This window comes from Flagellimonas allohymeniacidonis, assembly GCF_004296335.1.
GTDB classification, from domain to species: Bacteria; Bacteroidota; Bacteroidia; order Flavobacteriales; family Flavobacteriaceae; genus Flagellimonas; species Flagellimonas allohymeniacidonis.
Genome location: NZ_SGIU01000002.1, coordinates 1050832 through 1108502 on the forward strand (window position 1 = coordinate 1050832; position 57671 = coordinate 1108502).

Consider the following 57671-nt stretch of genomic DNA (forward strand, 5'->3'; position numbering starts at 1 on the left):
TTTGCTTCAAGCTATCTATGAAAGGTCTTATATTCCCTTCTTCTATCGATTTGGAAGGTATTATGCTATTTTCAAGTTGCGTGAATCCTAGATTGCTATTTAGAAGTATAGTAAAGAATACTAGCACAGTATTTTTCATTCTCTTTGGCTTTGTTTTTAAAGCTACTTGATACTCTAAATTTAAAAAACCACAAATGAGTGAACTTGCACCTCTAGTTAGTCAAAGGGGCTCTTAAGTGCCCCCAATCTCCCCAATCCTCTCCCTACAAATCCTCTCCGTCAGCTCTTTGAGTTCGTTCACCTTCTCCGCCAGATATGCTAACTCACCTTTGGTGATTTGGTACTCATCCATATTATAGCGGGCATCGATATAGGCGCGTTTGAGGAGCTCAAACCGGTGCTTTTCGGTGTCGGTGGTTTTGGGGAAAACGGCAAAGCGCGTATCGCACATCTCCACTTTTAGGCCCAGAGTCTCTAAATTATGGTCTTTGGGGCGGTAATCGGTAAATACCAGCAAAATGGTGGTGTAGTAGCGCTCCGTGGCTTGGTGGAGCATGAAAGCAGCATTATTCAAACTGTTTCTGCCCAAGGCATTTTGAAAATCGATGAGAAATTCGTTCGCACTTTCAAACCACTGGTCAAAATGGCCTTGTGCTTTATGTTGGTACTGCTCTGGGGTTAATTTTTTGGGTTGGGCCAGCTTAAATTTTTGGGAATCGTAGAGCACATGTCCCTCTTCCTTAATGTCCTTAAAAAAGTAGTTGCCCATGGTCAAGGAGGCGTTCAGCTGTTTTATACCATGAAAAATAAGGCTCACGGGAGTGGTGACTATCCTCGGGGCAATGAGCTCGGCCTTGATCTTGTCCTCAATACGGAATTTTTGCTTAAGGTCCTCATGGGTGAGCACGACGAGGATGTCGAAATCGCTACGGTATTCGTAGGTGATGCCCTTGTGCACATACTGGTCCTCTACCCAGTTGCCGCGGGCGTAGCTACCAAAGAGGATGACCATTTCCACCTCTTTAAAGGCGGAAAGCTGCTCGGTGAGCCGCGTAAGTTCTTCTTGTTTGGATTTGGGTAGATGGTTCACACCCACAAAGTAAGGAATTATTTGGGTTGGGGGTTGGTGGGGTCATTCGATTTCATCACCCAATGAAAAAAGTTGGGTGTGGAGATTTTTGAAAAACTTGACCATATCGGAATCTACGGATCTGAATGTATCACTTACCACTTCTCCATCAGAAGACATTACCCATCCAAACCAAACTTCGTCTTCGCCCTGTTCAAATTCAATGACAATAAAGTTGATATATGGGCTGGCTTTCCCAGTAATATCACGGGCTCTATATCTCGTTGGGTCTATTGATTTGTTTTCTTTCAGTTTTTTCACCAGATCCTCCGCAAAAAATCTTCCTGCGTTTAGGACTACATCTCTGAAACGCACTCCTTTGTTTAGTGCTTCAATTCCTTTTTTTTCCCATATCCTGGCATCCTCGGCGTAGATTTTATTTTTATCGAGGGTTTCCGGATGGATTATCCTTGTGTTTAGAACAAGTTTGGCATTTTGAATTCTATGAGAAATAGTTTGCATACCTCTTAACCCGTCAAATCGTTCAACATTGAAGCCATTTACTAATTTCTTTTTTAAAGAACCAATTTGGTCCTCAACGGAGTCGGTATGGATTTTTAAAAAGCTTAATATCGAAACAAAAAAACTGGTAAGGGTAAAAAATATTGCCGAAAAGATTGAAAACATAGTTCTGTTAGATTCATCTGAAACTCCTAGCAGACTAAAAAGATTATTGCCAAATGCTAAGCTTAAAATTCCTAGCCCAACGCCAAGAACTAAAAGAAATATTGATGTTTTTTTACTTGTCATACTCTGTTAGAAAAGAAGCCGCCAACGGTCTTGGCAATGGTTTTTATGTTTTGTTCTATAATTTTTTAGTTAGGTCTATGCCGATAAATTTGGTCGAATTCAATTCCTTTATCTCTATTCTCAATTAATTTCCAATTCCATTTCAAATTGGTCAATGGTATTTTCCAATCCAAATAGAACTAGGGCATCCAATTTTTCTTTTAATCTGACATCTACATTATTCACCTTAATGGTTTCCGAAATGTTTCTTATCGCCGAAAAAAGCCTCTTCCAAGCACCTTTTTCTTCTGTTAGTACATCAAATTGTGCCAAATAGTTGAGGTCGGGGTCAATTACGAAAAAGGATTCTGGTTTTTGGTCATGCCATACCTGAAAGAACTTGCAGTTTCCCTCTAGCAATGATTCGTGCTGGTTCTCCCAAGAGTATAATTGTTGATTGGGCAGGCTGTCCCAATCAACATCTTTTAAATCCATTTCTCTTAGTTCAGATTGCAAAGAGGAACCCAGATCAAGCTTCCCGTTAAAACATTTATACTCCTTGCACCTGTTGAAACCAATACCGGTATACAAAAAAATTGCAATCTTGTTTTTTGTGATGACTTCCAGCTTGCTTTTTTCAACCCCCTTTTCGGCTAGGTCTGTGAGCGCATATTCATATATGGACTTGACGATTCTTTTGCCCCGATATTCGGGAATAACCCCTGTCCCCGTATTGAAGGCAATTAATTTTCCACCTCTTGTGTCAACCGCGTGTAGTATGAACCCGACCAATTTTTCTTTGTCGAACATCCCATAGGAGGAACTAAAATCTACTTTGGCAGCTTTCCATCTTTGTTGGTAATAGTCTTTATCGGTTGGCATTTTGACAAAATAGTCGTCAAATGCCTTTAGGAAGCAGTCTAAAATTGTTTCGAAGGGAGTGTCTGATAAATGCTTTACGAACATTTTTTTATGGTAAAGAAAGGGTTCGCCGGCTCCCCGCCCGTGGCGGGGCCGGATTGGCACCCATTGGCGTGGTTATGCGTGGTCTTATTGTTTATTATCACTTCTATACTTCTCCAGAACGGCCCTTAAATAAATTCCGGCTTCTTGGTTTAAGGCCTGATGATTATAGGTGTAACCGTGTTTTTCACAGTATTCCACAAATTTCCAATACTTTTCCGTGTTGAAGCCTAGAAGTTGATTGTAGCCGGGCAAGGTGTCAATTTTTTGGTTCTGTATTCTGTTATTTTTAACGGTGTACACAATCTTGAATTTTCGGTTTTTCCTTTTCAATGCAACATCAAGATAATTGGTGTTTTCCTCTAGGGTCGTAACCGTGTTGCTGTCAGACTTTATTTCCAGCAATTTAATTTGGGAGGCCATCTCCTTTCCCCATAGAATTCTATCTAACAATTGCGCTTGGTCTGCTATTTCTTTTGTGCCGTCGACAAAGGTTTCATGATAGGTTTCGGTTGTCAGGGCTTTCACTTGAGCAACATCGTAGTTGTTTCTAGCGGTGATAAACGATTTGACCAGCTCCTCATTTTTCGAAATGCCATTTGGGGCCAAAGCGCTTGTGCCGAGTATTAAAAAAACGAAAAGGGAAAATAACTTTAGGGCTTTGGTTTTCATGTTTGGTCAAATAACGTTTAAAAGCTTCAGCCGTGCTTTCTCTAAACTAGGGTTAGGGATAATGGCCGTTTATGAGCGGCACTCTATTTTATGATTACCAAGAACCTGGGTTAGAAGTTTTTTTGTTTCGTACTCAAGGCTCCAGCCAATTCTTTTGATGTACTATTGGTTGCTTCCCAACTCAATGCCGTGTTCAATAGTTCCAATTCCTCTGTTGTTTTCAGCTCTTACGGTTATAAGCCCGCCTCCTGAATAATCAGAATTGAATTGAATTGTGGCAACTGATTTGGCAACTGTACCATCGAACGTGTTTTCCACTGTCAAAATTTGCATGCTGCCGGATTCTATAGCCCATAAAAATTGAGAATTGGATACAACATCACCCTTGGAGAAAAATTTGGATGCAAATGTTATGACTTCATTGGGCGAAGCCAAATCAGTTCCATCCACACATATCGAGATTAACGTATTAGCCTCAATGGTTAGGTCACAGTCGGTAACACTTTTAGGGTTGATAGTTTGATTTTCACTATTATCTTCGTCGCTGGTGCAGGATGATAAGATTAATGCAAGGATTAAAATCCATGTAAATGGGGCTTTCATAGCTTTTTTGTTTTACCAATCTATACTTATAGGTATTAAAAGGGTTGCTTTAACATAAAGATATCCTTTTTTCGTGAATATGACTTAAGCTCTAGCGCTCCATATGCGAACTATACTTGTAGACCGATGGAGGGATTATCTACAAATGAATATCTGCTTTTCGGAATCATCTTGAAACGGCTCTTCTTTAAAACTGCCAAATTTGTGTACAATCGCAAAGCCGTTCACTTTGAGATAGGCATCGAGTTCGTGGGGAAAAAATAGCCGCATATCCAAATTTTGGGTGGAATCGAACGTGCCATTGATAAAATAATGCCATTCGATGCGATTAATCTGCGTTTTATTTTCATAGCGCATGTTCTGTTTGATCACGACCTCCCTGCCATCCTCGGTGGTGTACTCGGCAATTTGCATTTGTTCTTTCTCAGCTTCAACAACATATCGAATATCCGGATTAAAACAATCCAACAGAAACTGACCCCCTTCCTTAAGGTGTTTTTTTACCCCCCTCAACGCCTGAAATAAATCTTCATTTTTATACAAATGGTGGATGGAATTAAAGGGAATAAAAATGAGGTCGTATTTCTCGGGCAAATCCAAAGTTCTGATATCGGCTTCGATAAACTCGATGTCCAGTTCAGCTTTGGAAGCCTTTGCTCTGGCCTGTTTGAGCATGGAAGGGGTGAAATCCACCCCGCAAATGTCATATCCTTCCTTTGCGATGGGAATGGTAAGTCGACCGGTGCCACAACATAGCTCAAGTATACGGGCGCCCTTATTTTTGGGCAGCCACCGCTTGTAAAATTGCAAATCATTAAGATGGCCGTTCATGCCGTCATAAATGTTCGCGTCATAAATTAAATCGCCAACGGTGTACTTATCTTCCATGTTATCTTTCAAAATCTATTGATAGCTTAACCCATATTTTGTTGTCGTCCCAGGTAGTGAATCTCCGAGATAAAAAAGCTTATCTACATTTCGATTTTAACCCTGGTTTGGCATAGGTGGATAAGAGGCCATTGATAAGAGCAAAACCAACAAGAAGAATTCCAAAAAAGTAAGGGTAATTGGGGTCATTTTTAAAAAAATACGAAGCAACCAAAATCAGTACGGCCCAGATGATGGCGTTTATAAGGATTATTTTTTTCATATCTATGGGTAGCTGAATAAGAGAATAAGTTACAAAATAACGGTCTTATACAATCAATTGGTTTTCGCCCCGTGCGTTAGATGAATTTGGTCAGATAGCGTCAACTGCCGGATTTTTTCAATCGAATACATGGTCTTCATAATCTTTCCACCATTGCTCGATGTCAATTTTTGGCTTTCTACAAACGTAAAGTGGAATTCCGTTTTCTTCCCCAATGGCATATTTGTGCTCAATGATTTTCACCAGTTGAATATCTTCAAAAACATATTCCACAGATGGGGCTTCATTGCCCAAACTTATCCAAACATCGGCATCTTTATTATCATATCCCCAGCTCCAAAAACTTCCATGTCTGCTTATTGGATTGGGCAGGTTGTATTTCTTGCCCAAAATTTTAAGCGCTCCGGCCTCACCATAATTCTCTGCCCATAAAACACAATTATCTCTTTCTTTTGGGCTTAAAGATTGATAAACACTATCCACCAATTTCACCTGTTCTTCCCAACCAAACATGTCTGCGTAATCCCCTGTCAGTTCTATTCGCCCATTCTTCTCTTGGAGACCCTTGTATTCAACATATTTTTCAATGGGCAATAGGGGCGTAGCTTCCGGAACAAAATAGAGCATGGGCAACAATACCGTTGCGGCAGTTAGGTAGGTAAAAACGGGTCTTTTTCTGAAGAGATTGTCGATGGCAACGGCGCCTGCGGCAAATACCACCGGATATAACGCAAACACATAATAGGTTTTTGCTTTCAATAGCCACAGGGTCATAAATATGACCAACGAAGCTATGCCTATGCTCCTGTACTTCTTTAAGGCGTTACTGAACAGCAGTCCAATTATGCCACAAGCGAACATGATGAATGGCGGCGTGACTTCTAATTGTTCCCATAGGAATGCCAAAGTGCTTATTTCCTCTAGTTGGCTTTCGTTCAAGCGTTGCAAATGCCTTAAAAGCGGGAAATCATGTTGGATTTGCCAGATAATATTGGGCAAGAAAATCAACAGTGAAATGAATCCGGAAATGTAAAGCCATTTGTTTTTAAACAGATTTCCCTTTTTATAAAAGAACAGACCTACGAACAGACCGAACGCCCAAACTAGCATGGTGTACTTGTTCATTAAGCCCAACCCCAAGGTTATTCCCAACAAAATCAGAAATTTTTTGTGCTCGGTGTTTATGAATTTGATGCCAAAATAAAAGCCGAGCGTCCAAAATAATTGGTCGAACGCCACAGGCTGAAACAAGGTGTGGTTTCTGTAAAATGGGATGAATGCCAGGATACAAATACCGGCAAGCAAAATGGCTTTTGACTTTCCACCGAACTCCTTGGCCATTAAACAACACAATATCAGAATGGCAATACCGGCAAGGGTCGGGAAAAGCCTCATACCCAGAAGAGAATAACCGAAAAGTTCATAAGCTATTTTTCCAATCACACCTATAAGTGGAGGAAATTCCATGAAGCCCCAATCCAAATGCTCACTAACCGATAGATGAAGCAACTCGTCACGATGGAATCCATAATTCCGATTTCCAAACCATTGAACCAATAGTTTGAAAAGGGATAGAACCAGGATTAGCGGCAAATATTTTCTCATTCGGTTTTCAATTGGTTAGCAAAGGTTTTGGCACTCATTCCCGTCCGAGACGAATTGGCATTGGCAACCCGTTTTTATTGCATTGCTTTCACAGGCCTCTTTTTATACAATTCGATGGCTTTTAAGTAATTTAAGGCACCTTTCATACTTAAATCATTGATAAACCCATCCAGTTCAGGATGGTTGCTTTTTGTCCATTCAACTAGGGAGTCCCTTTCCTTTTGCCATATTTCCCAATTGGCATCACCGCAATCCAGGTTTTCAATTTTGTGTATTCTCCCAGATTTAAAATGAAACCTATGTTTGCAGGTCAGGGGATTGTTTTTCAAAAATTCAAAACGTGATGAACTCACGGATACTGTGGCAACAACTTCTTCATCCTGGTTTTCCAACAAGAGCACTTTGTATACTGGCTTAAAGACCGAATCCCATTTGAAATGTCCATAATAACTCTCTGGCGTGAAGGGCATTGTATAGTACCCCTCTTTAATGGTGAGACTATCCGAGATGGTACTTTTTATCTGACCGTAATTAGAGTTTTTAAAGCCTTCATAGTATTTGGATACCTGATTGTAATTCGCACTTTTTTTATCAGCACAACCGGCCATTACAATCAAGATGAAAATGAAAATAATTTTCCTCATTACTTTATTAGCTTGTAGGTGACGGTCTAGTGGATTAGCAGTAGCGTATTTTCTACGAATACTTTGAAGATTGCAATGTACTTTTTTTAAACGAAAAACGATTTGAGTGCCAACTCGAACCGCTATTGCTTTACACATTGTTGTAATGTGTTTTGAGTATTTCATCGATAGCCTTTACTACAGTCTCAGCATTTTCCTTGCTAAAGCACAAGGCTGGCTTTGTCTTAATGACATTGTCAAAAGGACCGTCCGTACTAACTAATATGTGCCTTCTTCTCAATTCATTCTTTATGTGGTTTGCTAAGGCTGTATCAGGGATTTTAGAGTCATCCTTGACTATTTCACATCCAATAAATAATCCTGAGCCTCTAACATCTCCAATGCAAGGATATTTTGGCATTAGATTTTTTAGCAATGCCATATAATGATTGCCCACTTTTTTTGCGTTCTCTTGCAGTTTCTCTTCTTCAATCACATCCAATACTGCCGACGCAATAGAACAAGACACAGGATTTCCGCCAAATGAGCTAAAAAACTCCACCCCTCTTTCAAAAGAAGAAGCAATCTGGTCTGTACAAACTACGGCACCCATTGGATGACCATTTGCTATTGGTTTACCAAGAATAACCATATCGGGCACTACACCGTGTGCTTCAAACCCCCAAAAGTACTCGCCAAGCCGTCCAAAACCTGTCTGTACCTCATCACTTATACAAACACCTCCTTGAGCCTTGATTGCTGGATATACTTCTCTTAAATATCCCTTAGCTAGAGGAATTTGACCGGCACAGCCAACAACAGGCTCACTTATAAATGCCGAAATGGGAACACCACAATTCTTGATTTGGGTCACGGCGTCGGTCCCATACAGCTTTCCTGCATTTGGATTATTTTTTTCATACTTCCCTCTATAGGTGTCGGGCAAAGGGGTCTTTATAATGTGTTGTTTTTGGCCCTGCCCTTTCGGATTGCTGAATTTGTAATCACTGATATCAATGGATGTTTGTGTATTCCCGTGATACCCCAGTTCCATTACCATTATGTGGGTTGATTCTGTATGGTTATTGGCCATTCTTATCGCTAGGTCACTCGCGGCACTTCCAGAATTCACAAAAAGCACTTTGTTCAATGGAGGGGGGAAATAACCTAATAACTTTTCGGCATACGCGGCTAATTCTTCATATAGATATCTTGTATTGGTATTCAGTTTCGCCATTTGCTTTTTGCCCGCATTAACAACTTTCGGGTGGGAATGACCTACGTGCGGAATGTTGTTATAAGCATCCAAAAAAGTGTTCCCTGAGGCATCATACATATATTGAAAAGCAGACCGAACCATATGAATAGGTTCCTTATAACTCAATGATAAGATAGGACTGATATGTTTGAGCCTTTTCTTTATAACTTGGTCAAATGAGGTTGGTTCCAACGGTGGAAAGTTTGCTGCTTTTCTAAACTCATTTTCCGCTTTGAGTGGGTTAATGGCAAGCCAGCGGTGTATCATTTTCCAGGCTGACTTCTCACTTACCGATGCATAAGCATTGTTTGGGTCTGCCTTACGCGCATAAGCGGAATTACAGACACTCGTGCAAAGTCTTGCAGCTATCAAGTAGTAAAGAATTCGTAATTCTTTTTCTTCCAAAGGAAGAATTTTGTGGTATGCTTTCACAATAACGGGAGCCCAATCCAGCGGATTCTCCTTATCATAACATGCGTAAGTTATGGCAATGGCAAGCTCATTGATAAGAAATGTATGTGCTAAATCTCCAAAATCAATAATTCCTGAAATTTCTTCATCCTTAACAAGAACATTCCACTCATTGGCATCATTATGAATGATTTGCTTTCTCAACACTGGAATGACAGGCCTGACAATTTCTTCAAACTGACCAAAAAAATAATGAACTACCTTTCTGTCTTTTGGATTTGGAATATCATTGATATATTTTTTATTTAAATCTAGGTATTGAATATCCCACTCCCATTCCCTAGCTTGGATGGCGTAGTTGTTGAGATTTTTTAATTTCAAATCTAATTTCGCCAGAAATGTACCCAAGGACTCAAATAATGCATTGGTGTGTTCAACGTCTCCTAAAAACCTCCCATCTAAAAAAGAGAGCATTCGACAGAGTGCTTTCTGGTTATCAGTCACCACCGTTTTTACGTGCGACTGGTCTTTGAATGGTATTGGCTTGGGAATTTGTGAATCAAATTCATCTTGCAAGTACAAAAGAACTTCGTTTTCAGCGAGAACGATATCTCTCAACGATTCTGAATAGTTGTAGGTCTTGTAGATGAAGTTACTTTCGGCTGTAGAAATACGATAGTTACTATTATCATAGCCATCGAGTCTCTTTTCGTCGAGGATTTTGATCCCAAATTCTTTTTCTATAAAAGCACAGCTAAATGACGCCATGTTATATTTGGTTTATTTTCAAAAGCACCACAACGGTCTCGACCATGATTTGAGGCGGTGTTCGAAAGCGTTAGATTTCCAGCCAAGGCAAATCTAGCCGTTGATGGTTTCCAAATTTCAAGTTAACGAAAAGCAGCTATAAATTATAGCAATTGTTATGAGCAGTTTTTTATCAATGGTTTGCGGAGTCATTAAATTGCCACAGCACATTGACCAGTTGCCATTTTCCGTTCAGTTTTACAATGTGCATGTAGTCTATCCAGTCGTCTGCAATAAGTTTTACAGAAGCGGTCCTATCAAAAATATCCAATATGACCACTTCTTTTTTTGGATTCTCTGGAAATCTGTCCCCAGCTACATTATAGGTTTCCGCAAGTAACACCATGGCATCGGTAAAGGTTTCTCTCAAATATTCCTTTCCCGTTTTTTTATTCGTCCAAAACGTTCTTTTGACCATTCTTGGATGGGCAGCACGTTCAAATTGTTCTGGTTTCGCATTATGTTGTGATTCAATATAATCCAATGCGACTTGTTTGATGGCAAGTGAGTCCTCTTGGGTTTGCCCTTGAACGGAACAAGTAAAAAACACCAAGGAAATAAGCGAAATTGGAAGAATAATGGATAGTTTCATTGTCGTGCAGAAGCTTTAGATGATGTTCAAATTTGACAAAAAAGGTAAGTATATCAACCACAAAATCACGGACAATTGTGAAGGATTTAAGACGGGAGCCTACTCAAATAGGTGAGGGTTTAGCACAATAGGTGGAATTCCGAGCAATTATTTCGATTTGGGATAAAAAAGGGTAATAAAATGGTCCACCAAGGCCGCTTGTTCTTGGTTGGTTTGATGCAGAAAGGCATTTTTTCGGGAGTAGGCCCGAACAAAAAGGTCAAACTTTACACGAAATACCATCTTTTGGGTTTCTTCATCCCCATCTTTAGCAATACGGGTCAGTTTTGCCACCTCCTTTTCCCACCAGCCAAAGTTCACCTTGTTGGGATTTTCCAAGTCGGTCTGCAGTTGTTTTACCAATTTGCCTATCAGCTTTCGTTCTGTTTGGAGGGCGCCCTCAAGAGAAGCCAGCTGTTTTTTATGGACAGGGGAGCTTAAGAGTTCTTTTTGGACCGTCTCAAGACTATCCAAGGGTAACAAGCCTGCGTAATCTTCCAACATTCGTTCGTACTGCTCTGCAAGGAGTAATTTGTTTTCTCCCTGCGACAATGCTTCAAGGATTTTTACATCTGCTTGATAGTAGGGACGAACAGCCACTTTGGTTAAGGGCCGGGTTGTTATTACTTTTTGCAGATACAGCCAATCAAAGGCCCTTTCAATCTGTTCGGATGGTGGCCATTGGTGTTCCCCATCATAGGTGATAAGCGTGCTTTTCAACTCCATCAAACTCAGGAATTCTTTGTTTTTCACCATTTCCTTGTAGTTCATGTCCCGGTCACCGCAAAGACCTACATAAGCATATTTTTGAATGGAGGGTGTATGCCCTGGCACTCCCGAGAAACCCGCACCACAACCAATAACTCCTGCAAATTGGTCGGTAAGCGTGGCTATGGCAGCCGCCAATCGTGCTCCTCCGGAAAACCCCGAAACGTACATCTCATCTTCCTTTATGGAAAAATGGGTGAAAATATGGTTGAAGAGTGCATTGGCTATTTTAAAATTACGTTCATAAGGTGCATTTCTTGAATTATTCGAACACACCAAAATATGGCCTCGTTTTTCGGAAGTGGCAATAAAGGGCTGAATACCAATAGCACCTCGTGCCGCAGGCTCAAAAATAAAAACTATCGGGCTTAGACCTTGTGGGTCATAAGAGCTGGGCAGATAAAGAGCAAAGGTCTCATCGGTAGTGCCAGAGACCCTAATAGAATCTAGTACGACCCCCTTTTTTAAATCAGTTTGGGCTTTTGTACTAGTAAAACCTCCAAAGCTGATACATAGGAGAAGGAGGAAAATCCGCATGGAGCTTATTGCAGCAATTGATTGTACCTACCGCTATCTTTTAAAAGGCCTTGGGCGACTAAAATGGCCCCATCGTTTTTCAGATAGTAATCATAAAGTCCTTCACGGTAGAAAAAACGCTTTACGATTTCATCCTCCAAGCTCTTTTGTATTTCTTTTTGAAAGGTATCCAAAGCCGAGAACTTGCCTCGATTGAGCGCCAACAATAGGTCCTTGTACTTATCCTGTACCTCCTGGCCCAACAAGTGCTCTTCCCTGTTGATGGATTCCTCCAGCAGCTCTTCCGTTTTGGTCCGGAAGGTAAAACCCTCTTGTTGCGCAAAGTTTTTAAAGGCAACGTAGTCGGTTTGGGTAAATTGGAAATCCTCCACGGAACCAAACGTATGATCATAATAATAATCCGTCGCAAAATCGAACACCATATAATTGCTCTCCAAGGCATCGAGCAGGGTATTGGACTTAAGGGTTTCAATCTCAATATCGGGCATTACACCGCCACCATCTTGTACTTTTCTACCATTTCGCGTGGTAAACTCACTAAATTTTGTGTTTCGAACTGCATTGCCCTCCTGGTCACGATTCCAATAGTCCAAAGATTGGATACAACGACCCGATGGGGTATAATATCTCGAAATGGTGACCTTAAGTTGGGTGCCATACGTAAGCTTTAGCGGTCTCTGCACCAATCCTTTTCCAAAACTACGGGCTCCGACAATAACAGCCCTGTCCAAATCTTGGAGTCCTCCAGAAACAATTTCACTGGCAGAAGCACTGCTCCCATCTATCAGAACGACCAACGGAATATTTAAATCCTCAGGTTGGTTTTTGGTACGATAGGATTGATTGAATTTTTTCACTTTTGACTTTGTAGTCACGATGAGCTCGCCTTTGGGCACAAACAAATTGGTGACATTGATGGCTTCTGAAAGAAGTCCACCAGGATTGCCCCTTAAATCGAGAACCATGCGCTTCATTCCCTTCCCCTTGAGGTCTTGCATGGCCAGTTTTGTTTGGCTCGATGCTTTTCGATTGAAGCGGGCCAATACAACATACCCTGTTTGGTCATCGATCATTTCATAATAGGGAACAGCATCCACTTCAACACCTTCTCTTTCCAGCGTGGCCGTTTTGGTCTCTCCTTGACGAACAAAGGTGACATTAACGCTAGTGCCGTTGGCGCCTTTTAAAAGCTCACTGGCATTATCATCAAAATCGGCGACCAAGGTCTCCCCAATTTTAATGATTTCGTCCCCCGCTTTGAGCCCAGCCTTATCTGCTGGATATCCTTTGTAAGGCTCTACAATCAGCAATTTGCTTTCGTAGGAGCGAACCAAGGCCCCAATGCCCGAATATTCCCCTGCATTATTGATTCTGTATGATTCAACGTCTTGCTCATTCATAAACCGGGTATAAGGATCAAGTTCATCCAACATGTTTTTAATGGCGGAATCCATAAGTTCTGCTGGGTTGGTCTCATCCACGTAATTCATGTTGAGTTCCTTAAAGAGGGTCGTGAAGATTTCAATCTGCTTGGCAATTTCGAAGAAATCATTTTTAAAACCACTTCCTATCACCAAAAAAAGGACAGCGATTACAGGAATAACGATTTGTTTTTTAAACATTTTTTTCATGGGACTCTTTTTTAAGGAAGTCTTGCAAAAGCTGCTTCATGGCTTGTTCAACCTCCAAATAAACCGGCACCTTGTTACCAAGATATAAAAATAGGAACGCAAAGTTTCCCTCTATGTTGTTAAAAACCATGGGTTTGTTGCGGCGATAGGCCTCGCGTACCATGCGTTTGATACGGTTTCGTTGCACGGCTTGCTTAAACTTTCGTTTTGGGGCGGTAACGGCCACTTTAATGGGTGCTTTATCTATGGAATTGAGCCGAACATACCTCAGCTGTAAAGGGAATGCCCGAATTTGGGCACCTTCATTAAAAAGCTGTTCAAATACCCTTTTATGGGTGAGCTTTTCCCCTTTGGGAAAGGAGTGGCTCTGAGGTGATTCGCTCATATTCTTTGAAACTTGTCCCCTCAAGGGGAACAATCGACGGTAAAAACCAAATCTACTTAAGGTTTGGCCTGGTACACATTGTTTTCACCATTTACATCAGCCATTAGCTGTGAAGGGTCCAAAACCAAGGCTTGAATATTATCAAACGACTGATCTATAACGAATTCATAAGTGGAGTACGCCCAAGCCCAATCATCTAAAACGGTTCTTTGAAGCTGTGCATACGGATTTTCTTTTTCTCCTCGCATCATTTGCAAGGGAACATAAAAAGTTTCTTGCGTACCGTCGGCTTTGACCAGTAAAATATCCAAAGGCATCGGCATAAGGCCAATGCGCTCCAACACGACTTTGGTTTTGTCTCCTTCGGAAGCCACACTCTTTATGCCATAATCAATAGTATTTGTGGTGGCGGTCCAGTCGGTCAAATACCAATCCAACTGCATGCCCGAAACCTTTTCGGCGGTTCGTTTGATGTCGTTTGGTACAGGATGCTTAAACTTGAAGTCGTCATAATATTTTCTGATGGTTTCCATCAGTTTATCTTGTCCGATCACATACCCCAATTGAGACAAAAAGATGGCACCTTTGCTATAGGCCGCAACACCATAGGCGAAGTTCGTTGCATAACGATCAGCATGGGTAGTCTGGGGCAACTCTAGACCAGAATTGACCAAGGCATAATAGCCCTTGTAGGAACCCTCAAAAGGGTTTTCCTTGTTTTGCTCCATAATTTGGTTCATGCATAGGCTGCTAATGAAAGAGGTGAACCCTTCATCCATCCACTCGTATTTGGCCTCATCGGTAGCCAAAACATGCTGAAACCAAGAGTGTGCCATCTCATGAACCATAACCCCGACCAGACTTGAAAACTGACGTCGGCCTGTGATCAAGGTGCTCATGGCATATTCCATTCCACCATCACCACCCTGCACTACGGAATACTGCTCGTAGGGGTACTTTCCTATATTGGTATTGAAAAAGCGCATGGCTGCTTCTGTTTTGGGCTGAAGATTTTTCCAATTTTCCAGAAGTTCCTCCTCGTTCTTGTAAAAGAAATGCAGGGTAGGGCCATCTTCCATTTCCACCATGTCGTGGATATAATCAGGATCTGCGGCCCACATGAAATCGTGTACATTGGGGGCGACAAAATGCCAGGTCAAGGCTTTGCCCTTGGTTTTTACTTTGGTTCCTGAGGTTTCATACCCATGACCAATTTCTTGCGGATTCTGTAGATATCCAGACCCTCCTACCACATAGTCTTTGTCCAAGGTTAACTTCACATCGAAATTTCCCCAAACGCCATGGAATTCACGTGCGATATAAGGATTGGGGTGCCAACCTTCAAAGTCATATTCCGAAAGTTTTGGATACCACTGGCTCATGGAAAGGGCAACACCCTCACTACTGTTACGACCTGATCTTCGAACCTGAAGAGGCACCTGACCCTCAAAGGTCATGTCCAAGGTTGTTTTTGCGCCTGGTGCAATTGGATTTGGCAAATCCACCACTAAAATAGTACCCTCTTCTTGGAATTCCACGGGCACGCCATCTTGTGTAAGGGAAGTGGCGTGCAGATAACCCATCTCACTTTCAGAAAGTTTGGAAATTCTGCTTTCCCCATTTTCCATCATTCGTTTATCAGGATCCTTAATAGTCTGAAGACGAATATCCATTTCACTGCCGGGCTGAAAGGCATTGTAATATAAATGATAAAAAACACGATTTAAGGTGTCAGGTGAATTGTTGGTATAGACCAATTTTTGGGTTCCACCATATTTATAGGTCTCCACATCCATGTTCACATTCATGGTGTAGTCAACATGCTGTTGCCAATACCCTTCACCTGTTTGGGCATTTGCACATAAGGTGCCCGCAATGATCCAGGCAAAATAAAATAGTACTCTCTTCATCTTATTTTGTATTTGAAGCTAATGTTTTCTTCCCTTTGGAAATATTATCGGCCAGTAAAAGAGCATTGAACGCATTGGCCATTTTGCCCGATTTGGAGATTTGATCAAAAGTGGTGCCCTTTTCTGCATCTCCAGAAACAATAACGGACGCCTTGGTCTTTAACCCAGATTCAATTAAGATTTGCTTTACCTGAGGAGCCGATAGTTCTGGGTAAAATGAACGAATCAAGGCTGCTATTCCCGCAACAGCAGGTGCGGCCATGGATGTTCCTCCTTGAAAATCATAAGTGTTGTTGGGGAGGGTGGAATAAATACCTGCACCGGGAGCGAAAATATCCACATTTTGCTTTCCGTAGTTGGAGAAATTGGCTACCATTTGGGATCCATAGTTTTCAGTAAGGGCACCTACCGTGATAACATTATTGGAAAACTCAGCCCCAGAATATTTGTGATCATTGGGATAATTGGGATTTTCAACCTTGTCCAGGTCATCTCCATCATTACCCGCAGCATGGACGATCAAAACGTCCTTTGAAGCAGCATACTTGATAGCATCGTATACCCATTCTGCATTGGGTGAAAACGATTTTCCAAAGCTGCAGTTGATAATTTTGGCCCCGTTGTCCGTAGCATAGCGAATGGCGAGTGCAATGTCTTTGTCGTATTCATCCCCATTCGGAACTGCCCTAAGGCTCATGATTTCCACATTGGTGGCAACCCCGTTGACTCCCTTTCCATTATTACGTTCGGCGGCTATGATTCCTGCGACGTGGGTGCCATGGCTTTCACTATCCACCCGATTTTTAGGATTCCCATTACCGTAGGACCGATCATTGAAATTATAAGGATCATCGCCAACAACTGTTCTCCCGTTGAAATCCTTGTTCAGGTTGTAATTAACTTGTTCGGAGAAGTACTCAATACCTTCGTTAAGCTCATCAATAACCGATGGAATATCGTCGCCATAGGCAAACATTTGGTTCAATATGGCAATGCTCTGCTCCATTTTTTCGGTCTTGGCCTCAATGCCCATTAATTCCTTTTTGGTATAGATGTTTTTGCCCAATTCTTTTTGAACGGCTTCATCCGCTCCTTTGACCACTTGCAATATTTGCTCGTATTGTTGTTTGTTCTGAAGTGCTTTTGGATATTCTTCATCCAACTTTAATCGCGCCTTGGCGCGGGCAGAGGCATCACCAACGTTCAAGCGAAGCATTCTCACGTATTCCAACTGCTCGTTGTAGGCTTCACCTAAAAAGTTATACCCATGGATGTCGTCCACATAACCATTGCCATCGTCATCTTTGCCATTGTTTGGACGTTCTCCTTTGTTGGTCCACAAAACATCATCCAGATCTTCATGCTCTAAATCAATGCCTGAATCCACCACGGCTACAATCACCTTTTTACCCCTTCTATTTTTAATAATCTGGGCGTAGGCTTTGTCAACACTCATGCCAGGAATGGTATCTGAGATGAGGTCGGCATGCCCCCAGGTTTTTTTCTGGGCTTCAGTCAACTCTGAAACCTTTAATGGAACCTTATCGATGTTCGCGACAGGGGTTGAGACGAGAGTGGTTGCCCCGCAGCCCATTAGTAGAAAGGATAGCGATAGTAAGCCGAAGTGTAATTTAGTATATGATTTCATCATGAATATGAATTTATAATTCTATAAAACTACGTTAACTGTTGAATATTTCGTTGAAGGTGAACACTTCGTCCAAGCGAACACCCTTTTCGGTTTGTCTTAAGGTGCAAAGTTGATTGTGGGCATCGTGCTCGAAGAAAAGAATTATCTCCTTTTCAACAACATTCTCCAAAAAAAGTTTTTTCTCTTTTAAGGTAAGTAGGGGGCGGGTATCATAACCCATTACGTAAGGTAAGGGAATATGGCCAACCGTCGGTACTAAGTCTGCCACAAAAACCAAAGTTTTTCCTTTATGGTTGATAAAAGGGAGCATTTGTTTCTCAGTATGGCCGTCCACAAAGAGGATATCGAACCCCAATTCGGAGTTTTGAAGGAACTGCGAATCCTTTTTTTGAACGAAGTGGAGCTGGCCACTTTCTTGCATAGGTAGAAGATTCTCTTTCAGAAAAGAGGCTTTCTCCCTTGCGTTAGGACTTATGGCCCAATCCCAATGCGCTTGGTTTGTCCAAAAACGGGCATTTTTAAAGGCAGGCTCGTATCCGGTTCTATCTGAATTCCACTGAACACTACCACCGCAATGGTCAAAGTGTAAATGGGTCATGAACACATCCGTAATATCATCCCTATGGAAACCCAACTGATTCAGGGAAGCATCCAAAGAATGGTCACCCCACTGGTAATAGTAACTGAAAAATTTCTCAGATTGCTTGTTTCCCATGCCCGAATCAATCAAAATGAGGCGTTGTCCATCTTCTATCAAGAGACAACGTGCGGCCAAATCAATCATGTTATTGGCATCGGCAGGATTTGTTCTATTCCAAATAGATTTAGGGACTACACCAAACATCGCCCCTCCATCCAACTTAAAATTTCCTGTCTCAACGGGATAAATCGTCATTAAAAAAGTAAAATGACACGCAAAATAAGAAAAGCGCAACGTATTGACCCTAAAATGAGCGGATTATTGAGCCTTTTTTAACAAAACACAAATTGCGATGCACTGAAGTACCGCTTAAGGGAGGATTGGCCCCAATGGGCGAAAACTTTGGAAGAAAAGTCCTATTTTAACCAAAAATTGATGCATGCTCGAACTTGCGGGAATCATTATTCTGGGGATTATTGCCCAATGGATGGCTTGGAGATTAAAATTGCCTGCCATTTTACCACTTATTTTAATTGGACTTCTTGTAGGACCCATAGCTACATTGTACACGGAAGATGGGTCAAAATTGATAGAGCCTATTTGGAATGGCGAAAAGGGTCTTTTTCCAGGAGATGGACTTTACTACTTTGTTTCCCTAGCCATTAGTATCATCCTTTTCGAGGGGGGCTTGACCTTGAAGCGCGCAGAAATAGCCAACGTGGGCCCCGTGATTACAAAATTGATTACTGTTGGTACGGTGGTCACCTTTTTTGGAGCTGGGGTTTCAGCGCATTATATCTTTGGACTTTCATGGAAAATCTCTTTTCTTTTTTCCGCTTTGATCATTGTAACAGGGCCTACCGTAATTACGCCGATTCTTAGAAACATTCCTCTTAAAAAAGACCTTTCCACAGTTTTAAAATGGGAAGGAATATTGATAGACCCCATTGGAGCCTTGGTTGCTGTATTGGTGTTTGAGTTCATCAGTGTTGGGGAGGGACAGGCATTTACCAAAACAGCGTTGATCGAGTTTGGGAAAATCTTGTTGTTCGGCACCACCTTCGGATTCACCTTTGCACATGCACTGGCATTTGCCATAAAAAGAAATTTTATTCCCCATTATTTATTGAATGTAGTGTCACTTTCCGTGGTACTACTGGTTTTTGTGGAATCTGATGTATTCGCCCATGAGTCCGGCCTGCTCGCTGTTGTGGTAATGGGTATGGTTATGGGCAATATGAATCTACCCAACTTAAAAGAACTTCTTTATTTTAAAGAATCTTTGAGTGTTCTCTTGATTTCCATTCTTTTTATTCTTCTCGCTGCCAATATCAATATCAGCGATATGATTTTAATCTACAAGTGGGATACAGTGGCACTTTTTGCAGTAATTGTTTTTGTGATTCGCCCCATTGGCGTTTTTCTTAGTGCGCAAGGATCAGACTTGAAATTCAACGAAAAACTGTTTATTGGCTGGGTCGGTCCGAGAGGTATTGTTGCGGCCGGTATTGCGTCGCTCTTTGGCTCCAAACTTTTGGCCAAGGAAGAGCCCGGTGCAGAATATATAACCCCTTTGGTATTCATGATTGTGCTGGGCACGGTATTGCTCAATGCGACAACCGCTCGATTTTTTGCGAAGATTATAGGTGTCTTCCTAACAAAGTCCGAGGGAATCTTGATTATTGGCGCCTCCAAAGCATCGCGATTGATTGGAAACTACCTTAAAAAGAACAACCGGCATGTTGTCCTTATCGATAACAATCAAAACAATGTGGAAAAGGCAAAAAAATTGGGCCTTGAAGCCATTACGGCCAATATTTATGCGGATACCCTGACCGATAATATCGAATTGAATGATGTGGGCTATTTGATCGCGATGACGGGCAACACGGAAATCAATCAGTTTGCGATTGATAAATTGCAAAAACAGTTTGGAGAGAATGGGGCATTTCGATTGCCAAGTACTGAAGAGATAAATCATCCTGAAAACCTTCCCGAGAATGGGCTTTTTTCAGCATCATATGACTTTATTAGACTAACCGAAATTTCGGAAAAACACCCAAGTATCCACGAAGTGGAAATTGAGGATAAGGAACACTACGAAGCTCTTATTGAAATCAGTAGAACCGATCATGAGGTTATGCCGATCTTTCTTAAAGATTTGAGTGGTGATCTAAAGATCATCCCGGAAATGAGCAAGGAAATTGGAGACATCAAGAAAGGCTACAAATTGGCGTATTTGGGCAAATCCCTTGAAGTCGAAAAGCAAACTTCTTAAAAAAAAGCACGATTCGCTTTCCACCCTGAGCGCTCAGAAAGCTGCCCCTACAACATATTCTGCGCATTACACAACAAGATTTGGTTCGAGAACAATTTGAGGCGCTCTTTTGTAGTTGAATAAACCTCAACTTAAACTACTTTAGAAATTATGAGAAAAATAATTTTCAGCCTTGCCCTAATAGCCTCGGTTTCCTTCGTCGGATGTTCAAGTGATGATGGAGAAGAACTTGACACAAGAAGCTGTGACCTTTTAGGTCTTGTGCCTGCTACTTTTGTAGATAATGGTGACGGAACAGCGACGGTAACGATTGATGGAGAATCGGAAAACTTCGACTTGGAAGGTACCGACTTCAATACCTTTGCCGACCAAATATGTAGCGGTGACCTCGAATTGGATTTTGGACTTTAAACCAAACTAACCAACAACAAAAGGGGCTTTCTTACAGGTTAAGGGAGCCCCTTAATCATTTAGCTTAAGAACAGCCATAAATGCTTGCTGGGGAATCTCAACATTACCCACCTGTCGCATACGTTTTTTTCCTTTCTTCTGTTTTTCGAGCAGTTTCCGTTTTCTAGAAATATCTCCACCGTAACATTTGGCGGTAACATCTTTACGTAGGGCTTTGATAGTTTCCCTTGAAATAATTTTTGAACCAATTGCCGCTTGAATTGGAATATCGAACTGCTGCCTTGGAATGAGCTCCTTCAATTTTTCACACATTTTTTTGCCAATGGTGTGTGCATTATCAAAATGAACCAGTGCAGATAGGGCATCAACAGGTTGTGAATTCAGCAGGATATCGACACGAACCAATTTTGAGGTCCGCATGCCTATTGGCGAATAATCAAATGAAGCGTACCCCTTGGACACGGTTTTCAAACGGTCGTAAAAGTCAAACACAATTTCGGCCAACGGCATGTCGAAAATAAGTTCTACCCGCTCAGTGGTCAAATAGGTCTGGTTGATAATCTGTCCCCTTTTTTCAATACAAAGGGACATCACGTTACCCACGAAATCCGATTTTGTGATGATAGTGGCCTTGATATAAGGTTCCTCAACCCGCTCAAGAGTAGAAGGGTCAGGCAAATCGGAAGGATTGTTCACAATAACGACATCCTCTGGATTTTTTGTGGTGAAAGCGTGGTAACTAACATTGGGAACTGTAGTGATTACCGTCATGTTGAACTCTCGCTCCAGCCGTTCTTGGATAATTTCCATGTGAAGCATGCCCAAAAATCCACAGCGAAACCCAAAACCAAGGGCTGCACTGCTTTCTGGAGTAAAAACAAGGGAAGCATCATTCAATTGAAGCTTTTCCATTGAAGAACGAAGTTCTTCAAAATCTTCGGTGTCCACAGGATAAATTCCCGCAAAAACCATAGGTTTTACATCTTCAAAACCTTCAATGGCATTTTGGGTCGGTTTATGGGCGTCCGTAATGGTGTCACCCACTTTTACTTCTCGCGCATCTTTTATACCTGTGATGAGGTAACCCACATCTCCTGCGGAAATTTTGTTCTTTGGGATTTGATTGAGCTTTAACGTCCCTATTTCATCCGCAAAATAGTCCTTGCCCGTGGCTACGAACTTTATCTTTTGTCCCTTTTTAATTTCTCCATTGACCACCCTAAAATAGGTTTCAACGCCTCTGAAGGGATTATATACCGAATCAAAAACCAAGGCCTGCAAAGGTTCCTCTGGATTTCCTTTCGGAGCAGGTACGCGCTCGATTATGGCTTCAAGAATTTCCTCGATTCCAATTCCGGTTTTGGCACTGGCAGGAATGACCTCCTCGGGATCGCATCCCAAAAGATCAACAATATCGTCGGTCACCTCTTCGGGACTTGCACTGGGAAGGTCAACTTTATTGAGTATCGGAATAATCTCCAAATCATTTTCCAAGGCCAGATAGAGGTTTGAAATTGTCTGTGCCTGAATGCTTTGTGCAGCATCTACAACCAATAAGGCGCCCTCGCAAGCAGCAATGGAACGGGAAACTTCGTATGAAAAGTCCACATGACCGGGTGTATCGATAAGGTTTAGAATGTAGGTCTCACCTTTGTAGGTATACTCCATTTGAATCGCATGGCTTTTGATAGTGATGCCTCTTTCACGCTCCAAATCCATATTATCCAAAAGCTGATCTTGCTTCTCACGGTCGGTAACGGATCCGGTAAAATCCAGTAAACGATCGGCCAAGGTACTTTTCCCATGATCTATATGGGCGATTATGCAAAAATTCCGAATCTTTTTCATATCAACTAACGCACTTCAAATGCCTTTCAACACAGTGCAAATATAGGTGTTTTAAATACCTGTATCGGTCTTTTTTGTGATTAAGGGGAAACGTGCAAATCATCGGCTCTAAAATATTTTCTTAGATTTGAATTTCAACCCCAATTGAAAAAATGACGCGTTCTACCTCATCAATACTGCTCTTTTTATTGATTTCGATGAGTTCCGTAGGACAGACGTTTCAAATTAAGGGTAAGGTGGTCGACAGTGACAATAAACCCATACCCTTCGCGAATGTCCTACTTCTACAAGCAAGGGATTCCACCTTTGTTCAAGGCACTTCTGCAGATGATGACGGAAAGTTCGTTTTATCGGATGTGGCGGCCAGTCTCTATTTGCTTCAAGCCAGCTATGTTGGAAAAGGATCAATGCCTTTGGCCCTTGATATTGCGACCGATGTTTCACTCGGCGCTTTGGTGATTCCATCAACACCCACCACCTTGGAGGAAGTTGTGGTGACTTCAAAGCGACCTACGGTTCAAAGATTAACAGACAGACTGGTCTTTACAGTAGAGAACACCGTTGTTTCGCAGGGGAGCTCTTGGGATATTTTAAAAAGCACACCGGGCGTGATTGTCAATCAGGAGGAGCTGCTTATTCGTGGCCAAACAGCAACGGTATATCTCAATGATCGAAAAGTGCAGCTGTCCGGCCAGGAGGTTCGAGATTTATTGGAGGGATTTTCAGGGGTTAACATAAAATCCGTTGAGGTGATAACGAATCCTTCGGCACGATATGAAGCAACAGATGGTCCTATTCTGAATATAGTAACCAACAAAAATATAGTTCCCGGCTATAAGGGCAGTATCAATGGCGGCTATACCCAAGCCGTATTTCCCAAATATAATTTCGGAACCAGCCATTACTACAAAACGGACAAGCTGAACCTTTTTGCCAACTACGCCATCAACGTAAGGAAAGAGCTTCGCAAAACAGACAAGGGCATCAACTTCTTGGATAACAACAACCAACCTTTTTCAATTTGGGATACGGAATATATACAGGTGAATGATTCAAAACCCCAAAATGCAAGCGTGATTCTGGATTACACATTTGATGAGAGAAACAGCATTAACCTGACCTCAAATTTGGCCTTTAATCTGAACCAAGAACAAGATACGCAACTGAGCAATAGCATTAGAAATGCACAAGGGCAAATAGATTCGACTTTTAACACTGTGAACGCGACCAGCTTAGATAACACCAACTTGGCGTTCGACCTTACCTATGAGCATAAATTGAAGAAACCGGGAGCACGCTTGTCTTTTAACGGACACTATACGCATTATGATGGTAGTTCGCTACAAAACCTGAACTCAACCTATTTTGATGCCGGGGGCGGTTTTATCCGTGACTTTGGATTTGATTCTGATACCAACCAGGACATCCAGATTGTGACTGGTCAGGTAGATTATGCCATGCCGTTGGGCAATGGAAGCATAGAGACCGGGGCAAGAGTGTCTTCAGTCTCGTCGGATAGTCAAGTGGGCTTTTTCAATTTTACCGGTACAAGCGACACGGTAGACCCTTCATTGTCCGATAATTTTTTGTATGATGAAAATGTATATGCAGCGTATTTCAGTTTGGTCCGAAATTGGGACAAGTGGTCCATGAAAGTTGGGGTGCGTGGGGAGTTGACAGATGCCGAGGGAACTTCCTTGACTTTGAGCGAAACCAATACTCAAGACTTTTTTGAACCCTTCCCCTCGCTTTACTTGTTATATTCCCCATCAGATAAACACAGCTTTGCCTTTGACTATGGAAGGAGTGTGGATAGGCCTAGATATAATGACCTAAATCCGTTTCGTTTCTTTTTTAATGAAAACGACTTTGAAGAAGGCAACCCACGGCTTTTTCCCAATTTTGGAAATAGCTTCAACTTCAACTACACCTTGAACAGCGAGTTTTTTTTCGATGTCTACTATAGGGACAATGGCCAAAATATTGCCGATTTGGTTTTTCAGGACAACAATGACCTTACCTTGGTGGAATTGAAGCAAAACGTGTTGGATAGTAAATCCTACGGTTTTGATTTCACGGTAAGCAAAGGCATTATGCCCTTTTGGTTTCTCTATGCCTACACTTCTATTTTTCATGAGGAAGAGACCTTTTTGGCCGTTGAAAGCGGAAATCAAGAGTTCACCAATGAGGTTGATGGGGTATACGCCTATCTGGCCAATTATTTAACCCTTTCAAAAGACGGAACTTTCACCGGAGAATTGACTATGTCCTACATTTCCCAATTTTTGTTTGGGTCGTATATTTCAGATGAGCAATTGAACCTTACCGTTGGGTTGCGTAAGTCATTATTTAATAATAAAGCGACGATTTCCATTGCTGCAGAAGACCTCTTGGAAAGATATATTCCGACATATACCTCTCGCTATCTCAATCAAGATAATTTTTATCGAAGGCGCCCAGAGACCCAATTTGTTCGATTTGGCTTTACCTATAACTTCGGAAATTTCCGCTTGGAAGACAACCAACGGGGCATAGATAAGAACGAGCGCGATAGGCTGGAAAGCGAATAACCCTCTGATTTCCCTACATTTTGTATTTTTGCCTTCCAAAAAAAAGGATTTGCCCAAGATTGCTGACATAGTACTACCCGACTTTCCATTATTGCTCGCTCCTATGGAGGATGTTAGCGACCCACCTTTTCGTGCCCTTTGCAAAGAGCAGGGAGCAGATGTGGTGTACACTGAGTTCATTTCTTCGGAAGGTTTGATTCGCGATGCTGCCAAAAGCGTTATTAAGCTGGACATTTATGAGAAGGAGCGCCCTGTAGGCATCCAAATTTTTGGTGCGGAACTGGATTCTATGTTGCAGGCAGTGGATATCGTGGAAAAATCCAATCCAGATATCATCGACATCAATTTTGGTTGTCCTGTTAAAAAGGTGGTCTGTAAAAATGCAGGTGCTGGAATTTTGAGGGACATTCCCCTTATGGTCAAACTCACCAGTGAAATTGTTAAGCGAACCAAACTTCCTGTGACTGTGAAAACCCGATTGGGTTGGGACAGCGATTCCATTAAAATTGTTGAGGTTGCAGAGCGATTACAAGATGTGGGGATAGAGGCCATATCCATTCATGGGCGTACCCGCGTGCAAATGTACAAGGGCTTTGCTGATTGGAAACCCATTGCTGCGGTAAAGAACAATCCCCGTATGCACATTCCCGTGTTTGGGAATGGAGATGTGGATACGCCAGAAGCAGCGGTTCGAATGCGGGATGATTTCGGATTGGATGGAGCTATGATTGGAAGAGCCAGTATTGGCAATCCTTGGTTTTTTAAAGAAGTAAAGCACTTTTTCGAGACGGGTACACACTTGAAGCCGCCAAGTATGGAGGAGCGGGTTGAAGCGGCCAGAAGACACCTGCAGATGGCCATCGACTGGAAAGGGGAAAAACTTGGTGTTTTTGAAACACGAAGGCACTACACAAATTACTTCAAAGGAATTCCACATTTTAAGGAGTACCGCATGAAAATGGTCACAAGTGACGATGCTGCCGATGTTTTTGCCGCTTTTGATGAGGTGTTGGAAAAGTTCGGCAATTACCAATTTGCCTAAGCCTCAATCAATTTCTTCGAGATTCTGCTACTGGCAATTTTTGAGGAAATATAGCCTAAGACCACAATAGTGCCCAAAACAATGAATACGTTGGCATAATCGTATTCCACGGGATAGGCCAAAGTGGCTGTGATTTTTAACCACCCGAAGGCCAACTGGCTTCCAATAAGCAGCGATCCAAGTAAAACCCCAATCAAGCCCCCAAGCGTGGTTACCAAAATTCCCTGGATAAAATATACACGCCGAAGTTCCTTGATTGTAGTGCCAAGACTGTACAACGTCTTTGAGTTTTGCTGTTTGTCCAGAATCAACATAATGATGGCCCCTACCACATTGAAAAGAGCAATGATCAGCACCAAAGTGAAAATAAGATAGGTGGCTAGGTTTTCAGTGTTTAGCATTCGATACAAGGTACTGTTCAATTCCTGGCGACTAAGTACAAGGACCTTATTACCAAGAGATGAAAGAACGGCTTGTTTTATAGTCTCTTCAGAGGACGAATTATTGAGTTTAAAATTGATTCCCGAGATTTGGGATGTGTCCTTTTCCAACAAACTCTGCACCAACGGAAGATGCGCAAAAAGATATTTTTTGTCCAGATTTTCTTCAACGGCATATACGCCACTGATTACCAAGGGCAACTGATTGTAAGGTTTGGCATTTAAACTTTGCTGATTAATGGAACCTTTGCCCGGTTTGGGCACCAGCACGGAGATTGGCGTTTGGTAGTTGTCTACAGGAGCGCCCAACAGGTTATAAAGACCAATACCCATAACGGCATTGTATTCGGTAATACCCCAATTTCCAAAATAAAGGGTACTATCTACCCCGGTTACCGTTCTGTAATTATCATCAATTCCCTTAATGTAGGCAATGCAACTTTTCCCTCGGAAAGTCAAGTAGGCCCGCTCCTCAAGTTCTTTTGAAAAATGGGTGACCCCTTCAATGGCTCCTAATTGGGCTTCTTCTTCTGGAGAGATGGAAAACGTTTTCCCGGTGATGGGAATGGCTTTAAGGTCAGGATCAAAGGAGTTGGTAAACGAAAGGCTGAACGTTTTGAGTCCGGCGAAAGCGGAAAGCACCACAAAAAGCGCAGCAGACCCAATTACAATAACCAAAAAGGTGATGAAATTGATGATGTTTACGGCATTCTGACTGCTTTTCGAACGGAGATAGCGCTTGGCAATATAAAACGGAAAGTTCAAAATCAGGACTTCTTTCGTTTATCCAGTAAATCCCTGTTTTCAATAGGATTTTCCTCACCCTTCAAGGATTGTTCAATTTTATCGATGTATTCCAGGGAATCATCCAAATAAAAGGTCAACTCAGGAACCCGGCGGAGTTGGTTTTTGGTTCGTTGGGCGAGCTCATGCCGAATCATAACTTGATTGGATTTAATACCAGCCAGCAGTTCTTTGGCCTTGGGATTCGGAAAGATACTTACGTACACTTTGGCAATGGATAAATCAACAGTGACATAAACCTTGGTCACGGAGATCAACACCCCTTTCATACCACCATCAGTGGCGGCTCTCTGAAGAATTTCAGCAATATCCTGCTGGATAATTCCAGCAATTTTTCGTTGTCTTTGTGATTCCATTACTGCAAAAATACAGCAATTAATGACTAACCTCATGATTGGGCACGCCAACTGTACGTAATTTTGCCGAAATTGTATTGTTAATTGAACGGACTATGGATAAAATAGAGCACATAGGGATAGCTGTAAAGGATTTGGAAACTTCGAACGGATTGTTCAAAAGCCTGTTTGGCGTTGCACATTATAAGATTGAAGAAGTGGCCTCGGAGGGTGTTCGCACGTCCTTCTTTCAATCCGGGCCCAATAAGATTGAATTGCTTGAGGCCACGAATCCGGATAGCCCGATCGCCAAGTTTTTAGAGAAAAAAGGAGAGGGAATCCACCATGTGGCTTTTGCCGTTGAGGACTTGGAAGCTGAAATGAAGCGCTTGGAAGGCGAAGGCTTTGTTATTTTACCGGGATTCCCCAAAAAGGGAGCGGACAACAAGCAAGTCGCCTTTTTACATCCCAAAGGCACCAATGGAGTTTTGGTAGAGCTTTGCCAGGAGCTTCAATAAGGAGCGGGTATTGCCACATCAAAAAATAAAAGCTAATTTTGCTGCCCTTTTAAGAAGGAATTTCTGAAATATTGTATTTTGGAATTTGAAATATGCTGTTGTACAGCTTGGTCCTATAGCTCAGTTGGTTAGAGCACCTGACTCATAATCAGGGGGTCCCTGGTTCGAGCCCAGGTGGGACCACTGGGAAATATCAAAAATTCCCTAAAAGCCTGAAAATGAACTGTTTTCAGGCTTTTTCATTTTTATTGATTTCATATAAAACCATATGAAATCAACCGTTCTGGTGAGTGATTCGGTGAGTACTTTTTTATTCGCAAAAATGCCGCTCAAACTATGTTAAAGAATTGACATTCAATTCTTTGTTAGGATTTGCAAGTGATATTAATAATCCAAAAAGCACAGTTATGGAGGCAAAAAACACATTTTCCATCCTTTTTTACCCAAAAACCAGTGATTCTGACAAGCACGGAATGTCCCCTCTTTTCCTTCGAATCACAGTTGATTCAAAGAGGGCCGAACTCAGTCTAAAAAGGAAAATCAAACCCAAGGACTGGTGCCCCATTTCGAACAAGGTCATTGGCAAAGACCCCAAAGCAGATGAAGTCAATTACCATTTGGACGACCTAAAGGTTCGCATCCGCCGAATCCAAGCGGAATATGTTTCGCAAGGACAACCGTATTCAGCGGTTACCATCAAGAATAAACTTTTGAACAAGGGAAACAAAATCAAAACTGTGCTTTCGATTTACGATGACCATAACGATAACATGCAGGCCCTGTTGGGAGTTGAGTATACCTATAGCACCTATCGAAGACACGTTAGAACCCGAAACCATTTGGAAAAGTTCATTTTTCAGGAATATGGCGGGAAAGACCTATTCATTACCAATGTGGATTTAAAGTTTGTCACTGGTTTTGAGCACCACTTGAAATTAAGCAAAGCAGGAAGTCATAATACGATTGTCAAGTACGTCACCAATTTCAAGAAAATAGTTCGGATAGCTCTTGCCAATAATTGGATGAAAACAAACCCTTTCTACCACTGGAAAGCAAGATGGAAGAAAACATACCGGGAGGTGTTGACGGAGATTGAGCTACGATTGTTAATTGAGAAGGAATTCAAGTCCACTCGATTAGAACGGACAAGGGATGTCTTTGTCTTTTGCTGCTTTACAGGGTTGGCTTATATCGATGTAAAAAAGTTGGAAGAAGAGAACATCCACAGCATAGGGAATAAAAAATGGATAAGGATTCTGCGGACTAAAACGAAAGTACAAAGCACTATTCCTCTTTTGCCGATAGCGGAAGCAATCCTCGATAAGTACAGAATGTCGGGAATTGGGCAAGTGGAGGACCGGTTGCTTCCTGTTTTAAGCAATCAAAAGATGAACCAGTATCTAAAGGAGATATCGGAGTTATGTCATATCAACAAACGAATGACATTTCATTTGTCCCGACACACATTTGCTACTACGGTCACTTTATCTAATGGAGTACCTATTGAATCGGTAAGCAAAATGCTGGGACATCAATCCATGCGGACAACTCAGATTTATGCCAAGGTGCTTGACCATAAGTTGAGCAAGGACATGGAATTGGTAGCAGGAAAATATTAGCACTGGTTTTATCCCAAATCTTACCCCTGACTTTTGCACGTGGTTCCTGTGGAATTTTTCCAGTGTTCGGGAAGAAAAACGTTAAGGGAAAATTTCATAGGGTGCAACCTACTTATTTGAATTTAAGGCGGGTTTGCCGTATTCAAAATTTGGGATACGAAGTAGACCAGATTTGAATAGCGAGAGGGTAACGCGCTAAAGCGACGTTACGTTTCGAATAATGATTATAAAATATTGATTATCAATATTTTATAAATAAGGTAAAAAGAAGAAGAAAACTTGAAATTGTAACAATTAAGCCTACAGCCTTTATAAACAGGGTTTAAGATTGTAACAATTGAATGATAAAAATGAAGAAAATGGATGGATTTGGGACAATACGATTACATCATAGAACTATTAAAAGGTTTAGGCGATTTTCAAGGAAAATAACAAAGTCCTATTCCGAAACTTTGGAATCGGTCATGGACTTCTTCGAATGGCATGGAATATCACCATCAAGTAAGTTTCCAAAACGAGTTGATGAAGATGGTGAAAAGACCCGCAAACGAATTAATGCTCTGATTGCCATTGTTCGAGATATTGAAAAGACACAGACATTGCCTACTAACACAATGCTACTGGCACTTTTTGGTCAACATGAAATTGTAAAAAAACGAAGAGAACCTAAACGGGTTGAAAAGAAGTTCCAAAAAATGACAAAAGAGGAATGGAATAAATTGGAAGGAATGATTCCAAAGGAACGATTAAGTCAATTAGAGGAAAAATATAAAGGAGAAAAAGAAGAGGTTTTACAGTTCCTTTCAAAAGTTAAATTGGTTAAGCCAAGGTTTGGGAATTCGTACTGGACAATTGATACCAACGCTACTGAATTGGGTCTTCTTAAAAAAAGAATGAGAAAAGATTACTGAATAATTTTGCCTCGCTCAGTAGTATTAGTTTGTGTAAGTATTTGGGACGCTTGCAGCGCAAAACGTTGTTTTTGCTCGCCATCAATTTAGCATTAGACTTCTTTTTGGTAGACTTAATAATTTCTAACGCTCAGGCATGTTCTTAATGAATTATTGATTTTACTCACTTCCAGATTGGTTATTGCTCGTTGCGGGAAAACCTAAAGAACAAAAAGAAGATAATTGAGTTGCTTCTGTGCAAGCCCGAGCGAGGTAATTTATATAAACATCCTGTCTACTTAGCTGGACTTCTTATTTAGAGATACCTTTAACAATATTGGTTCAGTTTTTTCTTTTTCGTATTCCTTAAGTTTTTCTTCTTCATTCCTTAAGTAAAGACCGAAAGCTAAGAAAGCGCCACTTAATATAACAAGTTTAGGTTGGGAGGTAGTTGCAGAAATGGCACTGGTCAAATAACCTGCATACTGAAAATGACTACTGGACAGACTTAATGGGATTTTTTTTGATTTTTTATGACCGAATGTTCTTAGGTTACAAATTTCTTTTGAATAGTCCTGGTACTGTTTTACGAAATGTTGTGCTGTCGAATCATTTGGGGAATTTTGGAATGCATTTAGGGACTCAAAATAATCATCCGCAGCACTTCCGAGCCTAGTATTAATTAATTTTTTAGGGTTGACACTCAAAAGATACTCAGTGCTGGGGGCGTCCACTAGAAAATGATGAAAAGAACTTCCATCATTAGGATTTTTGGAGTTTATTTTTAATTCATCAACGAGGAAGTCTTTGTTCGGATTATAATTTGGTAAATCCGCAACTAAACCTAACTTCTCCGAAAAGTTGATATGATAACTTTGATTTAACCATGACCAGAATATTCTTAAAGCACTGGATGTTTTGGGATTAGGTTTTGCCAACTCAAGAATTTGATTTATAGAATGATATTTTTCTGAGTTTTTTACCCCAACTTCTTTTGCAATTGATGAGAACAATTGTCCTCTTCTTAGCCCTCCATTGGAGTCAATTTTCTTTGAGTTGATTAAAGCTTCTTCGAAGCAAGAATTTCTCCATAATTCACTTTCTTCCCAAATCCATTCCTGTCCTTGGGGTAGTTGAGGAGGTTCCTGTTTATAGAAGTTTTTTCTAATGAAGTTTTCATAACCAATTCCAATACCTTCAGGCCAAAAAATAGCGTTATTTTTTGTAGCCAAACCAAAATCAAGATTTTTTATGTATTTATCGAACCTTGCACTTTCGAATAGCTCTTGTTGAAAATATTCTTTTTTGTTATCATATTTATCGTAAGCTAAATAGTGATACAATTCATTTATGGAGTTAATTCCTGTTTCGCTAATAGCTGGTATTGCCAGTCCTGCAATGGCAGTTTCTTCAAAGAAAGAACTTTCATCTCCACTATTAATAATATGCCTTAATAAATGGCTTGAATTAAAGTAATAAGCTTCATGTAATGCAACTCCTTTTCCGAATAGTACATCATTAAATAAATGATTTTCAAAATCTTCATATCTAATATCATCGACCAATGCTTCATCTGCTACACTTAGGAGTTGCGCCCTATCTGATATATGCTTAACCTTCATTTTTTAGTATTTTAACAATACATGTTTTCACTTTAGTAAATACTTAGTGCTCTTTTTAGTCCTTTTTGCTAAGCTTTCCGACAATATTGGCAAAACTAAAGCCAAGCCCCCAATAAAAGGGCCTTGTTTCATTTCTGCCGGTATTATTTAGATTAATGCCGCTGGTAACAAATATCTTGTTGTTAAAAAACCCCATAACAAGCCCCGCACCAATTTCTAAATCGTCTTCGGTGCTGAAGTCTATATAGGAAACATTGACACCTATAGAAGGCTCTAAAAAGTTGATAAAACGATTATTGTGCCGTCCGTCCCTTCGATAAGTTAGCAGTAGCGATACTCCAGGGGCACCTTTAAAGTTGGATGGGGATAAGTTGTCCGCATCATCGCCTGAAGGCTCATTAATTCGATTCACAAGAAGAAATGAGTCGGCAATTTTAACTTCCCAACGTGTATTTCTAATTTCGTAAGTTCCTATTGGCAAAACTTTTTGCACAATTTCGGAGGCATTGCCGTTATTTCTGCGCTGGCTTTCTTCTAAAATCAAATAGAGATATAATAAATCACCTTCTTGAGCTCGTTCCTTGTTAAGATTAATTGTTGCATAGTTGAGATCTCTATAAATGATTTCACTAGCTTTCAGAGCCAGTTTTTCAATAAGGTCCTTTTTGTCAATCTCAATTAAATCTTGTGATAAAGAAGTTTCTTTTGCTATAATTTGCCTTTCTTTCTTGGATTGTTGTGCATGGTATTCAATCAAATCCTCAATGTCAGTACCCTCAATTTGAGTTAATCTCGAAATCTCTCTTACACCCTCAAAGTGAAATGATTCAACTGAAGCTTCAATAGCGGAAACTTGATTATTGTTCGTGCTGGGATTTAGATAGTTGGATAGTTGCCTGTTAATATTTTTTAAATTTGTTTCTATTTGGTCTAGAGCAATATGGTCTAGTTGAATTGTAGACAGGAAAGCATCTTCGGCCTGTTCCCCTGAAGATTTGAAATAATCTATGTAGTCAATGATTATTTGAAGCCTTGAATTGAATTTTTTTATTTCAGAACGGAATGTTCTCTCAACAATATCCCTCTTATTATCATTTTTTTCTTTAACCGTTTTTTGAAATTCATTCAATCCGCTTAAGAATGACTTTTTTGAAATCCTGTCTTCTTTTCTTAAATTTCTTACATCATTAAACACAGGGGGAAAATCCGATTCAGCGGCAATATTTCTTACCAAAAATTCCTTGGAGAGATTCATAAATCTCTTATAAAGAGATTCGTTAGCTAATTCCTCATCATCATAATAATAATAAAACACATCTAACTCGTCGTCATCGTATCCATCGTCATCTGTTAAATCAGAAATATCTTGAATATAACTTTCTAATCGCCTAAGTAACCTAATGTTGTTTATGTCATCAATTGGTGCTTCCGAGACTTTTTCCTCGGTTTTAAGGCATTCAAGGATGAGGTTTACAAATATTGTGGCTATTTCATGTGGCGGTCTATTTGTGATTCCAATCTTGGTTTTTTCCTGACCAATTCGAGAATATGGATAAACTTCTACTGGGTCTTCACCTCCTTGAGTACTTACAATCTTGCCCTCAATAGTGATATTGCCTTTAAAATCTCTATTTTGAGATATTTCCTCTCTAAGAAATTCAATTCTAATGTTACTTTTTGTGTCTATTATCTTTCGCTGTTGGTTGACACTATCTTGGCTATATTTCCAAATGTTTATTTTCTTACGGCCTTTAATTTCAAAAATTTCTACATATTGCCTGGCATCCAAATTGTTGATTTTTTCTTGACTTGAAACTTGCCCTTGAGAGCTCCTATTGTCACTTTTTTTTGATGATTTATTAAGTTCTTGGGATTGAGTTTCAGCGCATTGAAACAATAAGCCAAGACATACAAAAACTTTAAGTAAATGTCTCATTTTGGTGAATTTTTTTGAGTTTACACTATTTTGGGGGGACTGTAATAAGGTTTTCAAAAAAGCTTTCATCTTCATTAATTAATCTGCGAATTACATAAAAAAACGATGAGTTGATTCGCTGGAATTCAATGACTTGGGGTGTTGGATAAAAACCCTGGTCAGACTATGGAAAAAGTTTGATTTATATGCACAAAGACCACAGTTTTTTTGAGGTTTTTGTTTATCAAGATTCGCTGGCGAAATCTTAATTTTATATTATCTCCCCAAAAACTCTATTTACCGTTTTAAGTAATTAGTTATTCTTTTCCTTTTGAAAAGAGTTAATAACTAAATCGGTCAAAACTGTTTTGATTTTGGATAAAGAATTATATTCAGATTACAAATTTTTCAGCGTGGCAAAGAGTGGAAACATAGATGATGCAGAATCGCCAACAAAAGGAACGGACTTCTTAAATGAATATCTGGAAAAGTCAGGATTTGGCATTTTTGTCAATAGGGAAAATCAAAGTATCAAAAAGCCAATTCCGAAGAAAACGCCTTTTGAAGAGTCAATAGAGTGGAAACACCCATCGGTTTTAAAACTAGTAAATGAGGAAGGTTCTGGTCTAACAGATCCAATAGAGATTATTCGAGAGAAAAGCCGAAAAATGGTCTTGGAGGCTTTAACAAACGGATGGCATGGTCCACCTTTTGATGTAATCAAGCTTGCAAAAATGAATGGGTATGAGGTTCATCCTAATGAATCAGTTGCCGAAGCAAGAATAATACCCGCCTCAAATACTTTCAAGATTGAATACAATCCATTTCAAAGCCCAGCTAGGATTAATTTCTCTATAGCTCATGAAATTGCCCATACCCTATTTTCTGATTGTGGAGACACGATTAGATATAGGAAAAACGAGCTCGAAAAGGGATCTTGGCAACTTGAGTTTTTATGTAATATTGCGGCTTCCGAATTGCTCCTGCCATATGCTGAATTTACAAACACTGCGAATGAAGTTGATTTAGATATTAAAAGCCTTATCGACATAGCACGCAAGTACAGGGCATCAGTCGAGTCCGTTTTCTTAAGGTTTAGTCAGGTTGTCGAAAAGCCTTGTACCATTGCAATCTGTACCTTTAACCCTGACAACCAACTTGTAGTCAATTACAGCAAGAATTCCTTAAACGCTCATTTGGAAATACCTAAGGGATATATAATTCCAGAAAATTCAAATGTGTATGATTGCGTGAAAGCGGGATTTACATCATATGGTTTAGAAAACTGGGGTTTGTTTGGGGAAACTAGATATGCGATTCATGGTGTGGGCCTATCCCCAATCAAGAAACAAACACAGGCTCGTGTTGGAATACTCATTGTACCAGAATATTTTGACCCGAAACCCAAGAAAGGAATCTATATTGTCTATGGGGACGCTACCTCTCCCAGAGGTAAGGGAAACAAAATTATAGCACAGGTTGTAAACTCAAGTGGAGGGGTTGGATTTGGATTTGGAAGGGCAATGGCCGAAAAATACCCCTTGTCAAAAAAGGCTTTACATGGGTGGAAAAAAGAAAAAGAATCATTTTACCTTGGGAATTACCAATCAGTTAAAATAGAAGACGATCTGTTCGTTTTTCAAATGTTAGCTCAGAAAGGGCTATATCCTAAAAATGATGTTATCCCTTTGAAATATGACAAACTTAGAGATGGTCTCATAGCTCTTAGAGAATTTTCCAAATCAATCAATGCATCCATTCATATGCCAGCAATTGGTGCAGGACAAGCAGGAGGAGACTGGAACATTATTAAAGGCATGATTTATGACGAATTAATAACTCATGGCATCGATGTAATCATTTATTTACTCCCTGGTAAAAACGCTCAGCCTAATAAATCACGTACCCTAACTCTTTTTAAAAAGTATGAGGAATAAGAAAATAGTAATTGTCCTCAGCGGAGAAATTGCTAGTGGCAAAAGTTCAATATGCGAGGGACTCCAAAATTCGTTTGATTTCAAAGTACTAGGCACTAAAGGCGCACTTCAAGAAATAGCAAAAAAACAGAATAATGGAAAACTTCCTGAAGAGCGAGGCTTTTTACAAGCGTTTGGGGAAAAGTTAGATAAAGAAACCAATGGAAAATGGGTTTTGGATTATTTTCAAACTGAGATTAATAATAACAACAGAATATTAATTGATAGCGCAAGAATAATAAGTCAGGTTTCTTTTTTTCGTGAAGCTTATGGCGATTCAGTTTATCACATTTATTTAGATGCATCTGAAGCTAGTAGACGTGAATGGTTTATAAACAGAAAGAAAAAAGAAGATAATTTTTCATCAGTAGAAGAAGCTAAACAAAAGTTTGAACAATACTCTCAAGACGCTACAGAAAAGCAGGTAAAATCACTGAAGCCAAAATGTGACTTGGTTGTTCATACAGAGGACTCATTAAACCCTATGGACCATGTCGTAAGGATAGCAAGTTTTTTGCGCATCCTTCCTAGAATTCATAATAAAAATGTTGATGTTGTTATAGGGGGGCAATTTGGTTCGGAAGGAAAAGGCCAAATTGCTGGATATCTTGCTAAAGAATACGATTGTCTCATACGGGTAGGAGGGCCAAATGCAGGACATAAGGTATACAGTGAACCAAAACCAGATGTATTTCATATTATACCCTCTGGTTCAAATAAAAATAGAGATGCGATAATTGTAATTGGCCCCGGTGCTGTCATTAGCGAAGAACAGATTTTAAAAGAAATATCTGAATTTAGCATAGATACGGAAAGGATGGTAATCGATGAAAATGCCACCATTATTACGGAGAATGAAAGAGCAGTTGAAGACTTGTTTGATAAGATAGGGTCCACTAAGCAGGGTGTTGGTGCAGCAACCGCTAATAATCTATTTATTAATCGTCTAAGCGCAAATGACGATTTTAAAGCAAAAAACTGTAACTCGTTAAAACACTATATAGGTTCGGCTCATGAGACCTATGAAAAAATGAACCTTGATAATAAAAAACTTTTATTAGAAGGAACCCAGGGCACATTTTTAAGTTTGCATCATGGCTTTTATCCTCATGTTACATCAAGGGAAACCTCTGTCGGAGGCTGTATATCGGAAGCCGGAATAGGAATTAACAAGGTTCGCAAAATAGTTATGGTAGTGAGACGTTACCCCATTCGTGTACAAAGTCCTGCCAATGGTAGCTCAGGCGATTTTCATAGCAATGAAATATCACTTGAGGAAGTAAGCAGAAGATCTAATTATCCTCTTGAAGAAATGAAGATTATCGAAAAAACTACAACAACCAAAAAGAAGAGAAGGATTGCAGAATTTAATTGGGGACTTTTTAGAAGAGCTTGTGAATTAAATACACCCACTGATATAGCCTTTACTTTTTCGGACTACATTGACTATGAAAATCAGAAAGCAAGAAGGTATGACCAATTAACCCAAAAAACGACGAAATTTATTGAGGAATTGGAAAGGTGTGCAGAGGTTCCCGTAAGTCTTATCGCAACAAGATTCGACTATAGAGCTATAATTGACAAAAGAAATTGGATTTAATGAGTGCTGAAGAATTAATTGAAAGACTACCTTTTCTATATCACCTTACTTCTTTTGAAAATTCTGAACTAATACTCGAGAATAGAGTTATTCATAGTACTGTTGCCCTCGTGAATGGCTCCAATCTAGGAGACGATGAAAAGCAAAATTTACTTGTCTCTAGAAGGCCAGAACATTTTTATGTTGAAGACATAGACGGCAATGAAATTATGATTCGAGACCAAAGGCCTATATCAGTTAAGTCTTTGAACAAATGTCTTCAAGATAATTGTAGTGTGAGCGATTTCATTTTCTATTTAAACAGTAGAATTTTCTTTTGGCCAAATCTTTACAGGTTAAATATTCATTTCAATAGATATTCTCATGAGAATCCGGTGATTTTGAAGTGCAGCACAGAGGCTCTACTTTCATTAAATGATCATTCAAAATTTTGTCATTTGAATTCCGGAGCCACAAGATGCCACCCTAAATGGGATGGTGCACCACCGCCAAGAGGTCTAAATTCTTTTGTTTCATTGGACAATTTTGAATACGGTTATCGAAAAATAGCAGAAGTCACATTTGAGGATTCATGCACTCTTCCTGAAACAATTTGGCGTAGCGATAATCCAAATGGACCTTGGCAAGAAGTTTGAAATATTGTTATACGTTGTGGTGATGAACATGTCTTTCCGGCTTGATTTTGAACAGATCATATTTATTTATGGTATATTTAATCTTAAATAAGTTCATTTAGATTCCAACATAGTTCTGGTGAGTTTTTCGGTGAGTAATCAGATTTATTGATTTATAAACACTTGAAAATAAAGCCAATACAAGAATAGTTCAGTCCCAGGTGGGACCACATTAAGCAGAAGCCTAGCGTTTTCAACGCTAGGCTTTTTGTTTTGCGAAAAGCCCAAGTTTGCTTGGGACTTAGAAGCAGAACAACCAGTTCCGATTTGCAGTAGCAAATCGATGGCTTCTATTTTCAGTAGCGGGACTTCTCTGGTCCAGGAGCGTAGCAACCTAACCAGGGTGGGGCCACTTAGGAAAGCACTACATCATAGCTAATGGATGATTGCGTTTTTTTCCAATAGGAAGCTTGGAAAGGGCTTTGTATTTCAAGCTTTTTACTTGGTAGTAAAGAAAAAAAGCCCAGTTTATTCAGAATTCTATCTTTTGCCTCGCTCCGTAGTATTAGTTTGGTAAGTTTTGGGACGCTTATAACATGAAAACTAGTTTCGCTCACCAAAACAGAGCGAAACAAATCAAGGGCTAAGCGTAGGATTAATGCCCTTTTCCCAGAGGATTAAAATCTAAAAGAAAGGTATGCTCCGGTCCCCTCTTGATTCACAGTTGGTGCAATCAGCAACCTATCTGATTTCTTGAAAGGATTCCATGAGAAAAGATAGTCGAAGTGATAGACTAGCTTGGTCACTGCGATGCCCAGGGCGGAGCCCAGGATTACGTCGGAGAGCCAATGTTTATTCTTAGCCATACGCAGGTATGCCGTACTTATAGCAAAGGCATAACCGGAATAGGCTAAAATGGGTTCGGTATTTTTGAATTCTTCATGAAGCACGGTTGCAGATGAAAAAGCCAAAGAGGTATGCCCTGAGGGGAACGCTTCCTCATTTGAGCCATTAGGTCTTTCCTTATCGATATTTATCTTTAGGCCAGTGGTAATTGCCTGGGTAAGCAGCAAGGACAGTCCTGCATTCTTTGTTTGGTCAAACCAATGGTTCTCAGCTTTTGCGCCCAAACCGTCAGAAATATACATCACGGCCAGGGGCGCAAACCTTGTGTAATCATCGATATTCGTTCTTAGGTTACGATTGACTTTAGGTTGCAATTCCTGCTCAAAATCACCGTTGGTCATCAGCAAGGCGGTAGCTGTCAGCCCAATCGGAATTGCCATTTTTTTTAAGGTAAGCGGCGGCCTTTCGGTACGCTTAATAAAGGAGGTGGAATCGAGAATTACCTCATATTGGCCGAAGCAAAAGACTGGAGAGATAAGGAGTAGGAAATAAATGCTAAATAAACATTTCTTTGCGAACATTAGAATCTTTTTCTAGGAAGACACTTTTATAACGCTATAAACCAGGAATAAATTTTATGTTGGGTTTGTTTCCTTGTTTTGTCGGGAACAATGGGCTTGGTAAAAAAGAAAAGGAAAAGTTCAAAGAAATTCCTGTGGACGTCCGTGTTGTTGTAATAGACCGGAATCACAATGATGCCGATATCGATTTATGGGTTGTGGACCCAACAAATGAAAAGAAGGAAACCATAATCGTAAGGCTAGACCAAGAAGAGGATGTAATGGAGTTTGGGACTTTGAAGCAGAACAACCTGTTCCGATTTGCAGTAGCGGGACTTCTCTGGTCCAGGAGCGTAGCGATCTAATTAAGGAGGGGCCACAAAATCCGGTTTAATCTAAACTGGATTTTTCATTTACAACATAGATACATTCCTTTTTACGAGACACTCCTTGGCTCATAAAGGAGACTTGATTTAAATGATTATTTGCTCGATTACTTTGGCTTTTGGTCAAATTATTTGATCTCGTCTGTAAAATGTAATTCCCCAATAATTTTATAAGATTTCCCTTTTGATTTAATATATATAGGAGTATCTATTCGGTTTCTGGAAGGGGTTAGAAGTAGTCTTATATCAATTTCTAGTATATCTGCAATCTTTTTCAAAGTTTCTAGGCTAGGTTGTCTGGCATTATTACAATATCCTGAAGTAATTGTTCGGCTTTTACCAATCAGCTTTGCCAATTTAGTAACGCTTATATCTTTCTCTTTTATTACCTCGTTAATCCTATTCATAAAAATCAAAATGTACTATAAAACAATACAATTGTTGATACTATGTTAACTAATATAATACAGTTTTGAAGTTCAATAAAATATTTTTTCTCTATTTTTAGTGAAAGTGTATCTACTAAACACAGAAAATTATGTTTTTGGCAAAATCAACTAGCTATTTTCAAACTCAAGTTCCTTTTTATATCAAAGTATTGGAGAATTTGATTGATAATAAGGACTTGGACGAAAAGGGAGGTATTGATTCGGCAATTTTTGAAGCTAAAGAAGTGGCCAAAGGAAATAAACAGGTTTTCTCGATAGGAAAAGAGCACTATTATTTTGTGACTACACTCTTGACCCGATACAAGGACAATCTTTTGGACTTAGAGGGAAATTCTTTTGATGAAGAAACTTATAGTGGTATATTGGAGATTCTGAAGTAAGAATCTACTTGCATATCAATGAATTATAAGACAATTGAATTTTTATTACTTCAATTAGAGGAGTCATTTTCTAAAAGTAGGTCTAACATCTATTCAGAGGTTAAGAAAGAACAGCATTTTCGAGAACTTTATCAGCTCTTCAAAAGTATTAGGGATAGTGAATACCGGCGTTTAAGAGGTAATGAATTATATGTTCATTTCAATATTTTAACATACATATTTAAGGGATTAGAGTATTTAGACAATAGCACTCTTAATGTAATCCCATATGAAATTGTTTCTTGTCTTGAAAAAGCACTTAGCGATTGGATAAGAAGAGAAGACTTTATTGTCGTAACCTCTCTATCAAACAGAAATCTAGATTTTTACTTCGAGTCTGGCTACAGTGAAGAATATTTTCAAGGACTTAACAAATATGTTTCTAAGTTTTATGGCACCACTATTACCCATAGGCTAATTAGAATAGGCTTACCTAAAGTACTAGCAAGAGACTATTTGTCTTGTGTAGCGTTATACCATGAATTGGGTCATTTTGTCGACAATGAATTAAATATTAGTAAAAAGCTACTACTTGAAACATATAAAACAGATAATCCAAGAAAAAGTCCATCAACTTTTATGTACTACTCTCATAGAACAGAATACTTTGCAGATCTATTTGCTGCACAATACATAAATGATGCGTCAGATTCATTTCTTAACTATATTGCATATGATGAGCCGGACTCACAAACTCATCCAGCTACGGCAAAAAGGACAAAGGTTGTACAAGAATTTCTTTCTAACCAGTACTGTATGGAGAAAAATGATTTTAATAAAGTCCTAAAGGCATCCGGCTCACCACAGTTGAGTCTAAGACATAATAGTATCGATGTCAGTAATTCAGATTTTATTGATTTAGTACCTCAGAATCTTGAAAATGACGGTCAACTGCATTACATATTTAAGCTAGGCTGGGATATTTGGAAAGAATCAGATGATAATTTCTTGAAGGATTTTAAGTCAAGACAGAAACACCAAATAATTAACAACCTTATTGAGAAGTCCATTTCCAATTACACCATTAGCGCTCAATGGAAAAAACTTAACGATGGGACCATTCAGTAGAAAAAGAAGGAGTGGAACAATCTTAAAGAAGGAAATTCTTAATCTTATTGAGAAGAAAAAGTTAGTGGTGACGCCACTTTTGGATAAAAACCAAATAGGTGAAATGACCATGGACTTAAGGGTCGGCACTGATTTTTTATCATTACATCAAGGACGGGAGGCTTATATTGACTCCACAACAGATGAAATTAATAGGAGGCCAATAAAAAGCCATTTTACCGAGACAAGAAGGAAACTGGGGGAAACTTTTCTATTACACCCCTCACAAACGATTCTTTTTTCAACTTTGGAATACATAAAACTACCCGCAAATATTTTTGCTGTTTTGTCCATGCGTAGTTCATATAGCAGGCTAGGGTTAACTGTATCAACAATATTTCAACCAGGTTATTGTGGTTGTTTTTCGATTGAAGTTGTCAACACAGGCAATACCGCTATTAAAATAATGTCTGGCGCAAGAATTGTTCAGGCAAGATTCGTGAGATTGAAAAACACTTCTGATTATTTTAGTTCAAATAGAAAATATACTTGTCAAGTAAGGCCAGTTCCATCAAAGGCAAATGAAGATGAAGAACTGATTAAATTAAAGGGGTTACTCGAGAATTAGGGCCCTGAGATAACTATTTGAAGTCCTTGTTTGTTTTACTGATGAACTGACCCTGCTACCGCTACTCTTTAACCAACGGTTTAATACGCTTCACTACCCAAACCTCACCCCAATCAATTTTTTATACTCATGCCGAATGCCAACGGTAAGTGCGCTGTCTGGCGCATCAATGTTAAAATTCAAGGTGAATATTTGGGCGTCGGGGTCAATTGCTAAATGGCCATGGGACAAGGGCCGAGGCAAGCATAGCATTTCACTCCTGTAAAACGCTGGGTTTTTGGGTATGGGGAATTTGAAAGAAAATGTAAACACCAAATGGTCCACCACCTTTACTCTGCCAAAGGAGGCATCAGTAAGTTTTTCAACGACCAACCTTCGGTTGGCCCTGAGGGCTCTATTGAGCAGCTTTCCCTCGTGGAAGCTCAAAATCTCTTGTGTAATAAAATAAAGTTCGACGGTCTTGTGGGTGCTTTGGTGCAAAAAGTCGGTGATTTCCCCTAATATATTGGACATGGCATGTTGGATTTTCCAATTTAGTAGGGCTATGCTGCGTGTTCAACCACAAAAATATCGAAATCATCTCAATTAACACATATATGTGGTAAAAGAATTAGTGGTCATGGTGGAAATTGGGACATGCGAAGAAAATACACGGAAGAAGATTTACAATTTTTGAAAAAGTTTGGTGAACATCTTCTCAATCTACGCGAAAAGGCGAGACTTTCCCAAGCGGCATTGGAAACAGATGCAAAAATGTCCAAAAACCAAATTGGAAGAATTGAAAGGGGAGAAATAAGTACGTCAATCACAAACCTCAACCTGATTGCAAATGCATTAGGCATGGAACTTAAAGACCTCTTTGATTTTTCTTAAAGAGAGACCTTCCTTATCGTCATTTCGTAGTATTAGGTAGGAGTTGCAATGGTGAACCATGACTTCATCGATTTCTCTCTTCACTTTTTCCTTAGAAATTTCATAGGTAGTTCCCTATTGTCCGAAATATTTTTACTTAGGCTCCATACAATTTGAACTTTTGAATAGGGCCACTCGGGATAATCGATGACAAATAATATTAAGAAAATTCTTACGTTATCTTTATTCAAACCTTTGACCCAATCCATGAAAACCAAAATACATTCGAGTACCGAGATAAAGGATTTACCCTTTCCTGTGGCCTTTGTCGACAAGCGGTTTGAAATAAAGCAGTATTCCGATGTGTTTCATGATTACTTCGATTTTAAAGTAACCGATACGCTTCCTAAATACCTTCAAGGGCTGATTGGCGAGTTGCCCAAATCTTTTCTAGCATTAAAGAAGAGAAAATCATCTCAAAAAATACCCCTAAGTGAGTTTATCTCTTATGTTTCTCGAAAAGGGGAATTGAGATGGCATAAACTGACTTTGTATGAGTGCAAGTCAGGAAAAGGGTACTACCTCTACTTTGAAGACGTTACAAAAAAGAAAATTGCTTTTGACCTTTCCCTTCAAGCGGAACACACCGCCAAAATTGGGAGCTGGGAAGTAGATTTGGTCAACAATCAGATTTATTGGTCGGATATGACCAAGGAAATACACGAAGTCTCTGAAGACTTTGTGCCTGACTTGGAAGGTGGAATCAACTTTTATAAGAAGGGAGAACATCGCGACCGAATTGTGGAACTGGTTTCCAATGCTATAGAAAATGGAGTGTCATTTGATGAAGAGTTTATCATCGTAACGGCAAAGGGGAATGAGAAATGGGTACGGTCCATTTGCAGTGTAGAGATGGTAAATGGAAAAGCTACCCGGATATTTGGTGTTTTTCAGGACATTGACAAAGCCAAAAGCGAAAGTCTAAAATATCAGGTACTGACCGACCGTATGCGTGTCGCGGTTCAAAGTTCGAATATTGGTATTTGGGATTATGACATTGTGAACAATGTACTGGTATGGGATGACAATATGTATGAGCTATACCAAGTTAAAAAAGAGAACTTCTCAGGAGAAGTTGAGGCTTGGGAAAGTACTATTCATCCAGATGACAGAGAAAAAAGCCTTAAGGCCGTTCAAGAAGCGGTAGAAGGCAAAAAAGAATTCAACACTGAATTTAGAATCAAGACCGCCGACGGTTCGGTTCGTTATATCCACGGTCTGGGAAAAGTATTTCGAAACCAGAAAGGGGAAGCTATTCGAATGGTTGGTGCGAACACAGATGTTTCCCGTATCAAAAAGGCGGATAGTAGGTTAAGGCAATTGTTGAACACCACGGAAAAACAAAACCAAAGCCTGTTGAACTTCGCTCATATCGTTTCGCATAACTTAAGGTCAAATTCAAGTAATCTTTCCATGCTTACCGGTATGTTGCTGGAAAACACAGAGCCTAAAAAACAACAACGTTTTTTGGAGATGATTCGTTTGTCCTCCGAGCGTTTGGATGAAACCGTGGTTCAGCTGAACGAAGTCATTAAAATTCAAACCGACCATAACCTTAACTACCAATGGGTACCGGTAAAACAAACGTTGACCAAGGTCTTGGAAAGTATCAATGCCCATATTGAAGAAATCGATCCTAAAATCAATATTCAAATTCCCGATGAGCTAAAGGTATACGGCGTAAAGGCCTACATCGGCAGTATTTTTCTGAATTTATTGACGAATAGTCTAAAGTATCGAAAACAGGAAATGAAACTTCAGATTGATATAGAATCTAAAGAAAACGAGGAAAACACAGTAATTTCCTTTAAAGACAACGGAAGGGGAATCGATTTAAAAAGACATGGGGATAAGCTCTTTGGAATGTACAAAACCTTTCATGGAAACAAAGATGCCAAAGGCGTTGGCCTTTTCATCTCAAAAAATCAAATGGACACGATGAATGCAGAGATTGAAGTAGAAAGCGAGGTAGATAAAGGTGCCGCTTTCCACCTGTATTTTTCAAACAAAAAGAAGAACTAAGTGAAAGCAAAAAAGGTATTTCTGGTCGATGACGATTTTATTTTTAGGGAAGCAGCCGAAGTTCTCATAAAAAGTTCAGGCCTTACAGAGGAGGTACATCACTTTGAAAATGGCCTGGAAGCCTATGACACTTTGATACCCCTTGCTGACTCCCCAAACCAACTGCCGGACATAATGTTACTCGATATTAATATGCCGGTAATGAATGGCTGGGAACTTTTGGAAGAATTGAAACGAGCTCAAAGCGTTCTTCGCGACGAGGTCCAGATACATATATTAACCTCTTCCATTGCTCCAGAAGACTTGAATCTATCCAAGGAATACGAATTTATCAACGGCTATATCACAAAACCGTTGACCAAGGCAGATTTGGACAAACTTGCCCAAGGATTATCCTGATTCCCAAAAGATCAACAAAATTACCTGAATCAAGCCAAGACTTAAAGACCATACGAGGCTAATAAGCCTGACCAAGAATCCTGCTGGATTTGAAAGATAATTTCTTGGTTGAGATCATCAAAAAATTCATGCTCTTTGGGCATCATAAAGCTTCGGTAGCCCTCTTCAAAACTTAAAGGTAACAGCTGAACATTTTCGTTGAGCTGTAAGTATTGAATGAGATGGTCCATGGCAGTACGGTCATAGACCAAAGCATTGACTTCTTTTTTGGAAAGTGCCAAAAGCGCCTCGTGTGGACTTCTAAACAGCCTAGTGTTTCGGAAACCATTCTGCTCCAAAAAGTCTGCACCTGAACTGGCTCCAACAACACCTACAGATGCGACGGTCTTTAGTTGTTCGAGACTACTAATTTCTCCCTCCAGACTATTTACAGTCAAAGTGGAGGCGATAGTAGCTGTGAAGCTTGAGATGATAATTACCGCGGTGAACATCCAAATAATGGCAATGGTTTTTCCCAAATTGGTTTTGGGTGCTTTGTCACCATAACCAACCGTGGTCATGGTCACCGCTGCCCACCAAAGCCCATCGAATAGGCCTAGTATTCCAGGTCGAAATTGGTATCTGTTTGACCGTCGCTCCACAAACCAAAGGATGGTTCCGAAAGAGAGTAAAATTAGAAGCAGCAAAAGCACAACATTAAGAAAGTCACGAGAAAAGAAATTATTGATAAAGATTTGAAATTGACTTTGGCTCAAAGAAGTAATGGCCACTCCAAGGCTCGAAATATGAAAAGGTTGGCTTACCTCAAATTTTTGCATACGATCTGCATTGTTTTCCAAGGGGTTTATCGCTAAATCAATATCCTTGTAGTCCAGAGCACGAACAACACCGATAGCATCACTGTAAGGCACATACTTAAAGGGAACATTCATTTTTAGGGCGATGCCTTCCCAAAGATCAATGGAAAGGCCAGAATAGTCCGCCTCCTTTCCCTTCATGATAAAGGGGGCTTGCTCAAAAACTCCAATGCGCAGCGTATCTATTTTTTCCTGTGGATAGACACCTGACACAAAAAAAATATAGAGGCAGGTAAAACAGAGTATTTTGAATAAGCTACCCTTCATTTTTCATCGATTTAGATTCCATGAGACCTAAGAAATTGGTCAATATTTGAATAAGGGATAGATCTCTTTGGGAGAACCGCTTTTCTTCAATCCCATATAGGCAAAATACGGCAGGGGATTCATCAAGTTGAAAAGGAACCAACAAATGCGAAGAAAAAGGGCTATCGGGCACATCGGCAATGTGATTCATGGCCTGTTTCTTAAAATCATCCACGATCAAGGGCTTATTCGTTGCCAGGACGTAGCTTGGAAGGTTCTCTTTTTCATTGAATTCTATCTTTCTTCTAATATGCTCAGACTTATTTCGATGGAATCCTTGATATTTGATTTCCCGGCCACTTACCTGGGCAATTTCAAAGGCGTCAATCCCAGTGGGAAGCTCTACCAACTTTTTAAGGCCCGTCAATACTTCTGGCCACGATTTTGATTTTAGAAGTGAATTAAGAAGTCGGTTCAATAAATAAATGTTCGCCCCTGTACTTTTAAGTGCTTCTTTTTGATGTTTTAGATCACTGTCTTTTTTCGCCAATTGCTTCTCCTTTTTTGCCAAAGCTGTTTGCTCTTTGAGCAAAAGACTTCTTAGGCTGCGGGTCTTGAAACGTTCCCACTGCCTTGCTATGCCCCATAGGAGCAATAAGGTAAAAGCAGAGAGCATCAAGATACCCCACCAGGTTGCATACCAAACCGGTTTTACAACTAGGGTAAGCTTTTTTACTTCACTCCAGATATGACCTCCCAGCTGTTGACCTCTCAGATACAGCTGATAACGGCCCTTTTTAAGTCCATCCAAACGGATGAAGGTATCATCGACCAGATTGGACCAGGGCACATAGTCAAGACTTTCATTCGAAAGCGCATCATCAATAATTTTATATTGGTAGACGACTTCGTTGCCTGGAAAAGCTATGGTGTTGAGGTGGATTTTTACGGAAGACCTTTCGTTGACATTGAAATTGGAAGCGGTCTCAATTTCCTTTTCATTCACTTCAATAGATTTAATAAGGGGAGCGTTGGTCTGTAAAGGTCTGGCATTGGCCTTTGAAGAATAAACGGCGCCCTCAGCGGTTCCAAACCAGAGTAGGTTTTCCGGGTCGATCCTTAAATTTCTATAGGTAGAAACCTTGGAAGGGGTGCCGCTTCTTTCATCAAATTGGATGAATTCCCCGTTTTTTTCATAAAACAGAAGTCCGTTGGTATCGGTAGCCAACCAAAGGCTCCCATCTTCTGTGGTAACCACAGACCTAATTTCATTACGCGTATATGGCCCCAAATGAACGCGACTTATTGCCTCGGTATCGTATTTGAGCAAACCATCTGTGGTTGCAAGCCAAACAACACCTTGGTGGTCGATTGTAAGGTCGTGTACCTCGAAATTGCTCCCGACCTCAAAACTGAAGGGAAGACTTTTATCTTCGAAAACATCATTTTCCCTGTTGTACTTGAATAGGTATGAAGTTTGACCAATGCCAGCTGCATAGATTTCTGAACGCCCGCCTTCACGAATTACAAGAATTCGGGTACGTAATCCCTTTTCTTCTCCATAGGTCACAACACCCCCATCCTTGGTAACTTTGGCTACTCCTAAAATAGGTTTATCCAAAGGAGCCTGACAGAACCAGTTGTCCCCTACATGATCGGCCGACATAAAAAATATGCCCCCGCCCCTTTGGGTCAAATCAATGGTTTGTTTTTCTGAATTGTCCTGATAGCAGTGAATAATTCCATCAACAGTTCCATACCAGATAAAGTTATTGAACGCGCTTATGGAAGACACACGAGATGGCTCGGCTTTTTTGTCAAAATCAAAGGCCCCATCATTTTTTTTAAGTTGGAACAAGCTCCCCATGGCAATTAAAACCTTGGCATTGGCTTGGGTGTTGATGTTTAAAACATTGTCGTGTGGCAGACCGGAAACGCTTTGAAAAAAGGGAGACTGTAAAATGCCAAAACCTTGAGAGGTACTCACCCAAATATCCCCTCCTTTCCTTAATTGGCTATGTGAAAAAAAGAGATGATCTATTGATGAGAATGGCAATTCCTCCACTCGATGTGGGTCGTTCGACCCAAAAACCTTTTTTAGAACAGTATTTTCTTCATCCAAGGCATAAAGACCGTCAGTACTTCCCAAAAAACAATTCCCCGCAAGGTCTTTTGAAACCCAGTTGAATTCAAGATTTCCTGAATCTATAATCTTTGAGCGAGTGATTTGCTTAGTCGAATTCAAAGAAAAAGAGTGTACTTGATCACCAACCACGACAAAATCTGATTCTTCCACCGAGAAATGGGTCGCTTTACTATGGGAACCAAAACTTATGAACTGCTTTTTGGTTTCATCAAAATAAAAAAGGCCCTCGTTGGGAACCAAGGTCCAAACCGTGTTGAATTTATCCTCTTCAAAAGATATTTTTTCGGTCTTGGCTTGGTCTGATAAAACAAATCTTTTGTGCAACCTTCCCGATTCGTTCAAACAAAAAACAGAACCATCCAGTTGACCAACCCAAATGCGATTTTGTGAATCTTTAAACAGAACCTCAGGATATCCCATTAGGTTAACACCCTCATTCGCTTCAACCCAGCTTGAAATTTTGGGAGAAGAACCTTGATAGCTTAATTTGAAAATTCCGGAATCGTTGGAAAAGAGCAAGGTATCCTTATGTATAGGTAGTATGGATTTGATATTTCGGCTTTTGAGGGTAAGGTTAAAGTCCTCAAATTGTGTACCATCGAACCGAAAAAGACCTTGGTCTGAAGCTATCCAGATATACCCTAAACCATCTTGATTTACTTGGGCTACTTTCTGAAAGGGGAAATCTGGCTGATTAAAATAGGTGTATCGAAAATTCTGTGCTGTACAAAGGGATACGCCCAACAAGAAATAAATCAAGATATGGACGGTGGTTTTTTTCATAAGACTGGTTAGACTTAAATATAGAAAAAAAGAGCCAATCGGCTTAAGGCCTTAGGTTTATGGACTATTTAAATAATATGGCAACCGCCCCGATAGCAGTTACGACAAGAATAAACTTGCGATATGTTTTTTCATTGATAAGTTTCACCAATCTTACTCCAATCAATAGTCCGATTACAAGTACAGGAGTCAAACTAAGGTCTATCATCAGTGTTTTGGGTGTTATGGTTTTCCAGACCCAAATATGAAAAGGAAGCTTAAAAAGATTGGTAATGAAAAACAGCCAGGCCGCCGTTCCGACAAATTCATTTTTTGGCAAACGCATTGCCAAAAAGTACAGATTGGTAAAGGCCCCGGCTAAATTCCCAATCATGGTACACACCCCAGCGATAATTCCAATAAACCCGGAAAAAGCCCAATGTTTCGGAACTGTTTTTGATTTCCGTCTGTCCCACCATATAAGCACGGCGAGACTCAACAAAATAACCAATACCATGGCAAGCTTAAATGTTTTCTCAGGAAGATCTTGGCCAACAAGAACACCAATTAGAATTCCAACAACCATCCAGGGAAGAAACTTTACAATGTATTCCCATTTTGTATGTCGGTTGTAATAGACCACGGCGAAAACATCCCCCACCAGTAAAAGCGGCATAATCAAACCCGTAGAATCTTTTGCGCCGAAAGCCAGTGCCATAAGGGTGACATTAAAAATAGAAAGTCCCTTTAGGCCAGATTTTGATAGCCCCATCAAGAAGGCCGCGGTAATTGCAAAAGCCCAAGCGGATAAGGGAATGTCTGAGAGCATGTAAAGGAGCGGATTTCGATTCAAGAAGTCAAAAATACTATCTTTAACCGCAACCAAACCAACGAAATGGATTTAAGATTACTGGACTATATCCTGATTTTTGGATTCTTTGCCCTTGTGTTGTTCATCGGCATTTACGTTTCAAAAAAATCAGGAAAGAACACCTCGGAATATTTTCTTTCAGGAAGAAGCATGCCATGGTGGTTGCTTGGATTTTCGATGGTGGCCACGACGTTTTCGACCGACACCCCTAATTTAGTTACAGATTTTGTTCGCACCGACGGTGTATCGGGCAATTGGGGTTGGTGGGCTTTTTTATTGACAGGATTATTGACCGTATTTGTATACGCCAAGCTTTGGCGAAAATCAAATGTCACCACCGATATGGAGTTTTATGAGCTGAGGTATGGAGGAAAACCTGCAGCCTTTCTTCGAGGGTTTCGGTCACTTTACCTAGGTGTGATTTTTAATGTTATGGCTATGTCTGGGGTAACTTTGGCAGCAATCAAGATTGGACAGGTGATGTTGGGGTTGACCCCGATACAAACGGTCTTAATTGCTGGAAGTGTGACTATGGTTTTTAGTGCTCTAGGCGGATTTCGAGGTGTGGTCTACACTGATTTTGTGTTGTTCTTTGTCGCCATGGGAGGCTCCATTGGAGCTGCCGTATATTTAGTGAATTTGCCAGAAGTAGGGGGGCTTTCGGAAATTATGCAAAATGATTTGGTTCAGAGCAAAATGTCGTTTTTCCCTGAATTCTCCGATACTGAAGCTTTGATGTCGGTTCTTATTATACCGCTAGCTGTGCAATGGTGGAGTTCATGGTATCCCGGTGGGGAACCAGGTGGTGGAGGCTATATAGCCCAGCGAATGTTGGCGGCGAAAAATGAAAACCATGCAGTCGGCGCCACATTTTTTTTCAACGTTATGCATTATGCACTCCGTCCTTGGCCCTGGATTTTGGTTGCACTTGCCTCTTTGGTGGTTTTTCCTGATTTGGAAAGTATTAAATCGGCCTTTCCCAATATTGAAGAAAGCAAATTGGGGCAGGATTTGGCGTATTCTGCCATGTTGACCAAGCTCCCATCCGGGTTATTGGGCTTGGTTTTGGCTTCATTGGGTGCAGCATATATGTCAACCATTTCAACACATTTGAATTGGGGGTCCTCCTATGTGGTGAACGATTTCTACAAACAGCAAATAAACAAAAATGCCTCTGAACGTGAATTGGTGAATGTGGGCCGAATTACGACTGTGATTTTGATGGTTCTAAGCGCCCTTTTTGCACTTGCCTTGACTAATGCTGTACAGCTTTTCGATATCATCATTATGTTTGGTGCAGGTACCGGACTGATATTTATTCTGCGATGGTTTTGGTGGCGTATCAATGCATGGAGTGAGATTTCGGCCATGTTTGTTTCCGGGATCGTTTCCATACTTTTTAATTTTGGTAGTCTGGGCACGATACTTTTCGGATCAGAGGAAACAATGGGTTTGCTCCCAGCGTGGAGCAAATTTCCAATGGTGGTTTTGATTACCACGCTTGCTTGGCTTTTGACCATGTTCTTGACGCCTTCGGAATCAACGGATGTTCTTAAACAGTTCTACAGAAAAACGACTCCCGGGGGGCCAGGTTGGAAAACCATTAAAAAGGAGATAAACGATCAAGACGATGTAACCAAAACGGAAAAATGGTCTGTACCCCAGGGGATTTTGGCCATGGTCTTGGGGTGCATTTTTGTTTATGGATGTCTTTTCGCTACAGGAAATTGGATTTATGGCAATTACACCCTAGCTAGTGGACTTACAATTCTAGTTGTGGTTTCAGCGGTGGCTTTGGCCCTGGTATGGAGGCGAATCAGTAATTTGGTCTAGTTATTCTCGAAGCTGCATCAAGCGGGCAACATATTTTCCAATTACATCGAACTCCAGGTTAACAATAGCCCCTTTTTTATAGCTGTTGAATCGGGTATGCTCATAAGTATAGGGGATAATGGCTACACTAAAATGGTCTTTTTCAGAGTCAACCACAGTTAAACTCACGCCATCCACAGTTATTGAGCCCTTTTCAATGGTGGCATTGTTCAAACCTGGTTCGTATTGAAAGGTAAAGACCCAACTACCGTCTTTTTGTTCCGATGCAATGCAGACCGCGGTTTGGTCCACGTGTCCTTGTACGATATGACCATCCAAGCGCGCTCCAAGTTTCATGGCACGTTCTAGGTTCACAAAATCACCCACTTCCAAATTGCCAAGATTGGTCTTGTCCAAAGTTTCTTCGATGGCCGTTACGGTATATACATCCCCGTTAATGGAAACTACGGTCAAACAAACTCCATTGTGTGAAACGCTTTGGTCTATTTTAAGCTCAGAAGTGAGATTGGAGCGAATTGAAATATGCAAATTGCCCCCTTCTTTTTGAAGCTTTTGTACGGTTCCCAAAGTCTCTATTATGCCAGTGAACATGTGATTGTATAAATGAGTAGTTTTGTACTGTAAATGTAGCTATATCAGCATTTATTTTATGAAGGAAAAAGCAAAAATAAAATTAGGGGTTTCTATCGGCGACTTGAACGGTATCGGTTGCGAGGTCATCCTGAAAACCTTTGAGGATTCGAGAATGTTGGATTTCTGCACGCCAGTAATTTATGCGTCCAACAAACTTATATCCCAACAAAAGTCAGCTCTTGGTTTAAATGTGAACTTTCATGGTATACGAGAGGCCAGCCAAGCTGTGGATGGAAAAATCAACATTGTCAATGTATGGAAGGAAACCCTGCAAATTGAATTTGGGGCCGCGACCGATGAAGCAGGAAAATATGCCATAAAATCGTTGCGAGCTGCAGTTTCCGACTTAAAAAGTGATACAATTGATGTGCTCGTAACGGCCCCTATCAACAAGAAAAACATTCAATCTGATGCTTTTAAATTTCCGGGCCATACCGATTTTTTGGCTCAGGAACTGGAAGGGAACAGCTTAATGCTCATGGTAGCAGAGAGTCTTCGGGTGGGGCTGTTAACAGACCATATTGCGGTGAAAGATGTGGCCAACGCCATTACCCCAAAGCTGATCAGGGAAAAAGTAAAAACGATTGAAGAATCACTTCGTATGGATTTTAATGTACGACGTCCAAAAATCGCTGTTTTGGGCATCAATCCGCACAGTGGTGATAATGGGACCATTGGTGAGGAAGATGACAAAATTTTGAAACCTTCAATACGGGAACTTTTTGATGAGGGCATTTTAGTTTACGGACCATATTCTGCGGACAGTTTTTTTGGAAGTAATGGGTATAAAAATTTTGATGCGATACTTGCTGCGTATCATGACCAAGGGCTGATTCCGTTTAAAACCCTTTCCTTTGGTAAGGGAGTTAACTATACCGCCGGATTACATAAGGTAAGGACATCCCCTGATCATGGAACGGCCTATGAGATTGCAGGGAAGGGAGTTGCTGATTCAAGCTCGTTCAAAGAAGCAGTTTTTACGGGGATTCAGGTTTTCCGAAACCGGATGGAACATAAGGAGTTAATAAAAAATCCTTTACAAAAGCAAAAACCCAAAAAAGCGAGTTGAACGGAGATGTCAATGTTCCGATAATAATTGGTAATACATTGCGAATTTCCGAATAAATAGTATCTTTGCACCCGCCTTTAAAGGCTGGAGCACAAACGTTAGGTGTAAAATGGAGAAGCTAAAGGAGTTTTTTATTCCTTTTTCAGGATTAAAGTTGGGAAAACACAAGTTTGGTTACCAAATTGACAATACGTTCTTTGAGTCTTTTGATTATCTAGAATTCAACGAGGCGCAAATAAAGGTCTCCGCCATATTGAACAAGATGAACAATATGATGGAATTGGAACTAAGCTCAGATGGGCAGGTCAACGTAGATTGTGACGTAACTGGAGAGCCCTTTCTGCAGCCGATTTCCTCCAAACTCGATTTGGTCATCAAATTTGGCGAGGAGTTCAATGATGAAAATGACGAAATATTGATTCTTCCCCATGGGGAACATCAGTTCAACCTTGCTCAGTACATCTACGAGATGTTGGTGTTGGCCGTTCCTCAGAAAAAGGTACATCCTGGGGTGATTGACGGAACTTTGCAATCGGAAGTTTTAGATAAACTTGAGGAGTTACAACCCGGAGAAGACAAAGAAGAATCGAAAAATACCGATCCCAGATGGGACGATTTAAAAAAATTACTAACGGACAAATAGGTTACAATGGCACATCCTAAGAGAAAAATATCAAGAACAAGAAGGGACAAAAGAAGGACCCACTATAAAGCGACAATGCCTACCATAGCAACAGACCCAACTACGGGTGAAATGCATTTGTACCATAGAGCACACTGGCACGAAGGAAAATTATACTACCGCGGCCAAGTACTAATGGACAAAACGGAGGAGGAATCTGCCGCTTAGAAAAAACATTCAATTTTTTTGGAACTCTCGTTGTTGGCAACGGGAGTTTTTTTATGCCCAAGAGGATTTTTAAAAACCGATTGATTTTTGACCAAAAGTCAAAGAAATTGAGTAATTTTCACCACTTTTTGGTCAAATTTTAAACTTTTTGACAGAGAAAGGCACCATTATGAAAAAAAGGACAGCAGCGATAACCGCTGTAGGAGCATATGTTCCAGACTTCGTTTTATCCAACAAAGTGTTGGAGACCATGGTCGATACCAATGATGAATGGATCACCACACGAACCGGAATCAAAGAACGCAGAATCCTAAAAGAGGAAAACGCCGGAACATCTTTTATGGCCATTAAAGCTGCCGAAGATCTGATGAAAAAAAGTGGAGTTGATCCGCTGGAAATCGATTTCATAGTGGTGGCTACAGCAACACCGGATATGCCCGTTGCTGCCACTGCTGCCTATGTGGCATCGGAAATTGGAGCCAAAAATGCGTTTGCGTACGATTTGCAAGCCGCGTGTTCCAGTTTTTTATATGGCATGTCGACTGCAGCGAGTTACATTGAATCAGGTAGATATAAGAAGGTGTTGCTGATTGGCGCTGACAAGATGTCGTCAATTATTGACTATACCGATAGAACTACCTGCATTATATTTGGTGATGGCGCAGGAGCGGTTCTTTTTGAACCCAATGAAGAAGGTCTGGGCCTTCAAGATGAGCATCTTCGTTCGGATGGAATTGGACGTGAGTTTTTAAAAATTGAAGCAGGAGGTTCTATTCTTCCCGCTTCTGAGGAAACAGTGAAAAACAAACAACATTTTGTTCACCAAGATGGGAAGTCTGTTTTCAAATTTGCCGTATCGAACATGGCAGATGTTTCCAAAATGATAATGGATCGCAATGGGCTAACACATCAAGATGTGCAATGGCTGGTGCCACATCAAGCCAACAAAAGAATCATCGATGCCACTGCCAATAGAATGGAATTGGATGCGGACAAGGTTATGATCAATATTCACAAGTACGGAAATACCACCTCAGCGACCCTTCCATTGCTGCTCCATGATTATGAAAAGCAATTGAAGAAAGGTGACAACCTGATTTTTGCCGCCTTCGGTGGAGGTTTTACCTGGGGAGCCATTTATTTAAAATGGGCATATAATTCTTAAAACACGACTAACTAAATCATATTCCATGGACATTAAGGAAATTCAAAGTTTAATCAAATTCGTAGCCAAGTCTGGGGCTAGCGAGGTAAAGTTGGAGATGGAAGATGTAAAAATCACCATCCGCACGGGGTCAAGTACAACAGTACCTGAAACCACAATAGTACAACAAATACCTGTGGCACAGGCACCTGCGGTTCAACCCGCTGCCGCCCCTGCTGCTCCGGAAGCTGCCGCCCCTGCACCCGCTAAGGAAGAAGCATCTACGGATGACTCGAAGTATATCACTATAAAATCTCCAATCATTGGAACATTTTATAGAAAACCTTCTCCAGACAAACCGCCTTTTGTGGAGGTGGGAAGCACAATTGGTCAAGGCGACGTACTTTGTGTAATCGAAGCGATGAAGCTCTTTAACGATATTGAATCTGAAGTTTCAGGTAAAATCGTTAAAGTATTGGTTGAGGACTCTTCACCAGTGGAATTTGACCAACCCTTATTTTTGGTTGACCCTTCCTAAATAAATCACCACACCCGAGCACCGAATCAAGGAGTTTTCTCCGACTTGGAACTTGGGCCATGAAATTCTAGGTACTATGTTCAAAAAAGTATTGATTGCAAATAGGGGAGAGATTGCATTAAGGATTATTCGAACCTGCAAGGAAATGGGAATTAAGACGGTAGCCGTGTATTCCAAAGCAGACGAAGAAAGCCTTCACGTTCGTTTTGCCGATGAAGCAGTCTGTATTGGGCCTGCCCCAAGTAGTGAGTCTTACCTTAAGATACCCAATATTATTGCTGCTGCTGAGATTACCAATGCGGATGCCATTCATCCTGGCTATGGTTTTCTTTCAGAAAACTCCAAGTTTTCGAAAATATGTGCGGAACACGAAATTAAGTTCATTGGAGCTTCCGGCGAACAAATTGACAAAATGGGGGACAAGGCCACGGCCAAGGAAACCATGAAAAAGGCAGGTGTGCCCACCATT

The 57671-nt window shown here is 40.4% G+C and carries 54 protein-coding genes and 1 tRNA gene (2 of these 55 only partly in view); 25 read left to right on the forward strand and 30 right to left on the reverse strand.

Going from position 1 to position 57671, the window contains the following annotated elements:
* The 18 genes from EW142_RS13130 to EW142_RS13215 all read right to left on the reverse strand — a co-directional run.
* A protein-coding gene (locus EW142_RS13130) for a hypothetical protein (RefSeq protein ID WP_130614555.1) crosses the window boundary here: on the reverse strand, positions 1-139 show its 5' portion. It extends 389 nt beyond the left edge of the window; only the first 139 of its 528 coding nucleotides appear in the window; it begins with the start codon at positions 137-139; its stop codon lies beyond the left edge, outside the window.
* A gap of 93 nt (positions 140-232) precedes the next feature.
* Positions 233-1090, reverse strand: coding sequence for a HEPN domain-containing protein (locus tag EW142_RS13135; protein ID WP_205783275.1), 858 nt, complete (start codon positions 1088-1090; stop codon positions 233-235).
* A 42-nt stretch (positions 1091-1132) separates the two neighbouring features.
* On the reverse strand, positions 1133-1879 hold the full coding sequence (locus EW142_RS13140) for a hypothetical protein (RefSeq protein WP_130614556.1): 747 nt from the start codon (positions 1877-1879) through the stop codon (positions 1133-1135).
* A gap of 120 nt (positions 1880-1999) precedes the next feature.
* Positions 2000-2824 carry a GNAT family N-acetyltransferase gene (locus tag EW142_RS13145; protein ID WP_130614558.1) on the reverse strand — a complete coding sequence of 275 codons (825 nt, stop codon included), beginning with the start codon at positions 2822-2824 and terminating at the stop codon, positions 2000-2002.
* 84 nt (positions 2825-2908) lie between these two features.
* Positions 2909-3493: a hypothetical protein gene (locus EW142_RS13150; RefSeq protein WP_130614560.1), complete on the reverse strand. Its 585-nt coding sequence runs from the start codon at positions 3491-3493 to the stop codon at positions 2909-2911.
* A gap of 162 nt (positions 3494-3655) precedes the next feature.
* Complete coding sequence (locus EW142_RS13155) at positions 3656-4096, reverse strand: hypothetical protein (protein ID WP_130614562.1); 441 nt, start codon at positions 4094-4096, stop codon at positions 3656-3658.
* A 135-nt stretch (positions 4097-4231) separates the two neighbouring features.
* Positions 4232-4996: a class I SAM-dependent methyltransferase gene (locus tag EW142_RS13160; RefSeq protein WP_240740215.1), complete on the reverse strand. Its 765-nt coding sequence runs from the start codon at positions 4994-4996 to the stop codon at positions 4232-4234.
* A 67-nt stretch (positions 4997-5063) separates the two neighbouring features.
* Positions 5064-5246: a hypothetical protein gene (locus EW142_RS13165; protein ID WP_130614566.1), complete on the reverse strand. Its 183-nt coding sequence runs from the start codon at positions 5244-5246 to the stop codon at positions 5064-5066.
* Positions 5247-5363: 117 nt separating this feature from the next.
* Positions 5364-6851 (reverse strand): ArnT family glycosyltransferase, encoded by a 1488-nt coding sequence (locus tag EW142_RS13170; protein WP_130614568.1) that lies wholly within the window; start codon positions 6849-6851, stop codon positions 5364-5366.
* Between the two features lie 74 nt (positions 6852-6925).
* Positions 6926-7495 (reverse strand): hypothetical protein, encoded by a 570-nt coding sequence (locus EW142_RS13175; RefSeq protein ID WP_130614570.1) that lies wholly within the window; start codon positions 7493-7495, stop codon positions 6926-6928.
* A gap of 130 nt (positions 7496-7625) precedes the next feature.
* The gene (locus EW142_RS13180; protein WP_130614572.1) at positions 7626-9911 is read right to left on the reverse strand and encodes an aminotransferase class III-fold pyridoxal phosphate-dependent enzyme; all 2286 of its coding nucleotides are present in this window, start codon (positions 9909-9911) and stop codon (positions 7626-7628) included.
* A 172-nt stretch (positions 9912-10083) separates the two neighbouring features.
* The gene (locus tag EW142_RS13185) at positions 10084-10542 is read right to left on the reverse strand and encodes a nuclear transport factor 2 family protein (protein ID WP_130614574.1); all 459 of its coding nucleotides are present in this window, start codon (positions 10540-10542) and stop codon (positions 10084-10086) included.
* A 147-nt stretch (positions 10543-10689) separates the two neighbouring features.
* Positions 10690-11886: an alpha/beta hydrolase gene (locus tag EW142_RS13190; RefSeq protein WP_130614576.1), complete on the reverse strand. Its 1197-nt coding sequence runs from the start codon at positions 11884-11886 to the stop codon at positions 10690-10692.
* 5 nt (positions 11887-11891) lie between these two features.
* Positions 11892-13517, reverse strand: a complete 1626-nt coding sequence (locus EW142_RS13195; protein ID WP_130614577.1) for a S41 family peptidase — start codon at positions 13515-13517, stop codon at positions 11892-11894.
* Positions 13501-13902: a ribonuclease P protein component gene (rnpA, locus tag EW142_RS13200; protein WP_130614579.1), complete on the reverse strand. Its 402-nt coding sequence runs from the start codon at positions 13900-13902 to the stop codon at positions 13501-13503. Before rnpA ends, EW142_RS13195 begins: the two co-directional genes overlap by 17 nt.
* Positions 13903-13958: 56 nt before the next feature.
* The gene (locus EW142_RS13205) at positions 13959-15812 is read right to left on the reverse strand and encodes a M1 family metallopeptidase (protein WP_130614580.1); all 1854 of its coding nucleotides are present in this window, start codon (positions 15810-15812) and stop codon (positions 13959-13961) included.
* Between the two features lies 1 nt (position 15813).
* On the reverse strand, positions 15814-17460 hold the full coding sequence (locus tag EW142_RS13210; protein WP_470295071.1) for a S8 family peptidase: 1647 nt from the start codon (positions 17458-17460) through the stop codon (positions 15814-15816).
* A 34-nt stretch (positions 17461-17494) separates the two neighbouring features.
* On the reverse strand, positions 17495-18358 hold the full coding sequence (locus tag EW142_RS13215; protein ID WP_130614584.1) for an MBL fold metallo-hydrolase: 864 nt from the start codon (positions 18356-18358) through the stop codon (positions 17495-17497).
* A 184-nt stretch (positions 18359-18542) separates the two neighbouring features.
* Here EW142_RS13215 and EW142_RS13220 point away from each other — a divergent pair, with 184 nt between their 5' ends.
* On the forward strand, positions 18543-20381 hold the full coding sequence (locus EW142_RS13220) for a cation:proton antiporter (protein ID WP_130614585.1): 1839 nt from the start codon (positions 18543-18545) through the stop codon (positions 20379-20381).
* 150 nt (positions 20382-20531) lie between these two features.
* The gene (locus EW142_RS13225; protein ID WP_130614587.1) at positions 20532-20792 is read left to right on the forward strand and encodes a hypothetical protein; all 261 of its coding nucleotides are present in this window, start codon (positions 20532-20534) and stop codon (positions 20790-20792) included.
* 51 nt (positions 20793-20843) lie between these two features.
* Here the strand turns inward: EW142_RS13225 and lepA are convergent, their stop codons facing one another.
* On the reverse strand, positions 20844-22640 hold the full coding sequence (gene lepA, locus EW142_RS13230; protein ID WP_130614589.1) for a translation elongation factor 4: 1797 nt from the start codon (positions 22638-22640) through the stop codon (positions 20844-20846).
* A 152-nt stretch (positions 22641-22792) separates the two neighbouring features.
* On the opposite strand from lepA, the gene EW142_RS13235 reads away from it, so the two are divergent.
* Positions 22793-25210 carry an outer membrane beta-barrel family protein gene (locus tag EW142_RS13235; RefSeq protein WP_130614591.1) on the forward strand — a complete coding sequence of 806 codons (2418 nt, stop codon included), beginning with the start codon at positions 22793-22795 and terminating at the stop codon, positions 25208-25210.
* A gap of 49 nt (positions 25211-25259) precedes the next feature.
* A complete protein-coding gene (gene dusB, locus EW142_RS13240; protein WP_130614593.1) occupies positions 25260-26252 on the forward strand; it encodes a tRNA dihydrouridine synthase DusB in 993 nt (330 codons plus the stop codon).
* On the opposite strand, the gene EW142_RS13245 is transcribed toward dusB, so the two are convergent.
* Both EW142_RS13245 and rbfA read right to left on the reverse strand, forming a co-directional pair.
* The gene (locus tag EW142_RS13245) at positions 26249-27457 is read right to left on the reverse strand and encodes an ABC transporter permease (RefSeq protein ID WP_130614594.1); all 1209 of its coding nucleotides are present in this window, start codon (positions 27455-27457) and stop codon (positions 26249-26251) included. The two genes, dusB and EW142_RS13245, sit on opposite strands and share 4 nt — an antisense overlap.
* A gap of 2 nt (positions 27458-27459) precedes the next feature.
* Positions 27460-27852: a 30S ribosome-binding factor RbfA gene (rbfA, locus tag EW142_RS13250; protein WP_130615730.1), complete on the reverse strand. Its 393-nt coding sequence runs from the start codon at positions 27850-27852 to the stop codon at positions 27460-27462.
* Between the two features lie 95 nt (positions 27853-27947).
* Between rbfA and mce the strand changes: the two genes are divergently transcribed.
* From mce to EW142_RS13270, 4 genes are all read left to right on the forward strand, one after another.
* Positions 27948-28349, forward strand: coding sequence for a methylmalonyl-CoA epimerase (mce, locus tag EW142_RS13255; RefSeq protein WP_130614596.1), 402 nt, complete (start codon positions 27948-27950; stop codon positions 28347-28349).
* A gap of 109 nt (positions 28350-28458) precedes the next feature.
* Positions 28459-28532 (forward strand) — tRNA-Ile (locus EW142_RS13260).
* 224 nt (positions 28533-28756) lie between these two features.
* Positions 28757-29968: a site-specific integrase gene (locus tag EW142_RS13265; RefSeq protein WP_130614598.1), complete on the forward strand. Its 1212-nt coding sequence runs from the start codon at positions 28757-28759 to the stop codon at positions 29966-29968.
* 359 nt (positions 29969-30327) lie between these two features.
* Complete coding sequence (locus EW142_RS13270) at positions 30328-30879, forward strand: BfmA/BtgA family mobilization protein (RefSeq protein ID WP_205783277.1); 552 nt, start codon at positions 30328-30330, stop codon at positions 30877-30879.
* Positions 30880-31157: 278 nt separating this feature from the next.
* Here EW142_RS13270 and EW142_RS13275 read toward each other — a convergent pair whose 3' ends face one another.
* A complete protein-coding gene (locus EW142_RS13275) occupies positions 31158-32480 on the reverse strand; it encodes a hypothetical protein (RefSeq protein WP_130614602.1) in 1323 nt (440 codons plus the stop codon).
* A 55-nt stretch (positions 32481-32535) separates the two neighbouring features.
* The gene (locus EW142_RS13280; protein ID WP_130614604.1) at positions 32536-34416 is read right to left on the reverse strand and encodes a hypothetical protein; all 1881 of its coding nucleotides are present in this window, start codon (positions 34414-34416) and stop codon (positions 32536-32538) included.
* Between the two features lie 353 nt (positions 34417-34769).
* Here EW142_RS13280 and EW142_RS13285 point away from each other — a divergent pair, with 353 nt between their 5' ends.
* Genes EW142_RS13285 through EW142_RS13295 form a run of 3 tightly spaced genes read left to right on the forward strand, consistent with a single transcriptional unit; the run spans position 34770 to position 38606 of the window.
* Positions 34770-36332 (forward strand): ImmA/IrrE family metallo-endopeptidase, encoded by a 1563-nt coding sequence (locus tag EW142_RS13285; RefSeq protein ID WP_130614606.1) that lies wholly within the window; start codon positions 34770-34772, stop codon positions 36330-36332.
* On the forward strand, positions 36322-37971 hold the full coding sequence (locus tag EW142_RS13290) for an adenylosuccinate synthetase (RefSeq protein WP_130614608.1): 1650 nt from the start codon (positions 36322-36324) through the stop codon (positions 37969-37971). The genes EW142_RS13285 and EW142_RS13290 overlap by 11 nt, the downstream gene beginning before the upstream one ends.
* On the forward strand, positions 37971-38606 hold the full coding sequence (locus tag EW142_RS13295) for a DUF7002 family protein (RefSeq protein ID WP_130614610.1): 636 nt from the start codon (positions 37971-37973) through the stop codon (positions 38604-38606). The genes EW142_RS13290 and EW142_RS13295 overlap by 1 nt, the downstream gene beginning before the upstream one ends.
* A gap of 656 nt (positions 38607-39262) precedes the next feature.
* On the opposite strand, the gene EW142_RS13300 is transcribed toward EW142_RS13295, so the two are convergent.
* Positions 39263-39871: a phosphatase PAP2 family protein gene (locus EW142_RS13300; protein WP_165395283.1), complete on the reverse strand. Its 609-nt coding sequence runs from the start codon at positions 39869-39871 to the stop codon at positions 39263-39265.
* Positions 39872-40068: 197 nt separating this feature from the next.
* Here EW142_RS13300 and EW142_RS13305 point away from each other — a divergent pair, with 197 nt between their 5' ends.
* Complete coding sequence (locus EW142_RS13305) at positions 40069-40356, forward strand: hypothetical protein (RefSeq protein ID WP_130614613.1); 288 nt, start codon at positions 40069-40071, stop codon at positions 40354-40356.
* 149 nt (positions 40357-40505) lie between these two features.
* Here EW142_RS13305 and EW142_RS13310 read toward each other — a convergent pair whose 3' ends face one another.
* The gene (locus EW142_RS13310; protein WP_130614615.1) at positions 40506-40784 is read right to left on the reverse strand and encodes a helix-turn-helix domain-containing protein; all 279 of its coding nucleotides are present in this window, start codon (positions 40782-40784) and stop codon (positions 40506-40508) included.
* A 137-nt stretch (positions 40785-40921) separates the two neighbouring features.
* Here EW142_RS13310 and EW142_RS13315 point away from each other — a divergent pair, with 137 nt between their 5' ends.
* Genes EW142_RS13315 through dcd form a run of 3 tightly spaced genes read left to right on the forward strand, consistent with a single transcriptional unit; the run spans position 40922 to position 42920 of the window.
* Complete coding sequence (locus EW142_RS13315) at positions 40922-41206, forward strand: hypothetical protein (RefSeq protein ID WP_130614617.1); 285 nt, start codon at positions 40922-40924, stop codon at positions 41204-41206.
* Between the two features lie 18 nt (positions 41207-41224).
* Positions 41225-42313 carry a M48 family metalloprotease gene (locus EW142_RS13320; protein WP_130614619.1) on the forward strand — a complete coding sequence of 363 codons (1089 nt, stop codon included), beginning with the start codon at positions 41225-41227 and terminating at the stop codon, positions 42311-42313.
* Positions 42297-42920, forward strand: coding sequence for a dCTP deaminase (gene dcd, locus EW142_RS13325; RefSeq protein ID WP_130614621.1), 624 nt, complete (start codon positions 42297-42299; stop codon positions 42918-42920). Before EW142_RS13320 ends, dcd begins: the two co-directional genes overlap by 17 nt.
* A 93-nt stretch (positions 42921-43013) precedes the next feature.
* On the opposite strand, the gene EW142_RS13330 is transcribed toward dcd, so the two are convergent.
* The gene (locus tag EW142_RS13330; RefSeq protein ID WP_130614623.1) at positions 43014-43433 is read right to left on the reverse strand and encodes a hypothetical protein; all 420 of its coding nucleotides are present in this window, start codon (positions 43431-43433) and stop codon (positions 43014-43016) included.
* A 123-nt stretch (positions 43434-43556) separates the two neighbouring features.
* Here EW142_RS13330 and EW142_RS13335 point away from each other — a divergent pair, with 123 nt between their 5' ends.
* From EW142_RS13335 to EW142_RS13345, 3 genes are all read left to right on the forward strand, one after another.
* Entirely contained in the window at positions 43557-43793 is a 237-nt protein-coding gene (locus EW142_RS13335) for a helix-turn-helix domain-containing protein (protein WP_130614625.1), read from the forward strand.
* A gap of 246 nt (positions 43794-44039) precedes the next feature.
* Positions 44040-45854 (forward strand): sensor histidine kinase, encoded by a 1815-nt coding sequence (locus tag EW142_RS13340; RefSeq protein WP_165395284.1) that lies wholly within the window; start codon positions 44040-44042, stop codon positions 45852-45854.
* Positions 45855-46253, forward strand: coding sequence for a response regulator (locus tag EW142_RS13345; RefSeq protein ID WP_130614629.1), 399 nt, complete (start codon positions 45855-45857; stop codon positions 46251-46253).
* A gap of 41 nt (positions 46254-46294) precedes the next feature.
* Here the strand turns inward: EW142_RS13345 and EW142_RS13350 are convergent, their stop codons facing one another.
* From EW142_RS13350 to EW142_RS13360, 3 genes are all read right to left on the reverse strand, one after another.
* On the reverse strand, positions 46295-47377 hold the full coding sequence (locus EW142_RS13350) for an ion channel (RefSeq protein ID WP_130614631.1): 1083 nt from the start codon (positions 47375-47377) through the stop codon (positions 46295-46297).
* Positions 47367-50285: a hypothetical protein gene (locus tag EW142_RS13355; protein WP_130614633.1), complete on the reverse strand. Its 2919-nt coding sequence runs from the start codon at positions 50283-50285 to the stop codon at positions 47367-47369. The genes EW142_RS13350 and EW142_RS13355 overlap by 11 nt, the downstream gene beginning before the upstream one ends.
* 64 nt (positions 50286-50349) lie before the next feature.
* Entirely contained in the window at positions 50350-51093 is a 744-nt protein-coding gene (locus tag EW142_RS13360; RefSeq protein WP_130614635.1) for a sulfite exporter TauE/SafE family protein, read from the reverse strand.
* A 66-nt stretch (positions 51094-51159) separates the two neighbouring features.
* On the opposite strand from EW142_RS13360, the gene EW142_RS13365 reads away from it, so the two are divergent.
* Positions 51160-52968, forward strand: a complete 1809-nt coding sequence (locus EW142_RS13365; RefSeq protein ID WP_130614637.1) for a sodium:solute symporter family protein — start codon at positions 51160-51162, stop codon at positions 52966-52968.
* On the opposite strand, the gene EW142_RS13370 is transcribed toward EW142_RS13365, so the two are convergent.
* Positions 52969-53559, reverse strand: a complete 591-nt coding sequence (locus tag EW142_RS13370; RefSeq protein ID WP_130614638.1) for a riboflavin synthase — start codon at positions 53557-53559, stop codon at positions 52969-52971. It abuts the gene before it with no gap.
* 58 nt (positions 53560-53617) lie between these two features.
* Between EW142_RS13370 and pdxA the strand changes: the two genes are divergently transcribed.
* The 6 genes from pdxA to accC form a co-directional block, all read left to right on the forward strand.
* Complete coding sequence (gene pdxA, locus EW142_RS13375; RefSeq protein WP_130614640.1) at positions 53618-54670, forward strand: 4-hydroxythreonine-4-phosphate dehydrogenase PdxA; 1053 nt, start codon at positions 53618-53620, stop codon at positions 54668-54670.
* Between the two features lie 109 nt (positions 54671-54779).
* Positions 54780-55313, forward strand: coding sequence for a YceD family protein (locus tag EW142_RS13380; protein WP_130614642.1), 534 nt, complete (start codon positions 54780-54782; stop codon positions 55311-55313).
* A gap of 6 nt (positions 55314-55319) precedes the next feature.
* A complete protein-coding gene (gene rpmF / locus EW142_RS13385) occupies positions 55320-55520 on the forward strand; it encodes a 50S ribosomal protein L32 (protein ID WP_130614644.1) in 201 nt (66 codons plus the stop codon).
* A gap of 169 nt (positions 55521-55689) precedes the next feature.
* A complete protein-coding gene (locus EW142_RS13390; protein ID WP_130614646.1) occupies positions 55690-56685 on the forward strand; it encodes a beta-ketoacyl-ACP synthase III in 996 nt (331 codons plus the stop codon).
* A 25-nt stretch (positions 56686-56710) separates the two neighbouring features.
* Positions 56711-57202, forward strand: coding sequence for an acetyl-CoA carboxylase biotin carboxyl carrier protein (gene accB / locus EW142_RS13395; RefSeq protein ID WP_130614648.1), 492 nt, complete (start codon positions 56711-56713; stop codon positions 57200-57202).
* Positions 57203-57278: 76 nt separating this feature from the next.
* Positions 57279-57671, forward strand: partial view of an acetyl-CoA carboxylase biotin carboxylase subunit gene (accC, locus tag EW142_RS13400; RefSeq protein WP_130614650.1) — the 5' portion only. The gene runs 960 nt beyond the window's last position; the window shows 393 of its 1353 coding nt (coding positions 1-393); it begins with the start codon at positions 57279-57281; its stop codon lies beyond the right edge, outside the window.

Bases quoted from the DNA above. Each gene is read 5' to 3' on its own strand.
- EW142_RS13140 (WP_130614556.1), bottom strand. From the start codon at position 1,879: ATGACAAGTAAAAAAACATCAATATTTCTTTTAGTTCTTGGCGTTGGG.
- EW142_RS13145 (WP_130614558.1), bottom strand. From the start codon at position 2,824: ATGTTCGTAAAGCATTTATCAGACACTCCCTTCGAAACAATTTTAGAC.
- EW142_RS13150 (WP_130614560.1), bottom strand. From the start codon at position 3,493: ATGAAAACCAAAGCCCTAAAGTTATTTTCCCTTTTCGTTTTTTTAATA.
- EW142_RS13155 (WP_130614562.1), bottom strand. From the start codon at position 4,096: ATGAAAGCCCCATTTACATGGATTTTAATCCTTGCATTAATCTTATCA.
- EW142_RS13165 (WP_130614566.1), bottom strand. From the start codon at position 5,246: ATGAAAAAAATAATCCTTATAAACGCCATCATCTGGGCCGTACTGATT.
- EW142_RS13170 (WP_130614568.1), bottom strand. From the start codon at position 6,851: ATGAGAAAATATTTGCCGCTAATCCTGGTTCTATCCCTTTTCAAACTA.
- EW142_RS13175 (WP_130614570.1), bottom strand. From the start codon at position 7,495: ATGAGGAAAATTATTTTCATTTTCATCTTGATTGTAATGGCCGGTTGT.
- EW142_RS13180 (WP_130614572.1), bottom strand. From the start codon at position 9,911: ATGGCGTCATTTAGCTGTGCTTTTATAGAAAAAGAATTTGGGATCAAA.
- EW142_RS13185 (WP_130614574.1), bottom strand. From the start codon at position 10,542: ATGAAACTATCCATTATTCTTCCAATTTCGCTTATTTCCTTGGTGTTT.
- EW142_RS13190 (WP_130614576.1), bottom strand. From the start codon at position 11,886: ATGCGGATTTTCCTCCTTCTCCTATGTATCAGCTTTGGAGGTTTTACT.
- EW142_RS13195 (WP_130614577.1), bottom strand. From the start codon at position 13,517: ATGAAAAAAATGTTTAAAAAACAAATCGTTATTCCTGTAATCGCTGTC.
- rnpA (WP_130614579.1), bottom strand. From the start codon at position 13,902: ATGAGCGAATCACCTCAGAGCCACTCCTTTCCCAAAGGGGAAAAGCTC.
- EW142_RS13205 (WP_130614580.1), bottom strand. From the start codon at position 15,812: ATGAAGAGAGTACTATTTTATTTTGCCTGGATCATTGCGGGCACCTTA.
- EW142_RS13210 (WP_470295071.1), bottom strand. From the start codon at position 17,460: ATGAAATCATATACTAAATTACACTTCGGCTTACTATCGCTATCCTTT.
- EW142_RS13215 (WP_130614584.1), bottom strand. From the start codon at position 18,358: ATGACGATTTATCCCGTTGAGACAGGAAATTTTAAGTTGGATGGAGGG.
- EW142_RS13220 (WP_130614585.1), top strand. From the start codon at position 18,543: ATGCTCGAACTTGCGGGAATCATTATTCTGGGGATTATTGCCCAATGG.
- EW142_RS13225 (WP_130614587.1), top strand. From the start codon at position 20,532: ATGAGAAAAATAATTTTCAGCCTTGCCCTAATAGCCTCGGTTTCCTTC.
- lepA (WP_130614589.1), bottom strand. From the start codon at position 22,640: ATGAAAAAGATTCGGAATTTTTGCATAATCGCCCATATAGATCATGGG.
- EW142_RS13235 (WP_130614591.1), top strand. From the start codon at position 22,793: ATGACGCGTTCTACCTCATCAATACTGCTCTTTTTATTGATTTCGATG.
- rbfA (WP_130615730.1), bottom strand. From the start codon at position 27,852: ATGGAATCACAAAGACAACGAAAAATTGCTGGAATTATCCAGCAGGAT.
- mce (WP_130614596.1), top strand. From the start codon at position 27,948: ATGGATAAAATAGAGCACATAGGGATAGCTGTAAAGGATTTGGAAACT.
- EW142_RS13265 (WP_130614598.1), top strand. From the start codon at position 28,757: ATGGAGGCAAAAAACACATTTTCCATCCTTTTTTACCCAAAAACCAGT.
- EW142_RS13270 (WP_205783277.1), top strand. From the start codon at position 30,328: ATGGATGGATTTGGGACAATACGATTACATCATAGAACTATTAAAAGG.
- EW142_RS13275 (WP_130614602.1), bottom strand. From the start codon at position 32,480: ATGAAGGTTAAGCATATATCAGATAGGGCGCAACTCCTAAGTGTAGCA.
- EW142_RS13280 (WP_130614604.1), bottom strand. From the start codon at position 34,416: ATGAGACATTTACTTAAAGTTTTTGTATGTCTTGGCTTATTGTTTCAA.
- EW142_RS13290 (WP_130614608.1), top strand. From the start codon at position 36,322: ATGAGGAATAAGAAAATAGTAATTGTCCTCAGCGGAGAAATTGCTAGT.
- EW142_RS13295 (WP_130614610.1), top strand. From the start codon at position 37,971: ATGAGTGCTGAAGAATTAATTGAAAGACTACCTTTTCTATATCACCTT.
- EW142_RS13300 (WP_165395283.1), bottom strand. From the start codon at position 39,871: ATGGCAATTCCGATTGGGCTGACAGCTACCGCCTTGCTGATGACCAAC.
- EW142_RS13305 (WP_130614613.1), top strand. From the start codon at position 40,069: ATGTTGGGTTTGTTTCCTTGTTTTGTCGGGAACAATGGGCTTGGTAAA.
- EW142_RS13310 (WP_130614615.1), bottom strand. From the start codon at position 40,784: ATGAATAGGATTAACGAGGTAATAAAAGAGAAAGATATAAGCGTTACT.
- EW142_RS13320 (WP_130614619.1), top strand. From the start codon at position 41,225: ATGAATTATAAGACAATTGAATTTTTATTACTTCAATTAGAGGAGTCA.
- dcd (WP_130614621.1), top strand. From the start codon at position 42,297: ATGGGACCATTCAGTAGAAAAAGAAGGAGTGGAACAATCTTAAAGAAG.
- EW142_RS13330 (WP_130614623.1), bottom strand. From the start codon at position 43,433: ATGTCCAATATATTAGGGGAAATCACCGACTTTTTGCACCAAAGCACC.
- EW142_RS13335 (WP_130614625.1), top strand. From the start codon at position 43,557: ATGCGAAGAAAATACACGGAAGAAGATTTACAATTTTTGAAAAAGTTT.
- EW142_RS13340 (WP_165395284.1), top strand. From the start codon at position 44,040: ATGAAAACCAAAATACATTCGAGTACCGAGATAAAGGATTTACCCTTT.
- EW142_RS13350 (WP_130614631.1), bottom strand. From the start codon at position 47,377: ATGAAGGGTAGCTTATTCAAAATACTCTGTTTTACCTGCCTCTATATT.
- EW142_RS13355 (WP_130614633.1), bottom strand. From the start codon at position 50,285: ATGAAAAAAACCACCGTCCATATCTTGATTTATTTCTTGTTGGGCGTA.
- EW142_RS13360 (WP_130614635.1), bottom strand. From the start codon at position 51,093: ATGCTCTCAGACATTCCCTTATCCGCTTGGGCTTTTGCAATTACCGCG.
- EW142_RS13365 (WP_130614637.1), top strand. From the start codon at position 51,160: ATGGATTTAAGATTACTGGACTATATCCTGATTTTTGGATTCTTTGCC.
- EW142_RS13370 (WP_130614638.1), bottom strand. From the start codon at position 53,559: ATGTTCACTGGCATAATAGAGACTTTGGGAACCGTACAAAAGCTTCAA.
- pdxA (WP_130614640.1), top strand. From the start codon at position 53,618: ATGAAGGAAAAAGCAAAAATAAAATTAGGGGTTTCTATCGGCGACTTG.
- EW142_RS13380 (WP_130614642.1), top strand. From the start codon at position 54,780: ATGGAGAAGCTAAAGGAGTTTTTTATTCCTTTTTCAGGATTAAAGTTG.
- rpmF (WP_130614644.1), top strand. From the start codon at position 55,320: ATGGCACATCCTAAGAGAAAAATATCAAGAACAAGAAGGGACAAAAGA.
- EW142_RS13390 (WP_130614646.1), top strand. From the start codon at position 55,690: ATGAAAAAAAGGACAGCAGCGATAACCGCTGTAGGAGCATATGTTCCA.
- accB (WP_130614648.1), top strand. From the start codon at position 56,711: ATGGACATTAAGGAAATTCAAAGTTTAATCAAATTCGTAGCCAAGTCT.